The sequence below is a fragment of the Leclercia sp. Colony189 genome, from assembly GCF_009740165.1.
Taxonomy (GTDB): Bacteria; Pseudomonadota; Gammaproteobacteria; order Enterobacterales; family Enterobacteriaceae; genus Enterobacter.
Genome location: NZ_CP046557.1, coordinates 1 through 56403, shown reverse-complemented (window position 1 = coordinate 56403; position 56403 = coordinate 1). Strand labels below are relative to the sequence as shown.

Below are 56403 nucleotides of genomic sequence, written 5' to 3'. Positions count from 1 at the left end.
TCGAGATTGGTGACGAGATGCTGCTGATGCGTATTCTCGACCAGGCTTTCCCCGGCTGCGTCTTTTACAGCGACAATACGGGCGGACGTTTCCGGATGATGATGCAGCGCGAAGGCTTAAGCCGGCCGCTGGAGCCCGCAGAGTTTTCCGACGGCACGCTGCGTTTTCTCTGTCTGGCGGTGGCCCTGCTCAGCCCGCGCCCGCCCGCTTTTATCGCCCTCAACGAACCGGAAAACAGCCTGCATCCGCAGATGCTGCCTGCTCTGGCTAGCCTGATTGCTGAGGCCAGCCGCTATTCGCAGATCTGGCTCACCAGCCACTCGCCGGAGCTGGCGAACCTCATTGAGAAGCATCGATCGTTTTCGCTGTATCAGCTGTCGATGGTGGAAGGCGAGACGAGAATGGCGCGGCTGGGGTAAATGCCGGATGGCGCTACGCTTATCCGGCCTGGGCCTGCGTGCGGAAGGTTTTGCGCCACTCCGCCGGGCTGACGCCAAAGCGGGCCTTAAACTGCTGACGCCAGGTTACGGCTGAGAGATAGCCCACCTGCTCTGCCACCGCCTCTATCGGCAGATTGCTGCTCTCCAGCAACAGCTGGCTACGCCGCAGGCGTTCGGCGGTGATCCACGAGGCCACACTCATCCCGGTGGCTTTCATAAAATGGCGGGTCAGGGTGCGGCGACTCATCGCCACGCTCTCTGCCAGCGCATCCAGGCTGAGCGGCTGGCTGATGTTACGCTGGAGATAGTCGATCAGGTTGTTGATCCGCGCATCGCGGGTGGTTTCCGGCACCGGCTGGGCGATAAACTGCGCCTGCCCGCCCTCGCGATGGGGCGGCACGATCATCCGCCGGGCAATCTGGTTGGCCACCACGCCGCCAAAGCGCTGACGGATAATGTACAGGCAGCAGTCCAGCGCGGCGGCGGTACCGGCAGAGGTGATGATGCGGTCGTCATCAACGTACAACGCGTTGATATCGAGCTGCACGTTCGGGAAAAGCGTCTGAAACTGGCGTTCGAACTCCCAGTGGGTTGCCGCGCGTTTGCCGTCGAGAATGCCAGCGTATCCAAGAACAAATGACCCCAGACAGAGCCCGACGATCTCCGCCCCGCGGTCTTTGGCCTGCACCAGGCTGTCGAGCAGCGCCTGCGGGGGACGCGCCAGTACGTGTTGCCAGTAAGGCACCACCACGATATCGGCCTGCCCGATAGCAGAATAATCCTGCGTTGCGTTGAGCGCGAAGCCGTCAGGCGAGGTCAGGAGTCCGGGCTTTTCGGCGCAGATCGTCACATTAAAACGCTTTTTACCGGAAACGGTATCGCCAAACAGAATGCAGGGGACGGAGTAGTGGAACGGGCTGAACCCGTCCACGGCGACAATGGCAACGTGAGTAAGCGGCATTGATCTCTCCTTTCCCCTGATTGCCTCAGAATATAACGGATTCACCGTCCTGAGGAATGCTCAGCACGTCGCTGACCTGATTATCCTCTGCATACTGGCGCAACGCTCTGCGGGTCAGCAGGCAGTGGTTGATGGCCTCCATATGGACCGCCACAATTTTCGCCTGCGGTAGCAGGAAGTGGATATTCAGCACATCCTCCTGGCCCATGATGATCGGCCCAAAACCGAGCACGTGGGCATAACCGGCGTTGATGACCACCACATCCGGCTGATGTTTTTGCAGGTCGGTTGCCACCGCCTCGCGCCAGATCGTATCCCCAACAATGCAGAGCGTCTTTTCGTCAGGATGACGAAACACCACGCCGCAGGCTTCGCCCAGCCGCTCCGCCAGCTCCGGCACCGCATAGGCGCGATCGGTACCGTGCTGGCCGCCGTCGGTTTTACTTAGCTGGATATCGCCAAACGGGCTGTTGTCCGTCAGCACGCTAAGTTGGGTGAAGCCCTGGCTGCGCAGCAGCTGCGCGTCATCTTCGTTCTGCACGAAGATCGGTTTGTCTTTGGCGATCCGCTCGATGGCGTACTGATCCCAGTGATCGGGGTGGGTATGGGTTACGATAACGGCATCGACATCCAGCAGGGTTTCAATCGCACAGGGCAGTTCCACCATCGGGTTGCGGATCGCCTCCCGGGCAGTGCCCGGAAAGCCGGGGTAAGTCCCTTTAGGTGCCAGCATCGGGTCAACCAGAAAGCGCTTTCCGGCATAGGTGATAAGCTGTGTCGCGTTACGAATGTGGGTGATGTTCATGAGCTCTCCTCCGGTCTGTATTGCAGAAAGAATAGCCGGAGGAGGAACGGCAGAATGTGGGCTAAAGGGCATTCAACGATGGGATTGGGCCAACTTATCTTCATGCCGCAGTGAGCGGCATGATGATTTATTCCCAGCCCGGCACTGCCCCGCCGTTAAAGATGGACTCTGCCGCCTTCGCGACCTCTGGCGACTGGTACGCCTGGATAAACTCCTTCACCTTCTGGGCATCTTTATTATCTTCCCGCGTCACCACAATGTTCACGTAAGGCGAGTTTTTATCTTCGATAAAGACGCTGTCATGCACCGGCGACAGCCCGGTTTGCTGGAGATAGGTGGTGCTGATAATCGCCACATCCACTTTCGGATCGTCCAGCACGCGCGGCAGTTGCGCCCCCTCCAGCTCCATGATTTTCAGGTTTTTTGGGTTGGCGGTGATATCCAGCGCCGTCGGCAGTAAACCAACGTCCGGTTTCAGGGCGATCAGCTTTTCGTTTTGCAGCAGCAACAGCGCACGGCCCAGGTTGGTGGGGTCGTTCGGAATGGCGATGGTTGCGCCATCTTTGAGTTCAGAGACCGATTTGATCTTGCGGGAATAACCCGCCATCGGGAAGACAAAGGTGTTGCCCACTGCCACTAGCTTGTAGCCGTGTGCTTTGTTGTCTTCCGCCAGGAATGGGCGATGCTGGAAGACATTGGCGTCCAGCTCACCGTGGTCAGTGGCGTCGTTTGGCAGCAGCGAGCCGCTAAAACCCACCAGCTCAACGTCGAGGCCGAACTTCTCTTTCGCCACTTTTTTGGCGACTTCCGCCACGTCCTGCTCGGCGCCGTTGATCACGCCGACCTTAATGTGTTTAGCATCGCTGCCGCTTTGGTCGCAGCCCGCCAGCAGCAGGCCAGCAAGAAGAAGAGCACCCAATCGAAGTTTCACCGGTCAGTCCTTTTGAGAAATGTTTTATCGACTATATCGGCAACCCAGCGGCAGGTTAAAAAACGAAAAGGAATCAATAAGAAGGATAAGTTATATGCGGGTTTTGCCGGGCGGCGCTGCGCTTGCCCGGCCTACGTGCAGAGACGGAGAACTGTCGCAGGCCCGGTAAGCGTCGCGCCACCGGGTGGGGGGAGTCAGGCTGCGGTAGTCCAGTCTTCGACTGTCAGTTCCTGCACCATGGCGAAAGCCTGATCGTTAGTCACAATCGTTGTGCCCCGGCTGATTGCGTGCGCTGCGATCAACTGATCGAGATCGCCCATGACTTTCCCGTGCTTTTCCATTTCGGCGCGCAGCTTGCCGTATATTGCCGCGGCGTCACTGTCCCAGTCGCAAACGGTGATAGTTTTAAGAAATTCCGAGATGGTTTCGTGCAATCTAAGACTTTGCTTTTTGGCAACGCCGTAAAGCAGCTCAGCCTCCGTTACGCTTGAAATACACATATCTTCTGGCGCCAACCGGGAATAGTGATTTACCACTCCTGGATGCTGCCTCACGAGATGGCTTACTATGTTAGTGTCCAGCATATGCAGCATTTTCTATAATCCTTCAAAAGGATCTCTTGTCGTATAGCTCTGATTGCGTTCCTCTTTACTCAGGAAAGAATCAGGGACATGAGTCTGCTTCAGTAAACGCAAAAAATTTTCCCTGTGCCGTTCCTTCTCTGACATAGCCCTCAACACAACATTCCCCTCTTCATCCCGCCGGATCCAGACACTCTCCGCATCAAACGCGAACTCAGCAGGCAGTAAAACCGCCTGGTTTCGCCCTTTTTTGAACAGTTTTGCTTTACGTTCCATCGCAACCTCTGCTGATTTATTAACCAGGACAAAGCATGCGCCAGCAGCGTCGGGAATGACAAGCCAGAGCGTCAAAATTCGGAAAGCGACTCGCAACAAATAGCTGACCCGCTAACTTTACGCCTCCCGCTTGCGCAGCGGCGCCTCACGCAGGAACCACGACAGGACAAAGGCCAGCACCATGATCGCGGCAGCCATCAAAAACACCGCATGAATGGCGGAGCCAAAGGCGTCCAGGTAGTCCAGGCGCAGGGCATCCGGCAGGTGATGAATGGCGGTGGGGTTCATCTCCCGCGGCAGTTCGGTCCCCTCGGGGATCCGCGCCATCAGGCCCGACTGCAATACGTGGGTGAAGACCGCGCCAAACAGCGCCACGCCAATCGCCCCGCCGATGGAGCGGAACAACGTTACGCCTGAAGTGGCCACACCATACTGGCTGGATGAGACGCTGTTCTGAACCGCCAGCACCAGCACCTGCATCACCAGCCCCAGCCCCGCCCCCAGCACGCCGGTAAACAGGTAAAGCTGCCAGATCGGTGATTCGATGGTGATCCGTGTGAGCAGGGCCATACCGACCACACCCAGCAGGGTACCGAGGATGGGGAACAGGCGGTATTTCCCGGTGCGGCTGATAATGCGCCCGCTGATAATTGAGGTCAGCAGCAGTCCGCCCATCAGCGGGATCAGCTGTAAACCGGCTTCAGTCGGGGTCGCCTCTTTGACAATCTGCAGATAGAGCGGCAGGAAGGTGACCGAGCCAAACAGCGACATACCGATAATAAAGCCAATCAGGCTGCACAGCAGGAAGCTGCGATCCCGGAAAAGCGACAGGGGAATAATCGGCTCCCACGCCAGACGCTCTTCGTAGATAAACCCGGCGATACCCGTCAGGCCAAAGGCCAGAATGCACCACAGCTGCGGGTCACTCCACTCGCGTACCGTGCCCCCTTCGCTGGTAAACAGAATGATGCACAGCAGGGCCATGCTAAGGTAAATCGCCCCCAGATAGTCGATCTCATGTTTGTTGCGCTTCGCGCTGCCGCGGAAGACCGCGCCAATCACCAGCAGGGCAAACAGGCCCAGCGGCAGATTGATGTAGAAAATCCAGCGCCAGGAGGCGTGCTGCACCAGAAAACCACCGACCAGCGGACCAATCACCGTCGCGAGCCCAAAGACCCCGCCGAATAAGCCCTGATAGCGGCCACGCTCCGCGGGGGGAATAACGTCGGCCACCGCCGCCATGCTGATCACCATCAGCCCCCCGCCGCCCAGCCCTTGCAGGGCGCGCATCAGTACCAGTTGGGTCATATTCTGCGCCAGCCCGCACAGGGCGGAGCCCACCAGAAACAGGACAATCGCGATTTGCAGCACGATTTTGCGGCCAAAGAGATCGCCAAACTTACCGTACAGCGGCACCACAATCGTGGAGCTCAGAATATAGGCCGTCACGACCCAGGAGAGTTTATCCAGGCCGCCCAGCTCGCCCACAATGGTGGGCAGCGCCGTGGAGACGATGGTCTGATCGAGAGCCGAGAGCAGCATCACCAGCAGGAGCGCGCTGAAGAGCAGCCGCACCGGGGGCGCGTTTTTGGTTTGCGTTGTTGAATCGGAGACCATAAAACACCGCTTGAAATTAATTAATTGGATAATTAATATTTAATGAAGTTATGAATCAGGTCAAGGGATCCTCCGCGCATGTCAGCACATAAAGATAATTCCGACCCTACGCCACAGGCTCGCCGTCCCGGACGCCCACGCGGAAGTAAACCCACCGCCACCAGCCGGGAACAGCTGCTGGATATCGCCCTCGATCTCTTTGCGCGCCAGGGTATTGCCCGCACCTCGCTTAATGCCATTGCCAAAGAAGCGGGCGTGACGCCAGCGATGCTGCACTACTACTTCAACTCCCGGGAACAACTGCTTGATGCGATGATCGAGGAGCGTTTTCTGCCGCTTCGCAGCGCCATCGCGACGCTTTTCAACGCTCACCCGGACGATCCGGTTACCGCCCTGAGGTTGATGGTGGAAAAGCTGGCCGAACTGGCCGTAAAGCATCACTGGTTCGCGCCGCTGTGGATGCAGGAGGTGATCGGTGAAATGCCGGTACTGCGCGCGCATCTGCAGGCCCGCTTTGGCGATGAGAAATATCAGGGGACGCTGGATACCGTTGCCCGCTGGCAGCAGGAGGGTAAACTGAACCGCGATCTGGCGCCTGAGCTTTTATTCACCACGCTGTTGAGTCTGGTGCTGGTGCCCTTTTCGCGCATGCGCAATGACGAGAGGTTAAGCGCCCTCTCGCCGGAACGTATTGTGCGCCATGCTCTGGCGGTGATGGGCAGTGGTATTGGCGGTTAAAGCGCCTTCGACAGGTAATGTCGTTGTATTCCCGGGTAGGGAAAATCGTTGAGCGTCATTTCCAGTTTATAGCCCTGCTTTTCATAAAACGGACGCGCCTGGAAACTGAAAGTGTCCACCAGTGCATGTCGGCACCCCAGCTTCCGGGCCTCCTCTTCAGCGGCATGCATCAACTGGCTGCCAAGCCCGCTTCCACGCAATTCATCGGATACCCACAGGTATTTGATATTCAACCACTCGCCCTGGCGATTGCCGATGAGTCCGCCGCGCATGTTGCCGCTGTCATCGCGGGCATAGACGGCGAGATCGCTTCCCACGCGGGAAAAATCAATAAACTGGCTGTTATAGATCCGCAGTAGCTGGAGTAACTCTTCCTGCTCGTGTTCGGTAATGGTGTCGGTAATACTCAGTTGCATATCAATCCCCCGTTACGTTGCAGATCGACTATCGCATACTACGCCCGGGATACAAACGCCAAATTCTGGTCCTGTATGGGTTAAAAAATGTAACTGAAATCAACGAAAAATTGCCTTTGCGAGCACTATCACCCCTTGTTACCTGTCACCCGCCAGCCGTCACACATTTTTCTTCTGCGCTTCCCTCTCCGGCAAATTCTGCGGCTACGCTTAGTCGTACCCCTGCGCAACTATTGGCAAAATTAATACTTTCGGCTTGGGTCGCAACGGCGGATGTAACGATATATTTCATAAACGTGTGTGTTTTTTTCCGGAGGTTTCCATGAAGTCAGCGCACCTGTTTTGCCTCATCGTCTGCCTGCTTTTCGCCGCCTTCGTTCATGCTCAGGAGATGAACGATCCGGCAAAGCTAGAGCAGATGAAACAGGCGGTTTTAAAGGATGTGAAAAAAGCCTGTGCCCCGCAACGCAAGCAAACCGATAAAGAGTGGCAGGCGATGATTATGGCGTCTGAGGCGAATCAGATGCTGGTCAAAAACGCGGTGGTGGCGATGGAGCGGAACAATCAGGAAGGTTACTGGGATGCCGTCAGTCAGGTGGACTGCATGGAGGATTACTGATTACGCATAAAGGGGCCATGCAGCCCCCTTAATTTTTTAGCGACGCACATCCGGAATAATTAAATCCCCGCGCAGCACATACGAACCCAGCATCTGGGTCTTCTCATTCAGCCAGCTGACGATCCGTGCCGCCATAGCATCCATTGAGTACTCAATCGCCGGAATGGTTGGAATACCCGGCAGATGCAGTGAACCCGCCAGACTGAAGACCATGATGTCGCCCGGTACCGATCGGTTAAACGCCTGGAGCTGGGGGATCACCCGCTGCGCTTCCTGCTCGTCGGCCACCAGTAAGGCGTTGAAATTGAGCGTAGAGGCGTTATTGAGCAGCTCCTGCAGGGCCACGGAGGATGAGGTGGCTTCCATAAAGACCAGGTTGCGATTAAACGGCAGGAAGTTCTTTTCCAGCCCATGCTTGTAGCCCAGCAGCACCTGATCGGCAAAACCACTGCCGTACGGATGGATCAGGGCAATCTGGCGTCGCCCCTGGCTGGCGAGGAAATTACAGGCGGTTTCCGCGGCGAAAGCGTGGTCATACTGGATACTGTTGACGTTACCGGTTTCCATGCAGTCCACCAGGATGACATTCTCCTGATCGATATGCAGTGGAAAACGGGCACCGATAATCAGAATGTCATCGCATAGCCCGCAGGAGAGTTCATCCAGCGCGCCCATGACTTCGGCTTTGGTGTTGGCGAAGCGAAGCAGCAGGTGCTTCTGGTGCTGGCTAAGGTGTTTTTCCAGCGCGTAAAGGTAACCCGTAGTCTGGTTAATGTTGTCGTGGGCGCAAATCACGCCGATACAACCGGTTGTCTGGCTCAGCAGCGACTGGGCAATCACGTTTGGCCGGTAGTTCAGCTCTTCAACTGCTTTCAGTACGGCCTGACGGCTGGCTTCCTTCACGCCGCGCGACCCGCTCAACACCCGTGATACCGTGGCTTTGGACACCCCGGCCAGACGTGATACATCGTTGATTGTAGACATCTTTATCCCCTGACAGGTCTCTCCAGGCCCCTGTAATTCCTGATTCCACTTCGGCTCATATTATAGCCACTCAGGAGTATATCTGTTTCCGTTTTCTATGGAAACCGATTTTCCGTTTCCACTCTTAGTGATGTAAAAGCAGCCAAAATATGTGACCCAAATCCGATAAACAGCCCCTATAAGTAATGGATCTTGATGGCTGTCACACTTCTGTCTTATATGCATGGAAACCGGTTTCCATATGTTATCCAATCATCTCCGCAATAACTATTTACATTTTGAGGATGGTTGTCGATGTTCAAGATTATGCTGTGCTGTTCTGCCGGGATGTCCACCAGTCTGCTGGTACGGAAAATGGTCGAAGCCGCGGAAGAACGCGGACTCCCCGTCAAAATCGATGCGTACGGTGTTTCAGAATTTGATACACAGTTTCCGCAATATCAGGTCGTGCTTCTCGGACCGCAAGTCAAATACATGTTAAAAACGCTCTCAGATAAGGCTGCCACTCAGGGCATACCCGTTCAGTCCATCGATACAATGGATTACGGTATGCAACGTGGCGATAAAGTGCTGGACTATGCTCTGTCGCTCATCGAAGCGGCACACTAAGAAGGTGTTCTCATGAGTTCGTTATATCAATCTATGGTTGCCGTCATTGAGCAGTCCATCGCGCCGCTGGCAGGCAAGCTGGGCCAGCAGAAGTACGTGATTGCCATCCGCGACGGCTTTACCGCCGCGCTGCCGTTTATGATCATCGGCTCGTTTATGCTGGTGTTCATCTTCCCGCCATTCTCCGCGGATACCACCAACAGCTTTGCCCGCGGCTGGCTGGACTTCTCTGAAACCTACCGCGACCAGCTGATGTTGCCGTTTAACCTCAGCATGGGCGTGATGACCTTCTTTATCTCGGTAGGGATTGGCGCCAGCCTGGGCCGCCAGTTTAATCTCGACCCGGTAATGTCCGGCCTGCTGGCCTTTATGGCATTCCTGCTGGTCGCCGCGCCGTATGCCGACGGTAAAATCTCCACCCAGTATCTGTCGGGCCAGGGGATCTTCACCGCGCTGATCACCTCTATCTATGCCACCCGCGTCTACGCCTGGCTGAAGGATCATAACGTCACTATTCGCCTGCCGAAGGAAGTGCCGACCGGCGTGGCGCGCTCGTTTGAGATCCTGATCCCGGTGGTGGTGATAATCGGTACGTTGCACCCGCTGAACCTGTTTATCGAAGCGCAAACCGGGATGATCATTCCGCAGGCGATTATGCACCTGCTGGAGCCGCTGGTTTCCGCCTCTGACTCCCTGCCTGCCATTCTGCTCTCTGTGCTGCTGTGCCAGATCTTCTGGTTTGCCGGCATCCACGGCGCGCTGATTGTCACCGGCATCATGAACCCGTTCTGGATGGCTAACCTTTCTGCCAACCAGGCCGCACTGGCTGCCGGCGCAGCACTGCCGCACGTCTATCTGCAGGGCTTCTGGGATCACTACCTGCTGATTGGCGGCGTGGGCTCTACCCTGCCGCTGGCCTTCCTGCTGCTGCGTAGCCGTGCAACGCACCTGCGCACCATCGGCAAAATGGGCATCGTGCCAAGCTTCTTTAATATCAACGAACCGATTCTGTTCGGTGCGCCGATCATCATGAACCCGATGCTGTTTATTCCGTTCGTGTTCGTTCCGATGATCAACGCTTGTCTGGCGTATACCGCCACCAAACTCGGCTGGCTGGCACAGGTTGTGTCGCTGACGCCGTGGACGACGCCGGCTCCGATTGGCGCCTCCTGGGCGGCAAACTGGGCCCTGAGTCCGGTGGTGATGTGCGTCATTTGTATGGTGATGTCGGCGCTGATGTATTTACCGTTCCTGCGTGCTTATGAGCGCTCCCTGGTGAAAACCGAAGAGCAGAAAGCGCAGGCGTCCGTAGGTGCAGCAGAGACCGTCGGCAATTAAGTCAAAGAGGACGTTTTATGAAATATGCATTTCCCGAAAACTTCTGGTGGGGTAGCGCCTGTTCTGCACTGCAAACCGAAGGGGAAAGCCAGGGCGGCGGCAAAGGATTAACCACCTGGGATCACTGGTTCGCCACACAGCCAAATCGCTTTCACAACGGGGTGGGGCCGCAGAATACCTCCACGTTTTATCAGCACTGGAAAGCCGACATTCAGCTGTTAAAGCAGCTGAACCACAATAGCTTTCGCACCTCGATAAGCTGGGCGCGCCTGATCCCGGAAGGTACCGGTGAAGTGAACCAGGAAGCGGTGGCGTTTTACAACCAGGTGATCGACGAACTGATCGCCCAGGGCATTACGCCATTCATCACCCTGTTCCACTTCGACATGCCGATGGCGATGCAGGAGATTGGCGGCTGGGAAAACCGCGATGTGGTCGCGGCCTATGCCCGCTACGCAGAAACCTGCTTTGAGCTTTTTGGTGATCGGGTAATGCACTGGTTTACCTTTAACGAGCCGATTGTGCCGGTAGAGGGCGGGTATCTGTATGACTTCCACTACCCGAACGTGGTCGATTTCCATCGCGCCGCCACCGTGGCTTATCACACCGTGCTGGCTCATGCGCAGGCGGTTCGCGCCTTCCGCGCCGGGCATTATGCCGGTGAGATCGGCATCGTACTGAACCTGACGCCGTCCTATCCGCGTTCGCAGAACCCGGCGGACGTGAAAGCTGCGCACCATTGCGATCTGCTGTTTAACCGCAGCTTCCTCGACCCGGTGCTGTGCGGTGAATACCCGGCAGATCTGGTAGCGATGCTGAAAGCGCACGATCAGTTGCCTGCCTGTCTGCCAGAGGACAGCGCGCTGATTGCCGACGGTAAAATCGACCTGCTGGGCATTAACTACTACCAGCCGCGTCGGGTGAAGTGCCGTGATACGGCCATTAATCCCAACGCGCCGTTTATGCCGGAGTGGTTCTTCGACAGCTACGAGATGCCGGGCCGCAAAATGAACCCGCATCGCGGCTGGGAAATCTACGAGCCAGGTATTTACGATATTCTTATTAACCTGCGCGATAATTACGGCAACCCACGCTGTTTTATTTCTGAAAATGGTATGGGAGTTGAAAACGAGCAGCGTTTTATTGAGAACGGTCAGATTAACGACCAATATCGTATCGAGTTTATTTCTGAACATCTTAAATGGTTGCATAAAGGCATTAGCGAAGGCTGTAATTGTCTTGGCTACCATATGTGGACATTTATTGATAACTGGTCGTGGTGCAATGCGTATAAAAACCGATATGGCTTTGTCCAGCTCGATTTAGAAACGCAGCAACGCACCATTAAAAAGAGCGGAGAATGGTTTGCCGAAACCTCTCTGAATAATAGTTTCGATAAATAGAGTGGAAGATGATGATTGCCTTAGAAGAAGCAGTAATGGAAATCATCGTCAATGCTGGTCAGTCGCGCAGCCTGTGCTTTGAAGCACTGCATGCTGCGCGGCAGGGCAACTTTGACGAAGCAAAAAGCCTGCTGCGCGAAGCCGATGGCTACGCGCGCCAGGCGCACCATATGCAGACCAAACTCATCGAACAGGACGCAGGCGAAGCCCGTCAGCCGATGACCTTAATTATGGTGCATGCTCAGGATCATTTAATGAACTCGCTGCTGGCCCGTGAATTATCCGAAGAGATTATTCATTTATACCAGCGCTAATATTTAAATATCAGTAATGGAGATAGCTTTACGATAATAGTGTAAACCCTCTGTGCCCAAAAAAATAAAATCAACTTGTTCTGATGATAGCGACATATTTTGTCAATACGGAACGGGATGGTTATTGTCTGAATAAAATTTAAATATATATTGAGATAACCATGAATATGATTAAAAAACTTCCATTAACAATGGCGGTTATCGCCGCGCTTTGCCCAATGACGGTACTCGCACAAGAATTTACGCAGGAGCAAATCGACGCCATTGTCGCCAAAGCGGTGGATAAAGCCCTGGCAGAACGCCAGGCAAAAATGGATGCCGCGGTAGCGAAAAAAGCCGACGTCATCAACGAACCGCAAAGCGCCGCGCAGTCTCCGGATATGGCGATCCCGTTCGGCATTAAATTTACCGGTTATGCCCGTTACGGCGCCCACTTCCAGGCCGCCGATCAGAAATACGTTGCCGTAGATGGCTCCTATAACGGCGCCTCGGCGATTGGTCGTCTGGGTAACGAAAGTAACGGCGGCGAGTTCCAGCTTTCCAAAGCCTTCAAAGGCGAAAATGGCGCCATCTGGGACGTCAACGTGATGATTGACCACTGGGGCGACGAAGTTAACCTGAAAAAAGCCTACGCCGGCGTGACCAATATTCTGGAATCCAACCCGAACGCCTATATCTGGGCGGGTCGTGACTTCCACCAGCGTCCGCAGCAGGGCATCAACGATTACTTCTGGATGAACCACGACGGCCAGGGCGCCGGGGTGAAGAACTTCGACATCGGTGGCGTGCAGTTTGACGTGGCCACCGTGGCGGCAGTGGAATCCTGTAGTCCGGAAGTGATGGACGATGAAGCGAACCCGTCGCGCATCACCTGTACCGGCGGCTCCGGCACCGGCGACAAGGGCAACTACGCGGCCACCTCCAAAATTCACGGCATGAAGTTCGGCCCGATCGATCTGGAGCTGTACGCCAACTACGGCTTTGACTCCAAAGCCATCGACACCGAAGAGCGTACTAACGCCTGGCAGGGTGGCGTGGTGCTGAGCCACACCAACGACAGCGGCGTGAACAAAGTGATCGCCCGTTACTCTGATAACTCTGACAACAGCGTGTTCAACAAAACCGAGGATCTGACCACGGTGTACGCCAGCTTCGAAGGGCTGCACAAGTTCACCCCGGCGACCCAGGTGGAGTACATTCTGGCCTTCCACGACTATGACAACAGCCGTGACAACACCGACAACCGTAAGAACTACAACGCCATCGTGCGTCCAATGCACTGGTGGAACGACGTTCACTCCACCTGGCTGGAAGCGGGCTGGCAGCACGTTGATTACGACAACGGCGGCGATAACAAAGGCTGGAAGCTGACCCTGTCGCAGAACATGTCTATCGCTATGGGCCCGGAATTCCGTCCGATGCTGCGCTTCTACGTCACCGGCGGCAAGGTGGATAACGAACGCACCGCCCGCGTGAACAACACCAAAGACGAAACGCTCGACGACTTCAACGTCGGCGCAATGTGGGAAGCCTGGTTCTAACCCCTGCTGCGCCCGGCGGCGCTGCGCTTGCACGGGCCTACAAAGTTTTGTAGGCAGGGTAAGCGTAGCGCCACCCGGCAGGCCCCGTGTTATGCTGCTGGCCTTTGAAAAGCCAATATCGCAGGGGAGAACATGGGTTCCACACGTAAAGGGATGCTGAACGTCCTGATCGCCGCCATTTTATGGGGCAGCTCAGGGGTTTGCGCGCAGTACATCATGGAGAAAAGTCATATTTCCTCGCCTTACCTCACCATGGTTCGCCTGCTGTTTGCCGGCGTGATCCTGCTGACACTCTCATTCGTTCACGGCGACAAGATTTTCTCGGTCATCAAAAATCGCAAAGATGCCCTCAGCCTGCTGATTTTCTCGCTCTTCGGGGCGCTGATCGTCCAGCTCACCTTCCTGGTGACGATTGAAAAATCCAACGCCGCCACCGCCACCGTGCTGCAGTTCCTCTCCCCGACCATTATCGTGGCGTGGTTTGCGCTGGCGCGTAAAAAGCGTCCGGGGATTTTCGTGCTGGCGGCGATCATGACCTCGCTCATCGGCACCTTTTTACTGGTCACTCACGGCGATCCGACTTCGCTGACCATCTCCCCTGCCGCGCTCTGCTGGGGCATCGCCTCCGCCTTCTCCGCGGCGTTCTATACCACTTACCCCTCGGCGCTGATTGCCCGCTACGGCACCCTGCCGATTGTCGGCTGGAGTATGCTGCTGGCCGGGTTAATGCTGACGCCGTTCTATGCCGGGCGCGACACCACCTTCGTGGTCGACGGCAGCCTGCTGCTGGCCTTCTTCTATCTGGTGGTGATCGGCACGTCGGTGACCTTCAGCCTCTATCTGAAAGGCGCGCAGATGATTGGCGGGCCAAAGGCGAGCATTCTGAGCTGCGCCGAGCCGCTGAGCAGCGCCCTGCTGTCGGTGATTTTACTGGGGGTGGCGTTTACCCTGCCAGACTGGCTGGGCACGCTGCTGATTGTGTCGTCGGTGGTGCTGATTTCGATGGATTCGAGAAGAAGGGCTCAGACATCGTCGTAGCCTGATGCCCTCTCCCGGCGGGGAGAGGGCCAAAAACTTACTGCGCCTTCACCTTCCCGGCCACCAGCAGCGCCGTCAGCAGCATCAGGGTGCCGGAAATCACCACCGGTGAGGTGAGCCCTAAATTATCCAGCGCCAGGCCGCCCAACGCCGCACCGCAGGTATTCGCCAGCTGGATCACCGCCACCTGAATGGACCCGGCTTTTTCCGCCTGATCGGCCAGCGAGCGGGTGATCCAGGTCGACCAGCCCACCGGAATCAGCGCAAAGGCAAAGCCCCAGATAATCGCGATCGCCGAGGCAACCCATTTGTCGCTGCCCCACAGAATCAGTACAAGCGCGCTGACCGCCAGCACCAGCGGCGCCCCCGCCAGCGCCACCTTCAGGGAGCGTTTCAGGAACTGCGCCGACAGCGAGGTGCCGACAAAGCTGGCGATACCGAAGCTTAACAGCACCAGCGTCAGGCCATCGACGTCAAACCCGGCCATGGTCATAAACACCGGGCGGATATAGGTGAAGAAGGCGAACTGTCCGGCGAAGGCCATAAAGATGGCGGTCATCCCCGCCAGCACACCCGGGCGTTTCAGCAGGCTGAACATGTTCTGCTTGTGGTGCGCGGCTTCGCCCGGCAGCGACGGCAGCGCTTTCCAGACCCACAGAATACAGAGCACGCCCATCACCGCAGCACCGTTAAAGACGTTGCGCCAGCCGATGATCCCCCCGAGGAAGCTGCCGAGCGGCGCGGCAATCACCAGCGCGATGGAGACCGCACCGAAGATCACCGACAGCGCTTTCGGCACGGTGCGCGCCGGCACCAGTCGCATGGTGAGCGAGGCGGACATCGCCCAGAAGCCGCCGAGTCCCAGCCCGAGGCAGGCGCGCCCTAACAGCAACAGGGTGAAACTATCAGCAAAAGAGACCAGCAGGCAGGAGAGGGTCAGCAGCACGCTGAACAGGATCACCACTTTGCGACGGTCAACGGTGCCGATCGCCTGGGTGATAAACAGGCTGGCAAACATCGCCACAAACGCAGTAACGGTAACCGACTGGCCCGCCAGCCCTTCAGATATGCCCAAATCCTGCGCCATCGGCGTCAGCAGGCTGACCGGCAAAAACTCCACGGTAATCAGGCAGGCGACGCAAAACGCCACGGAAAAAACCGCCGACCAGTTCGGGCGAGAAACCGTTTTGGCCTGCGGTTGAATCGTGGGCTGGATATGTTCTGTCATGGCATCACCTGAGATAAAAACGTGCGGAAAAGTCGCGCAGTTTATCATCAAAAGTGTGACATATTTAACGTTTCGACAACTTTTCTTGCATTGCCGCCTTCGCCAGCCCGACGATCCACTCCTGATGCCCGTTAATCATTGGATTCGGCACGGTGCGCGCCAGCTCTTGTGCAGGAACGCCTTTCTGCGACTCCTGGGTCAGGATGCGCACGCGATTTCCCGGTAAATCTTCAAACAGCCAGGCGTGGATCACATCCAGACGTGAGCTGGCATCGCCCTCTACCCAGCCGTGCCAGGCGATGCGCGCGGCCTGGCCTGCGACCGGCGGCACATATTCCGTAACCTGCGCTTCTACCGGAAAGCCGAAGGTTGTGAAACGGAAGCGCGCGCCGTCGCTGAGCAGCGGGCCGCTGCCGTCGTGAAAGCGAATATCCTCGGCATTGCTGTAATACTCCGGCCACAGACGGGTGTCGTTCAGCTGGTCCCAGACGGCCTGCGCGGTCAGCCCAGCGACGATGATTTCGTTGGATGCAAAATTATCGGTAGTGCCCGGCAGGTACTCCTGCGGCCAGATAATGGCGGATTGATTCATGGTTCACCTCATCGTTTGTTAATGGGGTGATGGTGCGCCGGTTAGTGGTATAAATCTAATGACGATGATTTATAATCCTCATCACGAGGCGTGATATCAGTGCAGGAAGAAGACCCCCTCTTCCGGCAGGAAGAGTTGGTTATAACGCAGCTGGAAGGCATTCAGTTCGTACGGATCCGGCTCCATATCGCGCATAAAGCCAAGCGCCAGGCGAACCTGCGCATCGGTGATCGGCGCGGCAAGACGCGCCTTGCGCAGCAGGCGATACCAGTTCTGCAGGTTGTTTTCACTGCTGTCGACGATGCACACCTGCCAGATCAGCAGCACCTGCGCGGCATTGAGCAGATGCGCCTCGTCAGGACGTTCAAGGTAGCGGATAAACTCATTGCCGGCGCTTTTGCCAAACTGATCGATCATCGACTCCAGCGGCACAGGGGCGATCCCCAGCCGTTCGCTGAGACGACGAATGGCGCGCCGGGAGCCCGACGTCATGACGCGAAAGCCCACCACAAATACCACGGCAAGCGTAGCCAGCATTATCCAGACCATGAATTCTCCTTACGGTTAGTCGAGCATAATATCGGGAAACGCAGCGCGTCGACAGCGGACAACGTCGTATTAATGTACTGAAAACAGGTAGTAGAGGACTATGAAAACGGATATCCGCACGCTGGATTTGAATCTTTTGAAAACTCTGGATGCTCTGATGGATGAGCGCAGCGTCACCCGCGCGGCATCACGCTTATCCCTGACCCAGCCCGCGGTCAGCGGCATGCTCAACCGCCTGCGCGATTACTTTGACGATCCGCTGTTTATCCGCGCCCCGCACGGCATAGTGCCAACCACGCGCGCCGAAGAGCTGGCCGCCCCGGTAAAACGTATTCTGGCGGATATCGACGTGCTGCTGCAGCCCACCGGCTTCGATCCCCTGAGCGCCAGCATGACCTTTACCGTTGCCGCCACCGACTACGCATTGCGGGCAGTAATGGTGCCCTTTATCGCAGCCCTTAAGATACGAGCGCCCGCCATCCGCGTGCGGGTGGTACCGGTGGAATCCGACCGTCTGGTCAGCCAGCTTGAGCGGGGCAGCGTTGACGTGGCGCTGATCACTCCACACACCACGCCGGCCGAATTGCATAGTCGCGCACTTTATGATGAACGGTACGTTTGCATGATGCGTGCCGACCATCCGGACGCGGGCAAACCGCTTTCGCTGGCACGTTTTTGCGCCCTAGAGCATGTGCTGGTCTCTTACGAGGGAGACGGTTTTCGCGGGGTGACCGATAGCGTGCTGGAGAAAATTGGTCGAATGCGGCGTGTGGGACTTTCGGTGAGCCATTTTTTAGTACTACCGGACGTGCTGGCTCTCAGCGATATGATTGCCACCGTACCATCACGCATCGCCGAAAATCAGACGGAGATGTTCGTCTGCGAGACACCCGTTTCCGTGCCAGGCTTTACCAAAAGCATGGCCTGGCACGGCAGAACGCACCGCAATCCCGCGCAGGCCTGGTTGCGCGAGCTAATGCTTAAGACCAGTCAGCGCGCCTGAAGCCCTTTCAGCAGCGCCTCATGGAAACGCTGCGGATCCTGCATCTGCGGGGCATGGCCCATATCGTCAAACTCCACCAGCGTGGCGTGTGGGATACGTTTCGCCGTCTCCTTCCCCAGTACCGCATAGTTGCCGAGCGTTTTACGGATCTCCTGCGGGGCGAGATCTTTGCCGATGGCGGTGTTGTCCTTCGTGCCGATCATCAATAATACCGGCATCTTCAGTTCACTAAATTCGTAGATCACCGGCTGGGTGTAGATCATGTCGTAGAGCAGCGCCGAGTTCCAGGCCACACGTTCTTTTCCCGGCCCGTTGTTCAGTCCGGCGAGCATGGTGACCCAACGCTCGTACTCCGGCTTCCACTCTCCGGCGTAGTAGGTGTTTTTTTCGTACTGGCGGATGCCGTCGGCGCTGGTTTTTAGCTCGCGCTGATACCACTGGTCGACCGTAATGTGCGGCACGCCGCGCGCCTTCCAGTCCTCCAGCCCAATCGGGTTGACCATCACCAGCTGTTCCACCTCCTGGGGCCACATCAGCGCGTAGCGGGTCGCCAGCATGCCGCCGGTGGAGTGACCAATAACGGTAACGCGATCGATCCCCAGCTCTTTCAGCAGGGCATGGGTGTTATCCGCCAGCTGCTGGAAGGTGTATTGATAGCGCTCCGGCTTGGTGGATTTGCAGAAGCCCACCTGATCGGGTGCCACCACGCGATAGCCGCTGGCGGTGAGGGCGCGGATGGTGCCATCCCAGGTGCCGGCGCAGAAGTTTTTACCGTGCATCAGCACCACGGTCCGGCCGTTGGCGTTTTCCGGCTTCACGTCCAGATAGGCCATATCCAGAGACTGTTCTTGCGAGGTGAAGGTGAAGTGTTTTACCGGCCAGGCGTAGTCAAAACCTTCCAGCTTTTCGCCGTAGGTGGGGGTATCGGCCGCCATCGCGGGTGAGGCCAGCGCCACCAGCAGCGCAAGGCAGGACAATCCTCGGGTCAACATGCAAGCTCTCCGTTAGCAAAAGGGCTGAGGCTGCGCGAAAGGCGGCAGCAAACTAAAACTGTAGAGCATAGGACGGAGCGGATGTGTAAAGCGGGGTAAGGTAATCGGGGTGAGAATGTAAAAAAGCCCGGCATCACGCCGGGCAAAAAGTGACCTGCATACTCAGGCTGCTTTCAAACGTTGTACGCGTTTTTCGCGGCGGATCTTGCGCTCTTCCAACACCGCAACCATCGCCATCAGGACGATACAGCCGATGGCTGCCGCATCCAGCGCGGCAAAAGTGCCTGCCCAGCCGGTGAGGCCGAAGATCGGCGTGCCGTCGGCAATCATCCCCAAACCGAGCTTGGCGAAGCTGTCGCCGATCAGGTAAGCGAAGGTGCCTTTAATCCCATCGGCAGCGCCGATCGCTTTTTTCGGCACAAAACCTACCGCCGCCACGCCGATCAACAGCTGCGGACCAAAGACCAGGAAGCCGAGCGCGAACAGGGAGGCGAGATAGACGTACTGGTTGCTTGCATGCTGATAAATACCCAGCGTGGCGATAATCAGCGCCAGCGCGACGCAGGCCACCAGCGCACGACGGCCATTGGCGAGATCCGAGAGCCAGCCCCACAGCAGGGTGCCGACCAGCGCGCCTACTTCAAACAGGGTGAAGCCCTGGATCGCCACCTCTTTGGAGAGCTTCAGCTCCTGGAAGGCATACACGGTCGACCACTGGTCGATACCGATGCGCACCACGTAGAGGAAGATATTGGAGAAGCAGAGCAGCCAGATCACTTTGTTTTTCAGCACGTACTCAACAAAGATCTGCCATTTGGTCATCTCGTTCTCTTCAGTCTCTTTGTCCTCTTCGCTGATCTCTTCATTAAACAGCTCTTCGGCTTTACCCAGACCGTATGATTCCGGGGAGTCACTGCCGAAGCGCAGGCCGATAAAGCCGACGATCAGGGCGATAATCGACGGGAAGATAAACATGCCGATCACGTGGCCGTCGAAGAGGTAGTTCGCGCCGAACAGCGCCACCCCTGCCGCACCCGCCCCGCCGAGGTTGTGGGAGATGTTCCACATGCCGAGGTACGAGCCCCGCTTGCGGCGCGGGGTCCATTTGGTGATGGTGGAGTAGCTGCACGACCCGCCGGTACTCTGGAAGAAACCGCTCAGGGCGTAGAAGGCGATCATCAGGAACAGGCTGACGGAGCCCGCGCCCATGCTGGCGCTGAAGCCGAGCATACAGATGGCGGAGAGGATCAGCATAAACGGCAGGAACTGCTTGGTGTTTTTGCCGTCCGCATAGTACGAGACAACGGTTTTCCCCACCCCGTAGGTGATGGAGAAACCGAGGCCAATCATCCCCAACTGGGTCATGCTCAGCCCGTAGGTCGAGATCATGTCGTTCTGCGCGATGTTAAAGTTTTTGCGGATCAGATACATGGTCAGGTAGCCGATAAAGACCACCAGGTAGGACTGCATGAAGGGTTTGAACCACATTTTGCGCCGCACATCGAGCGGCAGATCCAGGGTCGGCTTGCGCACCTGATTGAGGAAGGCCAGCATGGTTTGCTCCTGAGCTGATTTTTACCTGCGAATGGCAGGCATTGTAAAAATCAGCCAGGAGAGATGCCTGAGACAGCGTCCAGGCGGAACCGGGAAAATTTCTTAGTTTCGCGCCACTCGCGGTGAAAAGGTGAGGCGCATCACATCACACTGGCTTCACGCGGGGCCTGGGCGTTAAGGAACGGCAGCAGCAGCAGGGCCGAAATCCCCGCCGCGATGGCGATCACCGCGAAGAACCCGCTCCAGTGCCAGGTGTCGATCACCCTGGCCAGCGGCCAGCCGGAAAGCGATGCCCCGAGATAGGCGAACAGCCCGACAAAACCGGTCGCCGCCCCTGCCGCGTCCTTGTGGGAGCACTCCGCCGCCGCCATGCCGATCAGCATCTGCGGGCCAAACACAAAGAAGCCGATGGTAAAGAAGCACGCCGCCTGCATCACGTAGCTGGCAAACGGCATCAGCCACAGGGAACCGACCGAGAGCAAAATCCCGGCGGCAAAAATCAGGTTCATTGGACCACGGTTGCCGTTGAAGAGCTTATCCGAGCCCCAGCCCGCCACCAGCGCGCCGATAAACCCGCCCAGCTCAAACATCGTCACCGCCGAGTTGGCGGTGACCAGATCCACACCCAGCGTCTCGGACATGTACAGATTGCCCCAGTCATTGATCGCCGCGCGCACCACGTAGACCAGCACGTAGCAGAGCGACAGCAGCCAGATATAGGGGTTTTTCAGCACATATCGGGTGAGGATCGCCTGGCGGGACAGCCCGGCCCCCTCCTGCTGCTGGGCAATCTCCAGCGCGTCGTGCCGCCAGTCGCCCACCGCCGGCAGACCCACGGTTTGCGGCCGATCGCGCAGACGCCAGCAGAGAAACAGCCCGGCGAGGATCGCGAGACAACCGGCAATCATCATCCCCGCGCGCCAGCCGTAGTGCAGCGCTGCGGCACCGACCACCATCGGGATCAGCGCCCCGCCGACGTTATGGGCGGTGTTCCAGATCGCCCACCAGCCGCCGCGCTCGTTGCGCGAATACCAGGCGGTGAGCAGGCGGGCACAGACCGGCGCGCCCCAGCCCTGGAAAAAGGCGTTCAGCGCCCACAGCAGGGCGAAGGCCCACAGCGAGGTGGAGAAGCCGAACAGGATGTTCACCACCCCGGTGGCGATCAGGCCAAAACCCATAAAGTAGCGGGCGTTGGAGCGGTCGCTGACGATGCCGGAGAAGAACTTCGACAGGCCATAGGTGATGTAAAACAGCGTCGCCAGCAGGCCGATATCGGTGCGGGTCATCACCCCGCTGGCGAGGATCTCCGGCGCGGCGGCGTTAAAGCTTTTGCGGGTGAAGTAGAACAGCGCGTAGCCGAGCCAGAGGGTGATCAGAATATGGCGTCGCCAGTAACGATAGCGGGCGTCGATTTCCGCCTTATCGCTTATCGGGACTGCATCGACAGGGGGTTTAAACATGGTGACTCCGAAGCGGTAAACTGACGCTGACGCGCGTCCCGTGTGTGCAGGAGATAGTCAGCGTGCCGCCCAGCGCCTTCACGCGTTCGCGCATCCCCGCCAGGCCAAAGCCCTGCAGCCCCGAGCCCGGCGGCAGGCCGCAGCCATCGTCTTCAATCACCAGCCTGAGGCTTTCATCCTGCTGCCAGCCCTGCAGCGTCACCGCGCTGGCGCTGGCGTGTTTGACGATATTGTTCAGCCCTTCCTGACAGACGCGAAACAGCGTGACGCGCTGGCCTTCACTCAGCAATGATTCATCAATGCGCCAGTCGAGATGGCTGACGATGCCGCGGCTCTCCAGCTCCATCTCACGCATCAGGGAGCGCACCGCCTGTTCCAGGGTCAGATCGTCCAGCTGGCGCGGACGCAGCCTGCCCAGCAGGCGACGCACCGAGTCATACACGCCCAGCGAGAGCTGTTCGATATGCGCCCCGCCCTGCTTCACCCCGGCGTTGTCCGCCGCCAGACGCTGGACGATACCCGCCTGGGTACGAATGGCGGTAATGGTCTGGCCGATGTCGTCGTGCAGTTCACGCGCCACCTCCTGGCGCACGCTCTCTTCGGTCTCCAGCAGGCGTTCTGCCAGGCGGCGATTGCGCGACAGCTCGGTTTGCAAGGACTGGTTCAGCTCACGCAGACGCTGAATGCCCGCGCCGAGCAGCAGCCCGGTCAGGCTCTGGGCCAGCAGAGAGAGCAGCAGATCCACCGGGTGATCGTGCCAGGTCTGGCTGGCAATCAGCGCGATGGCGTTCATCAGCGTGGCGATCAACGCCCCCTGCCAGCCGTAATGCCAGGCGAGCGCGATGATCGGCAGCGCCAGACAAAACGGCGTAAAGCGCGACAGCTCTGCGGGCAGGCCAAGCTGCAACCACAGGCTCACCACAAACAGCAGCAGATACCAGATGAGATGCCGGGCGCGCCAGTTGACGGGCTGAGAAACCAACGCCGGGCCAAGGGGCTGCCAGACGGTGCTGGTGAGGTAATGCCAGATGACGAGGCAGGTCGGGGCCAGGGTCAGGCCGCCGGTCAGGGTCAGCAGCAGGGTGTTCAGCATCTCCTTTTCGCCCACCCACGGCAGGGACTGCAACAGCGCGGCGGCGATCAGCGCCGCCCCCTGGCGCAGCAGGGTGCGCCAGTCGCGCTGGTGACGATAGCGGGAAATAAGCGCAACCGGGAGGAGCGTGAGCAGGCTTCCGGTCATCAATAAGGGCAGATACGCGAGGGCGACTTCCTGCGACAACCAGATCAGCATCAGCCACTCTGCACCCAATAAAACCGGCCAGTAGCCGCGCGGGCATTGCAGCATCAGCCCCAGCCGCAGGCCGAAAGGGAACAGCAACACCGCCAGCTCCGGGCGTTCTACCAGGTGCAGGCTGATGCTCCACAGGCAGAACCAGGCGGCGGAGAAGATAAAGAAGCTGGCGACCACCGCCACCAGCCGGGAGAAAAAGGCGTGCATTACCAGCCGTCAAACATGCGGCGCGCCAGCTCAACGTCATTGCTGACGCCCAGTTTTTCCATCAGGTTGGCGCGGTGAACGTGTACGGTTTTTGGCGACAGGCCAAGCTCAAGGGCGATCTCTTTCACCGCCATTCCCTGAGCCAGCTTTTCCGCCACCTGGCGTTCGCGTCGGGTAAGCGGGTCCTGGCGTCCGGCCGCCAGCTTGAGGGCGATATCTGGCGTCAGGTAGCAACCGCCGGTGGCGACGGTACGCACGGCGGCAATCAGCTCGTCCGGGCTGCAGCGTTTGGAGAGAAACCCGCGCGCGCCCGCGTTCAGCGCCTGCTCTACCAGCGCCGGACTGTCGTGAACCGAGAGCATGATGGTCGTTATTCCTTTCGGCAGCTGGCTCAGCAGCTCCAGCCCGGAGAGGTCCGGCATTGAGATATCGCAGATACAGACCTGTACCCCGCGTCCCGGCAGGCCGGCCAGCGCCTCGCGGCCGGAGCCGAACTCGGCCAATACCTGAAAATCGGGCTCCAGGCTCAGCAGCTGGGCAAATCCGGAGCGGACGATAAGGTGATCGTCGATAAGGGCGATGGTGGTCATGGTGCATTCCTGGCGGGATTAAAAAACGCGCTTACCTTAGCGATAAGCGCGTTACTGTTCAAGCGATGAACGATTCGTGCCGTCAGAGGATGCCTGTGGTCACCGTAAAGCGGCGGGTTTCGGCCGGAGCCAGCGAAATCAGGCTGCCGCTGTGCTGTGCCGCCAGGAACCCTTCCGGGCGGCAGGTGGCCGGAAGCACGAACGCCGCCACCTGCTGATCGCCGTTGTAGAGTATCCAGTGGGTGGCGTAGTTCAGTTCGGCGCTGGCAAAACGCGTAACAAAGGTGACGCCATCCGGGGCGATCATGCGGAATTCCGGGCTATCCGTATAACGATCGAGCTGGTCGGTGAAGAAGACAATCTCCGGATCGTAAAATTGCGGTTCAGAGAGGGTCTTCAGGGTCGCTTCGCCCTGCTGTACACGCTGGTTGAACGCCAGCCACTGTTCGGTAGGTTTAACGTGCGCCGGGATCGACTCGCGCAGCTGAATGGCTTCATCCGGGACGTTCTGGCTGAAGGTGGCCCCCTCAACATACGCATAGTTCATATGGCACATGTACTGGAGCGGCATGGGCACCGTCGCCAGGTTGGTTACCGCCATGGTGATCTCAAACAGGGCGCTGGCTTTACGTAACGTCACCGCCGGCTGCGCCTGATAATGATGACCGAAGCCCATCACATATTCATAGCGTCCGGTCACCGTCAGGCTGTCGCCCTTCAGCTCCAGCCAGGCTTCATCCATTGGCGCGCAGGGCATTTCGCCGTGCAGCGGATGGGTATCCTCCGGGGACGGGCAGCCGTTTGCCAGCAGGCCCGAGTGGAAGGCAAAACAGCCATAGGTTTCCACCACCTCTTTTGCCGCTTTGGGCTGGCGGAACATATTGCGCATCGTCAGGTCGCGGCCATCAAACTCCGCATCCCAGATCATCTGCCCCAGCCAGGGGAGGATCACCAGGTGGCCGCGGCTGTTTTGCACCCGCAGCCCCTCCACGCCGCTGGCGTAGCGAAACGCCGTCACCGTGAAGTCATCGTTTTGCAGCAGGGTGCGCGGCTGTTCGGTAAAGAGCGCGCGCCACAGGGGAAGTTGCGTCATGGTGTTTCTCCTCAGGAAGCGGTGGCTTCGGTCAGTTCACGGCGCACTTTGCTCTCACGCCAGAAATAGACGCCCACGTAGACAAAGCACAGCATCGAGACCAGGAAAGAGGCCTGCAGCGAGTGGAACAGATCGGCGACATAGCCCTGCACCGCAGGCACGACTGCCGCACCCACAATCGCCATCACGATCACCGCGCCCGCCATTTCGGTATGTTCGTTGTCCACGGTATCCAGGGTTCCGGCGTAGATAGTGGCCCAGCATGGCCCGAAGAGAATACTGACCAACACCGCAACGTAAACCGCGCTAAAGCCTGGCGCCAGCGCCACATAGGCCAGGAACAGCGCGCCGACCACCGAGTACATAATGAGCACCTTCGCCGGGTTAAAGCGGGTCATCAGAACGTTGGCGATGAACTTGCCGATGAAGAAGCAGGCAAAGCTGTAGACCATAAAGTTGGAGGCGTCGCGTTCGTTGATATCGCCCAGCTCCAGCGCCAGACGGATGGTGAATGACCACACCGCCACCTGCATGCCCACATAGAGGAACTGCGCCACAATACCGCGACGGAAGCGGGCATTGGTGGCGAGGTAGCGCAGGGTATCCATCGCCGACGGGCGCTTACGCTCCGTGGTTTGCGCCACTTTGCAGGTGGGGAAGCGGGTTAACAGAAACAGAACCATCACCACCACCAGAACCATAATCATATACTTGTAAGGCTCCAGCGTGTTCTCCAGCATCAGGATCTTAAAGTTGTGGATCTGCTCGGCGTTCATGCCTGCCATCTGTTTTTCCAGGCTGTCGCCTTCGGAGAAGACCAGATATTTACCCAGCAGGATGCCTGCGGCAGCGCCAATCGGGTAGAAGGTCTGGCTAACGTTCAGGCGCAGCGTGGCATAGGCTTTCGAGCCGATCATTGAGCTGTAGGTATTAGCCGCCGTTTCGAGGAAGCTCAGACCAATCGCGATGGCAAAGATGGCCGCCAGGAACATGGTGTAGGTTGCCATGTGCGAGGCCGGGAAAAAGAGCGTACAGCCTACGATATAGAGCGTTAATCCGATTAAGATCGCCACTTTATAGCTGGTCTTTTTAATTACCAGCGAGGCCGGAATAGCTATCAGGAAATAACCGCCATAAAATGCGCTTTGCACCAGCGCCGAGGCAAAATTGCTGAGTGCAAAGACGCTTTTAAACTGCGTAATTAAAATATCATTTAAAGCAGCAGCGCATCCCCATAATGGGAATAAGCAGGATAACAAAATAAACTGGAACAGAGGGGTTTTATTCAGATAGCCGTCAGGCATCTGAATGATGTTTTTATCGTTCATAGTGCTACCTTTTATTTCGCAGGGTTTTATTATTCGTTCAATGCCAGAAACTCATTGAATTGTTCGATGCTGGGGTAAGAAGACTGGGTGCCTTTCCCGGTGACGCTGAAGGCGGCAAAGAGGGAGGCTTTTTTCATGGCGGCTTCAACGTCGCCGCTCTGGACATAGTAGTGGGCGAAGCAGCCGATAAAGGCATCACCGGCCCCGCTGGTATCGACGGCATTTACTTTAAAGGCCGGGACTTTAACTTCCCGGTCGCGCGTCATCCATAGCGCCCCTTTTTCACCCATGGTGACAATAATATTATTCAGCCCTTTATCTACCAGCGAACGCGCCGCGAGGCAGATATTTTCGTAGGTATTTACCGGCATGCCGGTCAGAATTTCCAGTTCGGTTTCATTCGGCACAAAGAAATCACATTTGCAGGCATAGGACATATCTAATTCACGTAATGCCGGGGCCGGATTTAATAACACCTGAATACCGTGTTTTTTACCAAACTCGATGGCGTGATAAACCGTCTCCAGCTGCACTTCAAGCTGTAAAACAATCAGCTGACACTTTTTCAGATCCTCTGCCGCGCGGTCGATATCTTCCGGCGAGAGGAATTTATTGGCGCCTTTCACAATCAGAATGCTGTTGCTGGAGTTGGCGTTCACAAAGATGGGCGCCACGCCGCTGCTGGTGCATGGCACTTTTTCCACATAGGTGGTGTTGATGCCCCAGGACTCCAGATTGCGGATGGTGTTATCGGCAAAAATATCGTCACCGACTTTGGTCAGCATCATCACCTTCGAATTGAGCTTGGCCGCCGCCACCGCCTGATTCGCGCCTTTGCCGCCACAGCCAATTTTAAACGCCGGGGCTTCAAGGGTTTCGCCCTCTTTCGGCATCTGATTGATATAGGTGATGAGATCCACCATGTTGGAGCCGATAACCGCGATATCCATGTTTACTACCTCTCTGAAACAATCACTCAACAATGATATTATCGTAACATTATCATGTTATTTCCGTATCATTTGTGACTGCGATCGCGATTAGCGGATCCATTGACGTCGGTTAATGTTTAATCTTCGCGCGGAGTTAAAAGTGAAAAGTAATGTCGGTAATTTAAAATTAACTCATTAATTACAACAGATTGGATGATAATGACAGTTTCAGAAGCGGCTTTTCTTTCCGGCCGGGCGGCAGTATAGTATGACGCAACAAAAATGTTCCTGACGCATCATGCATGTGTTTAAAGGAACATCCTACTGTGCGGAGAGGGTGAATGGAGACGAAGCAAAAAGAACGAATCCGGCGTCTGGTGGAGCTGTTAAAAAAAACCGACCGCATCCATCTGAAAGATGCCGCCCGGATGCTTGAAGTCTCCGTTATGACTATCCGTCGCGATCTCAGCCCGGATAACCATGAGACCGTGCTGCCCCTGACCCTGCTGGGCGGCTATATCGTGATGGTTAATAAACCGGCCACCGCGCCTGCCGCACCGGTGGTACGCAGCCAGACTCACCACCCCGACGATCTGCCTATCGCCATTCTGGCGGCGGGCATGGTGGCGGAAAACGACCTGGTCTTTTTTGATAATGGCCCGGAGATGCCGCTGGTGATTAGCATGATCCCCGACGACATTACCTTTACCGGCATCTGCTATTCCCATCGCGTATTTATGGCGCTTAATGAGAAGCCCAACGCCACCGCCATTTTGTGTGGCGGCACCTACCGGGCAAAAAGCGATGCGTTTTATGACACCAGCAACCCGTCGATACTGGACTCCCTGAACCCGCGCAAGGTGTTTATCTCCGCCAGCGGCGTGCATGAGCACTATGGGGTTACCTGGTTTAACCTTGACGATCTCGCCACCAAGCGCAAAGCCATGCAACATGGCATCCGCAAGATCCTGCTGGCCCGTTACGCCCTGTTTGATGAAGTGGCCCCCGCCAGCATCGGGCCGCTGTCGGCATTTGATGTGCTGATCAGCGACCGCCCGCTTCCGGCAGACTACCCGGCCCACTGCCGGAACGGCTTTGTGAAAATCATCACCCCGGACGCCGCCGGGGAGTAAGTTACTCGAAGAACACCGCAATTTTGTTAAACATGGTCGGATCGGACTGGTTACGCACCACTTTCACCACATCTTCCAGCTTGTCGATCTGGGCCATCATCTGCTCCAGACGCTGGTCATCATTCACCAGTAGCCAGATACGGCTGTGCTCGCTGCCCTGGATTGGTAAACAGAGGATGCCTTCCACGTTGAACGCCCGGCGGGCAAACAGCCCGCAGACGTGGGTCATGACGCCTGGGTGGTTGCGGACGGTGAGTTCCAGAATGACGTTATCATTTTGCTTCTGCATGGCTTATTCCCCCACCATTTCTGTATTGGCCGCACCCGGCGGTACCATCGGATAAACTTTTTGTTGTGGATCGATACGCACGTGGATCAGTGCCGGACCCGGGCGCGAGATCGCCGCCTGAAGCGCGGCCTGCGCATCCTCTTCGGCATTCAGATCGCAGGTGTGCAGGCCAAATCCGGCGGCAATCTGCATAAAGTTAATCATCCCCGGATAGGTGGCGGCAAAGACGCCCTGCTTGTAGAACAGGCTCTGCTGCTGATGCACCAGGCCCAGCGCTTCGTTGTTCATCAGAATGATTTTCACATCCAGCTGATTTTCCGCCGCGGTGGCCATCTCCTGGATGTTCATCATCAGGCTGCCGTCGCCGGAGAAGCAGATCACCTTGCGGTCCGGATTCGCCAGCGCCGCGCCCACTGCCGCAGGCAGGCCAAAGCCCATGGTCCCCAGCCCGCCGGAGGTCAGCCACTGACGCGGACGGTTCAGTGGATAGGCCTGGGCGGTCCACATCTGATGCTGTCCCACATCGGTGGTGATAATGGCGCTGTCGTCCACGCAGGCGGCCACGGCGTTAATCAACCCGTAGTGGCTCAGCGGATCGCCGCCGGTCGGGATAGCGCCCGGGAACTCCTGCTGCAGACCGGTAACCTGCTCACGCCACGCGGTGCGCGGAGTGGCGTCGATGTGCGGCAGCAGCTGCGCCAGCACCTCGTCAACGTCGCCCTGGATCGCCACGTGCGGCTGCTTGATTTTGCCCAGCTCCGCGCGGTCGATATCCACGTGAATGATTTTGGCGTTCGGGCAGAACTGCTCGGTTTTGCCGATCGCCCGGTCATCAAAACGCGCCCCGAGAACAATCAGCAGGTCAGCTTCCTGCAGAATAAAGTTGGTGCTGCGCGCGCCATGCATCCCGAGCATACCCAGCGACAGCGGGTGCGCTTTGGGCAGCATACCCAACGCCATCAGGGTCATGGTGGTTGGCAGGTTGGCCTTTTCTGCCAGGGTACGCACCGCATCAGGCGCGTCGATCACCCCGCCGCCCAGATAGAGCACCGGACGCTGGGCGGCGTTAATCATCGCCGCCGCCTCGCGCACGCTCTCCGCGCTGAATGCCGGCGATGGCGCACGGGTGCCTGGCTCTGGCAGTACCTCGATCTCAATTTCAGCGGTCTGCACATCCTTAGGAATGTCTATCCACACCGGACCCGGACGACCGGACTGGGCGATACGGAACGCATCGCTGATAACCTGCGGTAATTCGCTGATATCGCGCACTAAATAGTTGTGCTTGGTGATGGGGATAGAGATGCCGTAGGTGTCCACTTCCTGAAACGCATCGGTGCCGATCATCGAGGCAGGCACCTGGCCGGTAATGCAGACTAACGGAATGGAGTCGAGACGCGCGTCGGCGATGGCGGTCACCAGGTTGGTGGCCCCCGGCCCGCTACAGGCCATGCAAACCGCCGGTTTGCCCTGGGTACGCGCCATGCCCTGGGCGATAAAGCCTGCGCCCTGTTCGTGTCGCGCCAGCACGTGACGGATCTGCGTGCTCTGGCTTAAGGCGTCATACAGCGGGAGTACCGTTCCGCCAGGGATACCCGCAACCGTGGTAATGCCCTGACGTTCCAGCAGATGAACGATTAACTGCGCGCCTGTGAAACGCGTCTTGTGTGATGTTGTGCCCGAACTTGCCATGCTCCAGTCCTCTTATTGTGATCTGAGCCGACTTTCCGGGGGGCTTTAAACGAAAAACCCCGCCGGTTTGCGCCGGCGGGGTTTGGAATCGTGTGTTGATCCAGTCCCTACGGCGCATTGCCGACGACGACCACCACACGCACGACGACCACTGCGGCTGGTTGCGCAGTTTTTAGTAGGGTCGAGGTCAGCATGGAAGAGGTCATTAGGAACCTGTCTCTGGAATCATTGATAGAATTTATACAAACACAGGTTTTCAGGCGTGACAATGGAAATATTTTCATCTGCGCAAAAATGCGTCAGGGATCACGTTTCGTTTATTAGGTGATGAAAACAAAAAACCCCGCCGGAGCGAGGTTTTTTTTACAGCGTTTGCGGCTGGTGACCGCAGAGCACACTGTGTTACGTCAACGCCCGAAGTATACGCGATCGCACAGGAACGCGCAATTTGGGGCACGGATTTTGACGCATTTGAGTATGGATCGCCCTTCACGTTTTGTCCATAAATTACTGTTCATATATACAGTATTTATCTATACTGGTGGTGTTCACAGGGTGTGAGGGGAGCCGCTCGTAGTACACCGGCGCAACGAAGTCCTGGCTGAAACGGGTGGTGCCGTCAGCGCCTCCACTCCCCAACTGAGCACACTGTGTTACGTCAACAAAGGTGCTGGTCACAGGCGGCGGAAAGGTACGCCAGCATCGTGCTCCTTAACCAGAGGAGACGCGTATGAGCGTAGTGGATATGGTTGTACTTATCCTCAAACTCATTGTTGCAGCACTGCAACTGCTTGATGCTGTCCTGAAATACGTGAAGTAATTCAGGTTCAAGTCGCACCGAAGAGGGGCGGGAAACCGCCCCTCTTTAACAACGATAATAACGAGGGAATGCTATGTCGCGTTTGCTAATTGAACCCGTTACGCCGGACGAACCGGGGTATATCGCGCTTAAGGCCGAGAGCGTCGCGCTTAATTTCAACATGCTGCGCAGGCTGGAAGAGAACTGGCAGCGCGGCGAAAACCGCTTCAATGCCCCCGGCGAAAAGCTGCTGGGTGCGTTTCTCAATGGCAAGCTGGTAGGAATTTGCGGACTAAACCGCGATCCGTTCAGCCAGCAGCCGCGGGCCGGTCGCATCCGCCATCTCTATATCAGCGAAAAGTGTCGCGGGCAGGGTATCGGCAGGCAGCTGCTCGATGTGGTGATGGCCGATGCCAGCATATGGTTCGATTTTCTCAATACCCATGCGCCCCAGACCGCCTGGGCCTTCTACCAGCGGTCAGGCTTTACGCTGGTCGCCGATGAACCGCGCGTGACGCACCGGCTGTTTTGCGCGGTTTAAGCAAATGAATTAACGCTGGCAACATTCGTTGCCGCTGTCGTTTAAAAATCCTGCCTTCTTGCCTCTTCCCGTTATTCAGCCGGGTACTTAACTTGTCATTTTCCTGTGGTAGATTCCTCGCGCATTTATGGGAATGCGTAGTCACTTATTCTTTATTTCTCACTTTTGGCAAAAGTATTCAGCGACATGAAAAAACAGCGGAACGTTAATTTACTCTTGATGTTGATCTTGCTGGTCGCCGTCGGTCAGATGGCGCAAACCATCTATATCCCGGCCATTGCGGACATGGCGAAGGAACTCCAGGTCCGCGAAGGGGCGATCCAGAGCGTGATGGGCGCCTATCTGCTGACCTATGGCGTATCGCAGTTGTTCTACGGCCCGCTCTCGGACCGCGTGGGTCGCCGTCCGGTGATCCTGGTCGGCATGACAATTTTTATGATCGCGACGGTCATCGCCATGTCCACCCACAGCCTGAGCGTGCTGATTGCCGCCAGCGCGTTGCAGGGCGTCGGCACCGGCGTCGGCGGGGTGATGGCGCGCACGCTGCCGCGGGATATGTATCAGGGCACCCAGTTGCGCCACGCCAATAGCCTGCTGAACATGGGCATCCTGGTGAGCCCGCTGCTGGCGCCGCTGATTGGCGGCCTGCTGGATACCGTCTGGTCCTGGCGGGCCTGCTATGGCTTCCTGCTGGTGCTGTGCGCCATCGTCACCTTCAGCATGGCGCGCTGGATGCCGGAAACCCGGCCTACTGAGGCGCCTCGCACCAGACTGCTCACCAGCTACAAAATCCTTTTCGGCAACGGGGCGTTTAACTGCTACGTGCTGATGCTGATTGGGGGCCTGGCGGGTATCGCCGTATTCGAAGCCAGTTCGGGCGTGCTGTTGGGCGCCGGGCTGGGTCTCAGCAGTATGGTGGTAAGTATTCTGTTTATTCTGCCGATCCCGGCGGCGTTCTTCGGCGCCTGGTTTGCCGGACGCGCCAATAAACGCTTTACCACCCTGATGTGGCAGTCGGTGGCAAGCTGCCTGCTGGCGGGGCTGATGATGTGGATCCCGGGGCTGTTCGGGGTGATGAATGTCTGGACCCTGCTGATCCCGGCTGCGCTCTTCTTCTTTGGCGCGGGGATGCTCTTCCCGCTGGCGACCAGCGGCGCGATGGAGCCCTTCCCGTTCCTCGCGGGCACCGCCGGGGCGCTGGTGGGAGGATTGCAGAATATCGGCTCCGGCGCGCTGGCCTGGCTCTCGGCGATGATGCCGCAAAACGGACAGGCCAGCCTTGGTCTGCTGATGACCTTAATGGGGCTGCTGATTGTGCTGTGCTGGCTGCCGCTGGCCTCCCGCGCCTCACATCACCAGCAGGCGGTGTAGCGTTCACTTGCCCTCGCGTCCGTTTCCTGTTTTCTTAAGGGGATAACGCCTGCGAGGAACCTATGACGCCACAGACCCAGACATTAATCGCGCAATATCCCCTGCTCAATGCGCTGATCGCCCTGAAAGAGACCACCTGGCTTAACCCCAAAGCCACCACGCTGGCCGAAGGGTTGCCGCACGTTGGCCTGACCCAGGCCGACGTGGATGATGCCCACGCGCGCCTGGCGCGGTTTGCGCCGTACCTGGCGAAAGCGTTCCCGGAAACGGCGGCCACAAACGGGATTATCGAATCGGAGCTGGTCGCCATACCGGGGATGCACAAGCGGCTGGAGACGGCGTTCGATATCACCCTTCCCGGCACGTTGCTGTTGAAAAAAGACAGTCATCTGCCGATCTCCGGCTCCATCAAAGCCCGCGGCGGCATCTATGAGGTGCTGACCCACGCGGAAAAACTGGCCCTCGCCGCGGGCCTGTTAACGCCGGAGGAGGATTACAGCATCCTGCTGGAGCCGCGCTTCAAAGATTTCTTCAGCCAGTACAGCATCGCCGTGGGGTCGACCGGCAACCTGGGGATGTCCATCGGCATCATGAGCGCCCGCATCGGCTTTAAGGTGACGGTCCATATGTCCGCCGACGCCCGGGAATGGAAAAAAGCGAAACTGCGCAGCCACGGCGTGACGGTGGTGGAATATGAGCAGGACTACGGCGTGGCGGTGGAGCAAGGCCGCAAAGCGGCCGAAAGCGATCCGAACTGCTTCTTTATCGACGATGAAAACTCCCGCACCCTGTTTTTAGGCTATGCCGTGGCAGGCACACGACTGAAAGCGCAGTTTGCTGACCAGGGCCAGGTGGTGGACAGGGAGCATCCCCTGTTTGTCTACCTGCCATGCGGCGTCGGCGGCGGCCCTGGCGGCGTGGCGTTTGGGCTGAAGCTGGCCTTTGGCGACCATGTGCACTGCTTCTTTGCCGAACCTACTCATTCGCCGTGCATGCTGCTGGGGGTTTATACCGGGCTACATGACCAGATTGCCGTGCAGGATCTGGGGATCGATAACCTCACTGCGGCCGATGGCCTGGCGGTAGGCCGCGCGTCCGGTTTTGTTGGCCGCGCCATGGAGCGCCTGCTCGACGGGTTCTATACCCTCTCCGATCAGAGCATGTATGACATGCTGGGCTGGCTGGCGCAGGAGGAGCAGATTCTTCTTGAGCCCTCCGCGCTGGCGGGAATGGCCGGGCCGGTACGTCTTGCCACTGCCGGGCACTATGCGCTGGACAACGCCACCCACCTGGTGTGGGCCACCGGCGGCGGCATGGTGCCGGACGAGGAGATAGCGAAGTATCTGGCAAAAGGGCGGTAACTTACTGGCTCTGGCGTAACAGGGTCATTAACTCGATGGGCGAACGGTGATGGCGGATAAGATCGCGCATCACCCGCATATGCGGGGCACAATGGCGAAAGAACGCCAGATACCCCGCGCACAGCGCGCTTTTGCCCTCCACCCGGTGTTTCGGGCAGTCGCCGTTGCACAGGTAAAGCGCCGGGCAGGCCTGGCACTCACCGGGTAAAGTGGTTTTTTTACGCTGGCCAAAGGCGATGGCCGCCTCACTGTTATTAAGCTCTGCCAGCGGCGTCTGGTGGATGTTACCCAGCCGGTACTCGGGGTAGACATAGTGATCGCATTGATAGAGATCGCCCTGCGCCTCCAGCGCGAAGGCGTGGCCGCAGGTGACGGCGAGGGAACAGATCTGCGACGGATAGCCGCACCAGACCCCTAACGTCGAGTCGAAAAGCTGCACAAAGATGCGACCAATATCCTCCCGCACCCAGATATCAAACACCGACGACAGGAATGCTCCCCACTGCGCATCGCTGACTGATTCCGGGTTGTCGTGCTCCAGCAGGGGAAGAAACTGCAGATACGGCGTGCCCAGCGCGCGCAAATAGCGATACATGCGCTCCGGCTGGCCGCTGTTCTGCCGGTTGATGACCGTCAGAAGATTAAACGACACCTGATGCGCTCGCAGCTTCTCTATCGCCGCCAGCACCTTATGATGAGTAGGGTTGCCGCTGCGGCTGACGCGGTAAGCATCATGCAGCGCCGCAGGCCCATCGAGAGAGATACCCACCAGCCAGCCCTGTTCACGAAAAAAGATACACCAGGCGTCATTGAGCAGGATGCCGTTGGTCTGAAAAGCGTTGTGGATACGTTTTCCTGCGCCATGCCGCTGTTGCAGTTCCACGACACGACGAAAGAAATCCAGCCCGCACAGGGTCGGTTCCCCGCCCTGCCAGGCGAACTGTACCTCTGGTCCGGGCTGGGCGGCGATATGCTGTTGAATAAAGGTTTCCAGGGTGGCGTCATCCATGATCGCCTGTTGAGGCTTATCGATATAAAAACAGTAGCGGCAATTCAGGTTGCATCGTGAGCTGGCTGGCTTGGCCATAACCTGACATCCTGTCATGTAATACCCCTGATAAAAGTAATGAGATGGTGGACATGGCTAGCAGCAAACAGTAATGCGAGGGATAACACTGCGAGGGCGATCAAAAATTTAATATGCACCGGTCGGGATGATGAAAAATCATACAGAGAAACATCCATTTGCGCCCTGCTGCGGGTGTAATACCAGAGGATCAGCGCCGCGATTGCCAGTACACCCAGCGCCACCCAGAACAGCTGCCCTGCCTGCTGCCAGTTGTGTTTAACCGCCAGCACCATCAGGGCGCCGTAGCCCAGCAGGGTGCGCAGCCAGGCGAGCGAGGTCCGCTCCGGCTGCAGTCCCGGATCGGCCAGGCGGCGGGCTTTGCGATTATCCGCCATAGAGCACCAGTCCCATGACAATCACCGCCACCACCATCAGGATCAGGCTGATAATCAGCAGGCTGTGGGTATAGGGCAGGTCTTCTTTCAGGCGCATCGCCTTTTCATTGCGCAGCCAGCGCAGGTAGCCGTAGATCGCCAGCCCTCCGGAAAAAAGGCACAGCAGCAGCGCCAGCAGCTGGCGGATCACCGGCGTGGCAAAGTCGGGTGCCAGCTGGTCAAGGCCGACACCGGCTGCCAGAAAGCCCAGGGCGGTACGGATCCAGGCCAGAAAGGTGCGCTCGTTTGCCAGCGAGAAGCGATAATCCGGCGCTTCGCCGAGGCGGGAAATTTTCATCTGCACTCCTTTTGCTGTTGTTGCCGGATGGCGATAAAAACGCCTTATCCGGCATTTTAGTCAGAACTTCTGCTTTTTCTCCTCCACTTTGACACCTTGCGTTGGTAAACCGGTGTCGTAGTCGCGCACGACCGGGGAATAACCGTCTGCCGGACGCGGTCGGAAAGCCCCCATCCAGCGTGGCGTAGCAGTTTTACGCCACGGGCGCAGGCTCCACTGATAGGTACGGAACGGATCGCGAATGTGATCCATATAATCCAGCAGAGCATCGTGCATTTTGACGCGAACCTCTTCCAACTCAGGAGCATCGATCAGATTTTTGAGCTCATCAGGATCGCTTCGCCTGTCATACAGCTCGTCGCTGGTAAACAGGTTTAACACCAGTTTCCAGTCGTCCGTGACCCAGCAGCGCACCGGAATAAAACCGCCAAAGCTGTCATGCTCAATCTCATAGCGGTTGAACTCCACCATCACGCCACGAGGCTGCGCAACGGCCAGAATATTTTCCCCGGGCAGAATGTCCGGCTTAGGAATGCCCGCCAGCGCCATCATGGTTGGCAGCAGATCGATATGGCTGACAGGCGTATCCACCTGACGATGCTCTCCTTCCGGCGAACGCATAATCAGCGGAATACGGGTGATATCATCGTACATCGCTGCACCTTTGCTGATGAGCTTATGGGCACCCATCATTTCCCCATGGTCAGAGGTGTAGATCACCCAGGTACTTTCCCGCTGCTCCGGCGTTAACGCCGCGATCACCCGGCCAATCTGGTCATCGACAAAGTCATTGCAGGCAAAATAGAGAGGATGGTAGTAGCGCCCGTCCTCTCCTACCGGCGAGGGCATCGCCTGCGACCACAGACGATGATGCTCAGGCTTATTATTCAGTGGATCATGTGCTCTCGCCCCGAGGTCGTAATAAAAATCCTGATATTTCTCAAGATACTCAACCGGGCAGGTAAAGGGATGATGCGGCTCGTCATACGACACCACCATCAGAAATGGCTCATCGGCGCGCGCAGGCTGATGGAGAAAATCGACCGCCCGGTTGCTGATGCGGTGCGCCCAGGTAAAGGTTTCATCGATATTGTTGGCCTGTAAATCTTCGATACTATTCAGACCATTACGCCACAGGCCGATCTCTTGCTCGGTCAGTTCCGCAAGGTAGTTGGCACCGTCATACCAGTAATCAGCATCCCACTCCGGAGGGCACTCACCAGTGCCAAAATAGTCATGCCCGTCGAGGTGCCATTTGCCGATATAGCAGGTGTGGTAGCCCGCATACTTAAAATAGCGACCCATGGTGACGATGTTTTTCCCCGGTGCGACGTTATTGGTCCATGGGCCGGACTGATTGGCATAGATGCCGGTAAATAAGCCAGCTCGCGCAGGCGTGCATACCGGCGAACAGGTATAGGCGGAGTTAAAACGAATACCTTCCGCCGCCAGAGCATCAATATTGTTTGTGTTCAGCGGCTTGCCGCTATAGCAGCCCACCATATTGGTGGCCTGGGTATCGGTCATAATGAAGAGAAAGTTAGGACGACTCATGCTTTATCCTTAGCGTCACAGACACGCTGCACAGTGGCGGAACGGCGTCTCTGCCAGCTGCTATAAATGATATAAATCACCACGACCGCCGTGATGGTATAGCTGATAACCGTCAACCATCGGGTGTGATAACCACCGAACTGCGCCAGGCCGGCATAGACGCCAATCATGGCGGTGAGGATGCCAACAGAGGCGATTTTTGCGTCCTTCCAGGGCTGCATATTCACGGCAAAGGCATCGTGAAATTTGAACGGTGTTGCACGTGGCTTAATCGCGCCAATCAGTAACATCACCACCACATTGATGCAGAAGGTGCAGGCCAGTACGTAAAGAAAATGGAAATCGAACTTCACCAGGTAATTGATGGTGATGTAACTGACAATACCGAGCCCCATTGCCACCTTAGCGGCCAGCGCCGGGATACGCGGGAAAAAGAAGCCCATAATGATGATGGTCACCAGCGGCACGTTATAAATTCCATTGAGCTGCTTCATCCAGCTGTATAGGCCTTCCGGCGCATTGGCGATCCACGGCGCAACCAGTACCGAAATTACCGCGATAAAGAGTCCAAATCTTCGCCCGACATGCACCAGTTGATCAGGTTGCGCCTGCTGGTTAATGATGCGGCGGTAGATGCCCATGCTGAATAACGTACTGGCGCTGTTTAAAAAGCCATTAAACGTGCTGATGACCGCGCCAAATAACACCGCGCCAAAAAAGCCGACCAGAGGGGCAGGAAGAACGTTATTAACCAGCGTGGGGTAAGCCATATCTGCTTTCGGTAGATCCTGATACAGGTGGAAAGCAATCAACCCCGGCAAGACCAGCACCAGCGGATCGAGCATTTTTAACACGGCGGTAAGCAGCGCCCCTTTTTGCCCTTCGGCAAGGCTTTTGGACGCCAGCGTGCGTTGCACAATGCCCTGATTGGTACACCAGTAAAAGGTATTCACCAGAATCAAACCGGTAAAGGCCGCGCCAATTGGCAGCGGATCGTTCGCCCCGCCGATTGAATTTAATTTCTCGGCATGCACGGTGGTCAATTGCTCAATTCCCTGCATTAAACTGCCTTTACCCATTGCGATCAGACCAAACACGGGCACCATCAGACCGCCAATAACCAGGCCAATGCCGTTGATCGAGTCAGCCACGGCCATCGCCCTCAGGCCGCCTATTACGGCGTAAATAATTCCCGCTATGCCGAGCAACACTACCAATAACCAGATGGCCGCACCCTGTGAGATTTGCAACGACTCGCCAATATGAAACAGGCTGTTAAGCGCCAGCGCGCCGGAATAGAGCACGATCGGCAGGAAGCAGACGCCGGTCGCGATAAGAAAACAAAAGTCGATAATGATGCGCGTGGTTTTGTCGTACCGTTCTTCCAGAAAATCGGGAATAGTGGCGATACCGCGCTGCAAATAGCGAGGCAGGAAGATCAGCGCCAGAAAGATCAAGGTCACCGCCGAGGTGACTTCCCAACCCATTACCGACATGCCACTTTTGTACGCTTGCCCGGAGAGGCCGACCAGTTGTTCGGTAGAGAGGTTAGTCAGCATCAGCGAGGCAGCAATCACCGGCGCTTTTAGCGACCGTCCGGCAAGAAAATAGCCCTGCTGCGATTCGGTATCTGTTTTACGGATTTTCCACCAGGTGATACATGCCACCAGTAGCGTAAAACCGACGAAGCTCAAAATTTGTAGCGTATTCATCTCATAGCCCTTGTTGTTGATTATGTCCCGGCAGCTGTAGGGTTAACTGAGGTTATTGCTTGCCGGGTCAGGCAGTCAGATTTCTTAAAATACAAACGTCATATCCCTGAACGAATAGTTTTCTGTTAGGTTCAGGTTGAAGACATCATTCTCCGGCGGGAAATCAAAATGAATGGAAACTTGCAGAACACGCATGTAAAAAACGAAACTACATACAATATTCCGCTGTTGATTAATGAAAGTGTGATCTCAAGCGGAATATCCCTGATTTCGCTGTGGCATACCTGCGCCGATGAAAATTATCGGGTTATATGGCCGAGGGATAAGAAAAAGCCGCTGATCGCCAACTCATGGGTTGCTATCTATACCGTACAGGGCAGCGGAAAGATCCTGCTGTACAGTGGGGATGAAATTACCCTAAGCGGTAACTGTATTATTTTTTTAAAACCCACGGAGATAAAATCCTACCATTGTGCAGGTTTAATCTGGGAACAATACTGGATGGAATTTACGCCAACCAGCATTATGGATATTCCGCTTCGCCAACAATGCGTGATTTATCATGGCGAAGTCTATAACCAAGAGTTAATAGAAGTGTCACAATTAATAACTTCTCCAGACTCTATGAAAAATAACCTGGCGGTCGCCTTTCTGACTAAAATAATTTATCAATGGATCTGCCTTATTTATGCCGAAGGTAAAAAAGATCCGCAGCGAATCAAAATTGAAAAGCTGATTGCGGCTCTGCATGCCAGCCTGCAACGGCGCTGGAGCGTTGCGGATATGGCGGCCGCTATCCCCTGCAGCGAAGCCTGGCTGCGCCGTCTGTTTTTACGATATACCGGCAAAACACCTAAAGAATACTATCTCGATGCCCGACTGGAGCTGGCATTATCGCTGTTAAAACAGGAGGGGAATACGGTCGGGCAGGTGGCAGACATGCTCAACTTCTTTGATTCTTTTCATTTCAGCAAAGCGTTTAAGAATAAATTTGGCTATGCACCTTCGACGGTATTGAAACATACACCCCAACCTTCTCAGGACCCAGCCAGAGGCGAATAATAGCAGTTTGCTTTAGGCGTACACTTATTATTTATTAACTATAAATCGACTACAAGATAGTCTTAAACCAACAACTAAGACCATTATCTTTCGATGAAAGAAAAGCCTTACATTCGATTAATTTATAAAAATCTCGCATTAAATATCTTGAAGAGATACCTTGCTTTTTTTTGCAAAACAAATCACAAAAAATCAAAAACGATCTTTTAATGAGCAATTTTGATTATTAAATTACTTTCGCAATCATAAATTTCTTTCTGATAAAAAGCACCTTTCCGTTATTAGATAAACATTTAAAAAGTCTTTCTAAATACAGACATCACGGAGGTTGACTGCATTATGTTTTCAGACTTCATTTCAGTAATACAATCTTTTTTAACTGAACCCGCTATTTTAATTGGGTTGCTGGTAGGGCTGGGTTATGCCCTCGACAGGAAATCGCCGATCAAAATTATTACCGGTATGGTTAGCGCCATGGTGGGATTAATGATGGTGCTCTTTGGCGGATTTCAGTTCTCAGCCACATTTAAACCCGTTGCCGATGCGGTCAGTAAATCTTATGGCATTCATGGCTATTTAATGGATTCCTATGCCATGAAAGCAGCAACCCAGATTGCACTCGGCGATAATTTCGGTTTTGTAGGTTATGTGTTTGTGCTGGCCTTTTTTACCAACCTGGTGCTGGTCTTACTTGGCCGCTACACAAAGGTGAAAGGCATTTTCCTCACCGGCAATACCGGGGTGTCTCACTCTCAGGCAGTGCTGTGGTTGATCGTCTTCTGGCTGGGCTTTGGCTGGGTGCCGTCGATTATTATCGCCGGGATTTTAACCGGCGTATTCTGGGCGTTTGCGACTACCCTGATAGCCAAACCGGTGGCGAAAATCACCAATAATGCCGGCTTTACCATAGCCCATAACCAGATGCTGGGGATCTGGTTTTTCTCGAAATTCGCCCACCTCTTTGGCGACGCCGAGAAGCAGGATGCCGAGAATATGAAGCTACCCGGCTGGCTGGCGATTTTTAACCATAACGTTACCTCCATCGCCATTGTCATGACCGTGTTCGTCGGCGGGTTCCTGTTGACGACCGGCATCGATAACGTTCAGGTCATGGCAAAAGGTAAGCCCTGGTATATCTACATTATTAATCTCGGCCTGCAGTTCTCCATGTATATGGTGATCCTGCTCCAGGGCGTTCGTATGATGGTCGGGGAAATTAACGCCTCGTTTAAAGGCTGGCAGGATCGTTTAATTCCCGACGCGATTCCCGCTGTCGATGTTGCAGCATTACTTCCCTTCTCCCCGAATGCCGCCACCCTTGGTTTTATTTTCTGTACCTTCGGCACGATTTTTTCGATGGGGATCCTGCTGCTTACCCATAGTCCGATTATGGTATTGCCCGGTTTTGTGCCGCTATTTTTTGCGGGCGGCCCGATCGGCGTATTAGCCAACCGGCTGGGCGGTTACCGCGCCGTTATTATTTGTACTTTCCTGCTGGGAATTATTCAAACCTTCGGCACCGTATGGGCAATTCCCTTAACTGGCCTCGCTGCGGAAGGGGTGGGCTGGACCGGTATTTTCGACTGGGCGACCTTATGGCCAGCGATTTGCGAAGTACTTAAGTTTATTGCCTTAACGTTCCATCTTGGGCCTTATGCGGGCTAACTCATCTCATTGTGAAAAGGATATCGTTATGAAAGACAAAATTAATATTCTGTTTGTTTGCGGCTACGGTGTCGGCAGCAGCGTGATGTTGCAGACGGTGGTAAAAAAAGCGTTAGCTAAATATGACATTGATTTCGCCATGGAGCACACCGCCGCCGGCGAAGTCGGTGGGTTCACCGAATGGGCCGATATCTATGCCATTTCGAAAAAACTGATTGATGTGGTAAGCCTCGATCCGCGGCACGGGCAGTATCTGATCCCCATCGAAAATATTATGGACGGAGAGACCATCGGGAAGCAGATCTACGCCGTGGTTGAAGAGCATTTCCCGCATCTGGTAAAGGCCCGTTAAGGAGCGACGATGAAAGCGATCATTCTGCTCTTCGACAGCCTGAATAAGCACTATCTGCCGCCTTACGGGGATATGATCACCCAGGCGCCAAATTTCCAGCGTCTGGCGGCCCGCTGCGCCACCTTCAACAACAGCTATGTTGGCAGTATGCCCTGCATGCCCGCACGTCGCGAGTTACATACTGGCCGGTATAATTTTTTGCACCGGGAATGGGGGCCGCTGGAGCCGTTCGACGACTCCATGCCGGAGCTACTGAAAAAAGCGGGCATCTATACCCACCTGATCAGCGACCACCTGCACTACTGGGAGGATGGCGGCGGCAACTACCATAACCGCTACAGCTCATGGGAAATTATCCGTGGCCAGGAGGGGGATCACTGGAAGGCCAGCGTCGCCGACCCGGCCATCCCGGAGGTGCTGCGGGTGCCCCAGAAGCAAACCGGGGGCGGGGTCTCCGGGCTCTGGCGACACGACTGGGTCAACCGCGACTACATTCAGCAGGAGGCGGACTTCCCGCAAACCCAGGTCTTTAACGCCGGATGCGAGTTCATCGACAAGAACCATCACCAGGATAGCTGGCTATTGCAGGTGGAAACCTTCGACCCCCACGAGCCGTTTTATACCACCGAGGCGTACCTCTCGTTATACCAGGATGCCTGGAACGGCCCGCACTACGACTGGCCCCGCGGCAAAGTGGAAGAGAGCCCGGAGGCGGTAGAGCATATTCGCTGCCGCTATCGCGCCCTGGTCTCCATGTGCGATCGCAACCTGGGGCGCATTCTGGACCTGATGGACCGCCACGATCTGTGGCGCGATACGATGCTCATCGTCGGCACCGATCACGGCTTTTTGCTCGGGGAGCATGGCTGGTGGGCGAAAAACCAGATGCCCTATTACAACGAAGTGGCGAATAACCCGCTATTTATCTGGGATCCGCGCAGCGGTCATCAGGGGGTGCAGCGAGATGCGCTGGTGCAGATGATTGACTGGGCGCCGACGCTGCTGGAGTTCTTCAACCAGCCCATCCCGCCCGACGTTCAGGGCCGTCCGTTAGCCCGCATTCTTGAAGATGATACCCCGGTGCGTGACGCTGCGCTGTTTGGGGTCTTCAGCGGCCATGTCAACGTCACGGACGGGCGCTATGTCTATATGCGCGCCGCACTGCCTGGCCGTGAGAATGACATCGCCAACTACACCCTGATGCCCATCAAGATGAATACCCGCTTTACCCCGGATGAGCTGGAGGCGATCGCGCTGGCGCCCCCCTTCCGCTTTACCAAAGGGGTCAAAACGCTGCGTATTCCGGCTCAGGAAAAATACCCCGGGGTGAACCGCGTCGGTAATCTACTGTTCGATTTACACACCGACCCGCACCAGCAGTGCCCGATAGAAGATAAAGCCATCGAAGCGCGGATGATTGCCCTGCTGGTGCGTCTGCTACATGAGAGCGACGCCCCGGCAGAGCAGTTCGCCAGGCTGGGGTTAGAGGTTTAACCTATCCCCCAGAACAGCACCGCCAGTAGCTGCGGTGTGATAATGCGCATAAACATCACCAGCGGATAGACCGTGGCGTAGGAGAGCGCCGCCGCCCCGCTGGTGGCGTGCAGGTTGTTGGCAAAGGCCAGCGCCGGGGGATCGGTCATCGAACCGGCCAGCATGCCGCAGAGGGTGAGGTAGTTCATCTTCGCCAGTAGCCGCGCCAGAATGCCCATCGTGATCAGCGGGACGGCGGTAATGAGGATGCCGTAACCAATCCAGCTGACGCCGTCACCGCGGGCGAGCGTCTCGACGAAATCCCCGCCAGATTTCAGCCCCACCACCGCCAGAAACAGCACGATCCCCAGCTCACGCAGGGCAAGGTTGGCGCTCGGAGGCATAAACCAGTAGAGCTTACCGACACAGCCGATACGACCGAGGATCAGCGCCATAATCAACGGCCCGCCTGCCAGTCCCAGCTTGAGCGCCACCGGGAACCCCGGCACATACAGCGGAATAGAGCCGAGCAGGACGCCGAGCCCGATACCGATAAACACCGGCAGCATCTGCACCTGCTGCAGTTTTTGTTGCGCGTTGCCCACCATATTGGCGACGGCGTCAATGGAGGCCGGGCGCCCGACGAGGTTAAGGATGTCGCCAAACTGCAGGCTGGCGTCCGGGCTGGCCACCAGCTCGATCCCGGCACGGTTCAGGCGGGAGATCACCACGTCGTAGCGCTCTTTTACCTGCAGTTCGCGGATTTTCTTGCCTAATACCTTCTCGTTGGTCACCACCACGCGCTCGACGCGCATATCGGTGCCGCGGGTAGAAAGGGAGGTATCTACCTCCTGGCCAATCACCAGTTGGGCGTTATGCAGGTCCGCCGGTTGTCCCACCAGATGCAGCAGGTCGCCTATCTGGATCACCGTACCGGGTAGCGGCACCATCAGGGTCTGCTCGCGCTTCAGACGGGAACAGATAATATTGGCGCTGTTAAGGATCGGCACGTCCTGAATTGGCAGATTGTTCAGATTGGGGTTGTCGACGCGGATGTTGATGGTTTTAATCAGCGCCTGTCCGTTCGTAAGGGTAGATTCATGCTCCCGGGCTTCCTGTTCAACGTTAACGCGAAACAGGATACGCATCAGCCACATGGTGAGCAGGATGCCGCAGATGCCGAACGGGTAGGCCATGGCGTAGCTCATCCCCATCTGATCGACGATGTCGGGGGCGATGCCCAGATCGCGCAGGATTTGCTGCCCGGCACCCAGCGCGGGAGTATTGGTTACCGCCCCGGAGAAAATGCCCAACACCACCGGCAGCGGAATGGCGAAGAGTTTATGCAGCAGGGCGGTGACCAGCCCACCCATCACCACAATCCCCATCGCAAAAAGATTAAGCCGCAGGCCAGAGACGCGCAGCGAGGCGAAAAAGCCGGGCCCGACCTGGATGCCGATAGTGTAAACGAAGAGGATCAGGCCAAATTCCTGAATGAAGTGCAGCATTTCCGCGCTGAGCGTAATGCCAAGCTGGTCGGCAAAATGGCCGACAAAAATCCCGCCAAAGAGCACGCCGCCAATGCCGAACCCGACGCCGCGGATTTTGACATTGCCTATCCACAGCCCGACCACCGCAACCAACGCCAGAATACTGACCGTTAACGCTATATCACTCATGACAGCATCCCTGTGAATAACAATATAATTAGCAGGGATTTTCGCAGAGCGCGGGCGGGTTGTATGGGCGATGGCGCACAAAAAAGCCCCGCCGGGGCGGGGCTTTGATTTTGCCCGGCGACGCTTCGCTTGCGCGAGCCTGCGGGTCTTGTAGGTCGGGTAAGCGTAGCGCCCCCCGACACAGTCTATTAACTGTTCAACGCCGGACGTTCGCTGATGGCGATCCGCTGCGGAGCAACCGCCTCCGGCACGTTGCGGGTGATGTCGATATGCAGCAGCCCGTTGGTGAAGGTGGCGCCCGTCACCTCCATATGTTCAGCCAGGGTAAAGCTCAGGCTGAACGGCTGGGTCACCAGCCCCTGGTGCAGCCATTTGGTTTCGGTTGCTGGTTTTTCCGGAGTGCCTTTTACCGTCAGGCGTGTGCCTTCCAGCTGAATATCGAGGTTCTGCTGGCTGAAGCCGGCCACTGCGAGCGTAATGCGATAGTGGTTATCGTCGCTCTTTTCGATGTTATACGGCGGGAAGGTCTGGCTTTCGGTGGTGCTTTGCAGCGCGGAGGCCAGTTTGTCAAAACCGATCCACTGACGCAGCAGCGGGGATAAATCGTAATTACGCATACTAAATCTCCTTCTGAGAAGCGAGTTCGGTACAATTTATTTTTGTACACACTTGTTCCTGCAAATCCTTATGGATTCACATATGCTCCCGATATCGGCAAGCATTTATATTTGGGCCGCGAAAGCGACCCGGACAATTAATTAATTTCGATACGGCGCGGTTTTTTCGCTTCCGGGATAACACGTTCCAGATCGATATAGAGCAGACCGTTAACCAGGTTCGCGCCATGAACGTGGATGTTCTCAGCTAACTGGAATTTACGTTCAAAGTTACGTTCCGCGATGCCCTGATAGAGGTAGGTACGTTCTTTCTGCTCGCCCGCATGAGCGCCTTTCACCACCAGCAGGTTATCCTGAGCGGTGATCTCCAGTTCGCTTTCAGCGAAACCGGCCACGGCAATCGCAATGCGATAATGGTTTTCGTCAACCAGTTCAACATTGTATGGAGGGTAGCCATTGCTCTGGCTTTGGTTGTTTTCTAAATGGTTGAACAGACGATCGAAGCCAATGGCTGAACGATAAAGCGGAGAAAGATCAAAGTTACGCATACAGTTAAAACTCCTGAAATCAGCAAGAATTGTCGCCTTCCACCATGGACAGGCAGGAGTATCCCAAACGCCCCTCAGGCACGTTTGTTCATCGATACATCCTTAAAATGGGTCCGTTTGCGATCTTTTCAAGCATGCCGTTGCGAGAATTTTTTGCACTTTACGGGTACTGGAATAGACTGGGTCTACAGCACGTAAGGTTAAAATGCGATAGGTGCCACAGAGCGGTACTTTTCAACTATTCATTTTGAGAATGGCCCGTTATAAACCCGGTAGCAGGTTTATGCCGTGCCATTGATGATGACTAACTGATGATGAAAAATGTTCTGATAAAACTGACGACGTTCAGCGCAGTGGTTGTGCTTTGCGGGTGTTCGAGCGTGATGTCTCACACCGGCGGTAAAGAAGGAACCTATCCCGGCACGCGAGCCAGCGCGACTATGCTGGCTGACGACGATACCCACTGGGGAACGAAATCGCTGGTGGTGCTCGATATGCCATTTACCGCGGTGGTCGATACCCTGCTGCTGCCGTGGGACCTCTTCCGCACCGATAAATCCGTTCGCTCCCGCGTGGAGCAAAGCGAGCAAGAGACCCTGGCGACCAACGCCGTGATCCCGCCCGCCGGGATGCCCTCTCGCTGATTAGCGTCCGGTCTCTGTCACCCACAGCTGCCGGAATCCGTCGATCTCCTCCATCCAGGCAATGGTGTGCCCATCCGGAGAGTAATTCACCGCATCACCCGACGGCGGATTGCCGTGATCGGACGTCAAAAACGTCACAGCACCAGACGCCGCATCACAGGTTGCAATGCGATCCTCCAGCACAAATCCCAGTGAATGGCCCGCCGGATGCCAGTTAAAGGCCGACTGAATATCGCTTGGGTTATGGGTAAGCTGACGGGGTTCACCCCCTTCAGGGGCGATCAGCCACAGCTGCACCACGCCGTTATCATCCCGCATCAGGAACGCGATTTGTGTCGCCTGGGGGTTGCTGCGCACCCAGTGGCGCGGCACGTTCACCAGCCCCGGATAGCGGTTGCCGTGAGTAAAGGTTAAACGGCGCTGCATGACCCCGGCAGGCGGGGCGGGCATGCGATCTGCCGTGCCCTGAAGCGGTAGATCGCCCGCCTGTTTCCAGCCCTGTTCCTCTTTCGGCAGGTCAACGATAAACAGCTCCGGCACCTTCTTGCCGCTGGCGGTAAGGGTATCGCCGATAAAAGCCAGTTGATGATTACCGACCCAGCCCTCTTCGTAGGCACGGTTGATCTCATCGCTGCCCGGCTGTGGCGCGGGGGTGGTACGGCTGACTAGCACGCTCCAGTGCGTACCGGCATACTCCCGCGGATGGTGGCCCGCAGGGGTCACCGGGCCATAAGGCGCGGCCACGCCCACGTTACGTAAATCCAGCGTCGGATCGAGCATGTGCAACACATGGTCGTTATAGGTAAAGCTGACGAACTGCCCGTCCGGGCTATACACATGAACATGACTGCCACCGCGCAGCGCGCCGGAGGTGAAAGGCGGGGTGATATCCATCGCATCAAGATTGCTCACCTGCCCGCGCTCTGCAACCACCCCCTGACGGTGATGGAAGTCGTACTGCCAGTGGGCGTCGGGATGTTGCGGGCCGTGGATAAAAACGTATTTATCAGCCGTCGGATGGACGGTGACAACCCCCACATGCGCACCGTTGCTGGCGCGATAGATCACCTCGACGTCGCCGGTTTTAACATTCACTCGTTCAATGGTTTCGCCGGTAAACGACGCCCCGGAAGGCCGGACATCAAAGACTAGCCACTGGCTGTCTGCGGTCCAGGTACGGGTATTGGTGAGCTGATGGTTGCGGGGAGCGAAAGTGATTTGTTTCATGAGGATACCCTGATGCGCGACAATTTTATTAATCATACTCAACAAGCACATCACTTTCAGTGCGTAGGTAACGCCGCCCTAAACGATGCGAACAACACGTAATGGCACATATTGCTCAGAAGGAAAGATGAGAGCAGGCGGCAAGTACGTCGAGCGTACTTGCCTGACAGGTCTTAATTCAGCACAAACTTCTCAATCGCGTAGGCCACGCCATCTTCGAGGTTAGATTTAGTGACGAAGTTAGCCACCTCTTTCACCGACGGGATCGCGTTCTCCATCGCCACGCCTAAGCCAGCATATTCCAGCATCGCAATGTCGTTTTCCTGATCGCCGAGCGTCATGATCTCTTCCGGCTTGATCCCCAGCGTTTCGGCCAGCGACTTCACGCCGGTGCCTTTATTGACGCGTTTATCGAGGATTTCGAGGAAGTACGGCGCACTTTTCAGCACGGTGTACTTCTCTTTTACCTCATCCGGAATGCGGGCGATGGCCTGGTCGAGAATGGCGGGCTCATCGATCATCATAACCTTCAGGAACTGGGTTTCGGGATCCATTTTTTCCGCTTCGCAGAACACCAGCGGGATGGTGGCGACGTAGGATTCATGTACCGTGTAGTAGCTGATGTCGCGGTTCGCGGTGTACAGCGTGGTGCGGTCGAGGGCGTGGAAGTGCGAGCCTACCTCGCGGGAGAGTTGTTCCAGATAGCGATAGTCTTCATAGCTCAGCGCCGTCTGCGCCACCGTGCTGCCATCGGCCGCTTTCTGCACCAGCGCACCGTTGTAGGTAATGCAGTAATCTCCTGGCTCGTTCATGTGCAGCTCTTTCAGGTAGTTATGCACCCCCGCATATGGGCGACCGGTGCAAAGCACCACGTTCACGCCCTTCTCCCGGGCTGCGGCAATCGCATTTTTAACGGCAGGAGAGATGGTGTGGTCTGGCAGCAGCAGCGTGCCGTCCATATCGATTGCAATGAGTTTGATAGCCATGAGATCCCCGGTTGGAATGAGTCTTTCCTCATGCTAGCGCGATTCCGCTCAAAAAACACGGTAAGAAAGGGGATGGGGTCTGGAGAGGAAATTCCTCTTTTGCATCTAAAGAAAAGCCCGGTGACGCTGACGCGTACCGGGCCTACGAAACCTGTAGCCCCGGTAAGCGCAGCGCCACCGGGGAACAAACGGCTTAGATGTCAATATTCGCCGCTTTCAGGGCGTTCTCTTCGATGAAGGCGCGACGGGGTTCAACCGCATCGCCCATCAGGGTAGTGAACAGCTGGTCGGCAGCAATCGCGTCCTTAACGGTAACCCGCAGCATGCGGCGGCTTTCCGGATCCATGGTCGTTTCCCACAGCTGATCCGGGTTCATTTCGCCCAGACCTTTATAGCGCTGAATGGAGAGGCCACGACGGGACTCTTTCACCAGCCACTCCAGCGCCTGCTCGAAGCTGGCAACCGGCTGACGGCGTTCGCCACGTTCGATGAACGCATCGTCTTCAATCAGGCCACGCAGCTTCTCGCCGAGGGTGCAGATACGACGGTATTCCGCGCCGGTCACGAACTCATGCTCCAGCGGATAGTCAGTATCCACGCCGTGGGTACGCACGCGGATCACCGGCTCGAACTGCTGGGCGGCGTTCTGCTGAATATCGAACTTCCACTGGCTGCCGTGCTGCTCGTTCTCGTTCAGCTCGCTGACCAGGGTATTTACCCAGCGGGTCACCGCCTGCTCGTTATCGAGATCGGCTTCGTTCAGGGTCGGCTGGTAAACCAGCGCCTTCAGCAGCGCTTTTGGATAACGGCGCTCCATGCGGCCAATCATCTTCTGGGTGGCGTTGTACTCGGAGACCAGACGCTCCAGCGGCTCGCCCGCCAGCGCCGGGGCGCTTGAGTTGGCGTGCAGGGTGGCGCCATCAAGAGCAATAGCGATCTGGTACTGATCCATCGCCTCGTCATCTTTGATGTACTGCTCCTGCTTGCCTTTTTTCACCTTGTAGAGCGGCGGCTGGGCAATGTAGACGTGGCCACGCTCAACGATCTCCGGCATCTGACGGTAGAAGAAGGTCAGCAGCAGGGTACGAATGTGCGAGCCGTCGACGTCCGCATCGGTCATGATGATGATGCTGTGATAGCGCAGCTTGTCCGGGTTGTACTCGTCGCGGCCAATACCGCAGCCCAGGGCGGTGATCAGGGTTGCTACTTCCTGAGAGGAGAGCATCTTGTCGAAGCGCGCTTTCTCAACGTTGAGGATTTTACCCTTCAGCGGCAGGATCGCCTGGTTCTTACGGTTACGGCCCTGCTTCGCAGAACCGCCCGCAGAGTCCCCTTCCACGAGGTACAGTTCGGACAGCGCCGGGTCGCGTTCCTGGCAGTCCGCCAGTTTGCCCGGCAGGCCTGCTAAGTCCAGCGCGCCTTTACGACGGGTCATTTCACGGGCTTTACGCGCCGCTTCACGGGCACGCGCCGCATCGATAATTTTACCGACGACGATTTTGGCGTCGGACGGGTTTTCCTGCAGGTAGTCGCTCAGCAGCTCGTTCATCTGCTGTTCAACCGCCGATTTCACCTCAGAGGAGACCAGCTTGTCTTTGGTCTGGGAGGAGAACTTCGGATCCGGTACCTTCACGGAGACAACGGCGATCAGGCCTTCACGGGCATCGTCACCGGTGGCGCTGACTTTCGCTTTTTTGCTGTAGCCTTCTTTGTCCATGTAGGCGTTCAGGGTACGGGTCATCGCCGTACGGAAGCCGACCAGGTGCGTACCGCCGTCGCGCTGCGGAATGTTATTGGTGAAGCAGTAGATGTTTTCCTGGAAACCGTCGTTCCACTGCAGCGCCACTTCCACGCCGATACCATCTTTTTCGGTGGAGAAATAGAAGATATTTGGGTGAATTGGCGTTTTGTTCTTGTTCAGATACTCAACGAACGCCTTGATACCACCTTCGTAATGGAAGTGGTCTTCTTTGCCGTCGCGCTTGTCGCGCAGGCGAATCGAGACGCCGGAGTTCAGGAATGACAGCTCGCGCAGACGCTTCGCCAGGATGTCATATTCGAACTCGGTCACGTTGGAGAAGGTTTCGAGGCTCGGCCAGAAACGGACCGTGGTACCGGTTTTCTCCGTCTCGCCCGTTACCGCCAGCGGTGCCTGCGGCACGCCGTGGGTATAGACCTGACGGTGAATTTTACCTTCGCGGTTGATCACCAGCTCCAGCTTCTGCGACAGGGCGTTAACGACAGAGACGCCCACGCCGTGCAGACCGCCGGACACTTTATAGGAGTTATCATCGAACTTACCGCCCGCGTGCAGAACGGTCATGATCACTTCCGCCGCAGAGACGCCCTCTTCCGGGTGGATGCCGGTCGGAATGCCACGGCCATCATCCTGTACGGAAACAGAGTTATCGGCGTGGATGGTGACGATAATGTCTTTACAGTGACCCGCGAGCGCTTCGTCGATAGCGTTATCTACCACCTCGAATACCATGTGGTGCAGACCGGTGCCGTCATCCGTGTCGCCGATATACATACCCGGGCGCTTACGCACCGCATCCAGCCCTTTCAGGACTTTGATACTGGAGGAGTCATAAGAATTCGACATCAACGTTTCTCGCTCATTTATTCTTGGGTTAATCCGTTATTTTACCCTTTTCCACGTTAAACATCTTCGAATTTTCGTCCGACATGTCTATTACGTGTTCAGCGCTAATCGCACTGACGAAAACCTGCGACTGCGTGGCTTTTAAGCGGCTGGCAAGCAGCCCGCGCCGCGCGTCGTCAAGTTCCGAGGCAAAATCATCAATCAGATACAGACAGCGTCGCCCGCTCTCACGGGTTAAGTACTCGCCCTGCGCCAGGCGCAGGGCGCACATCAGAAGTTTAAGCTGCCCGCGTGATAAGGTGTCTTCCACCGGCGCGCCATCGGCACGAATGCGGAAATCCGCCTTGTGCGGGCCATGCGCGGTGTAGGTCAGCATGCGATCGCGCTCGAAGCTTCGCTCCAGCACCTCGGCATAATCTGTCTCTTTCTCCCAGCCGCGCTGGAAGGAGAAGCTCAGGGAGAACTCGGGTAAAAACTGCTGGCAGGTGTCCGCCATGTCTTCCGCGATCCCGGCGCTGTACTCCGCACGCCAGCGGCTAATCTGCTCCGCCAGCGGGATCAGCTCTTTATCCCACGCCCGCAGTTGGGCGTAGCGGGTCACCTGGCGCAGCGCGGCATTGCGCTGTTTCAGCAGCCGCTTGAGGTTACTCCAGGCGGTAAAAAAGCCCGCTTCGTTATGGAAGCATCCCCAGTCGAGGAAGGCTCTTCTGTATTTGGGGCCGCCGTTGAGTAAAGTAAACCCCTCGGGGGTGATTAGCTGCATGGGCATCAGCAGCGCCAGCTCGGCCACTTTGTGCCCGTCGGTGCCGTCGATGCGTACCTTGCTGTCACCGTGCTTGTCTTTGGTCAGGCCGATGGCGGTCTCGTGCTCTTCGCCCCGTAAACGGCCATGAAGCACAAACGCGTCCTGCTCGTGGCGAATGACGCGGCCAATCTGCAAACTGCGAAACGCCCGGCCATGGCCGAGCGTATAGATGGCTTCCAGCACGCTGGTTTTGCCGCTGCCGTTGGCGCCAACCAGGAAGTTAAAGCCGGGGGATAAAGCAAGATCCGCGCTTTCGATATTGCGAAAGTCGCGGATCAACAGGCGGGTGAGCGACATTACAGTCTCATTGGCATGACAACATAAGCCGCACTCTGGCTGGCAGCATCTTCAATTTGTACGCTCGACACGGAGTCGGTCAGCAGAATACGCACGTTCTCGCACTTCAGCGCGTTCAGCACATCCAGCACGTAACTGACGTTAAAGCCGATTTCCATCTCGGTGCCTGCGGCATAGGTGACATCCAGAATCTCTTCGGCCTCTTCCTGTTCCGGGTTGTTGGCCGTGATCTTCAGCTGGTTTTCGCTCACATACAGACGCACGCCGCGGAACTTCTCGTTGGAGAGGATTGCCGCGCGGGCAAAGGCCTGCTTGAGGATATCGCAGCCCGCTTCCAGCGTTTTGTCCGGGTTCTTCGGCAATACGCGGCGATAGTCCGGGAAACGGCCATCTACCAGCTTGGAGGTAAAGATGAAGTCGCCCACGTGAGCGCGGATATTGTTGCTGCCAATCTGCACGCGCAGCGGGGTTTCACCGCCGTCGAGCATACGCATCAGTTCAATCACGCCTTTACGCGGTACGATCACCGAATGGTTCGGCAGCGTCACGCCAACCGGCATGGAGCAGACCGCCAGGCGGTGACCGTCGGTGGCAACGGTACGCAGCTCTTCCCCTTCGGTTTCGAACAGCATACCGTTTAAGTAGTAGCGAACGTCCTGATGCGCCATAGAGAACTGGGTGGCTTCAATCAGGCGTTTCATGGTGGCCTGTGGCAGGGTGAATTCGACTTCACTCTGCCAGTCGTCCAGGTTCGGGAAGTCAGCAGCAGGCAGCGTAGAGAGCGAGAAACGGCTGCGGCCAGAGCGCACCAGCATACGGTCGCCTTCCAGCTGCACGGCAATCTCTGCCCCTTCAGGCAGTCCGCGGCAGATATCAAAGAACTTACGCGCCGGAACGGTGGTTGCGCCCGCTTCGTGAGGCTGAGAAAGCGTCACACGTGCGACCATTTCCATCTCGAGATCGGTCCCGGTCAGCGACAGCGTGCCGTCTGCCACCTGCAGCAGCAGGTTACCAAGAATAGGCAGCGTCGGGCGGCCGCCTAAGGGGCCACTCACCTGTTGCAGCGGTTTTAATAAATGTTCACGTTCAACGGTAAATTTCATAGCATCACGATGATAATGTTCTGATTAAATTGGAGAAGTCTTCTTTTATGTCGTGGCTTTCTTCACGCAGCTGCTCGATCTTACGGCAGGCGTGCAGCACGGTGGTATGGTCACGGCCACCAAACGCATCGCCGATCTCCGGCAGACTGTGGTTGGTTAATTCCTTTGCCAGCGCCATCGCCATCTGACGCGGTCTCGCCACCGAGCGGGAACGACGTTTAGACAGCAAATCTGCCACTTTAATTTTGTAGTACTCCGCCACCGTCTTCTGAATATTGTCGATGGTGACCAGTTTTTCCTGCAGCGCCAGCAGATCGCGCAGCGCCTCACGCACGAAATCGATGGTGATCGCCCGTCCGGTAAAGTTGGCGTTAGCAATAACGCGGTTCAGTGCGCCCTCAAGCTCACGAACGTTGGAACGCAGACGCTTGGCGATAAAGAACGCCACCTCACCCGGCAGACGAATGTCGTTCTCGTCGGCCTTTTTCATCAGGATCGCCACGCGGGTTTCCAGCTCCGGTGGCTCGATCGCCACGGTCAGGCCCCAGCCGAAGCGCGATTTCAGACGATCTTCAACCCCGTTGATCTCTTTTGGATAGCGATCCGAGGTCAAAATGATCTGCTGATTGCCTTCCAGCAGCGCATTGAAGGTGTGGAAAAACTCTTCCTGGGATCGTTCTTTATTGGCAAAGAACTGGATGTCATCGATCAGCAGCGCATCAACGGAACGGTAATAGCGTTTAAACTCTTCGATCGCATTGTTTTGCAGGGCTTTTACCATATCCTGAACGAAGCGCTCGGAGTGCATATACACCACTTTGGCATTGGGCTTACGCGCCATAATGCCATTGCCTACCGCATGCAGCAGGTGCGTTTTACCCAGACCGGTACCGCCATAAAGGAACAGCGGGTTATAGGCGCCGCCCGGGTTATCCGCCACCTGGCGCGCCGCCGCGCGGGCCAGCTGGTTCGATTTACCTTCGACGAAGTTATCAAAGGTGTGTTTGACGTTAACGTTAGAGCGGTAGGTTGGCTCTGCCGGTGCCGGGACGTTATCCCAGCCCGCACGCGGCGCAGGCGCGACGCGCGGCATCTGAACCTGCGCGGTCTGCGCGGGCGCAGCGGCGACGTTAACGGTCTCTTTGAGGGTTTGGGTGACCGGTTTAGTGCCCACTTCAAAACGCAGCTGTGGGGTATCGGCACCGCAAAATTCGTTTAGCAGTCCGTTGATGTTATTGAGGTATTTGTCCCTGACCCAATCGAGCACAAAACGGTTTGGCGCATACAAAGCCAGCGTGTTATCGCTCAGTTCCGCCTGCAACGGGCGGATCCACATACTGAATTCTGTGGCTGGTAACTCATCCTGCAATCGGGCAAGACACTGCTGCCAAAGCGAAAGTGACACGGCGGACTCCACTCGAACAAAAAAGAAAGCTATTGAATAGTCATGATTGTAGACACACGTCGAAAGAACCCGGCGTTTAGGGGGACGTGCGAACCGCTGTCTGCGGTTTTTTTTACCTGCTCTGGATCCTGGGATCGCGATCAGGACCGCGGATCATAGCCTAAACTGAGCCAGAGATCTTCTGTTTCTCACAGTTTCTTCCCGATTTATCCACAGGAGGATCGAAACGGGGTAAGTGTAAACGATCCTGGC

The 56403-nt window shown here is 56.6% G+C and carries 56 protein-coding genes and 1 other annotated feature (1 of these 57 only partly in view); of the genes, 20 read left to right on the top strand and 36 right to left on the bottom strand.

Going from position 1 to position 56403, the window contains the following annotated elements:
• Nucleotides 1-419 carry the final stretch of an AAA family ATPase gene (locus GNG29_RS00280; RefSeq protein WP_156653667.1) on the top strand. The gene continues 670 nt to the left of window position 1, outside the view, so the window shows 419 of its 1089 coding nt (coding positions 671-1089); its start codon lies off the left edge, out of view; it ends in the stop codon at nt 417-419.
• Nucleotides 420-438: 19 nt separating this feature from the next.
• Here the strand turns inward: GNG29_RS00280 and GNG29_RS00275 are convergent, their stop codons facing one another.
• From GNG29_RS00275 to GNG29_RS00250, 6 genes are all read right to left on the bottom strand, one after another.
• Entirely contained in the window at nt 439-1401 is a 963-nt protein-coding gene (locus GNG29_RS00275) for a GlxA family transcriptional regulator (RefSeq protein WP_156653666.1), read from the bottom strand.
• A gap of 25 nt (nt 1402-1426) precedes the next feature.
• A complete protein-coding gene (locus GNG29_RS00270) occupies nt 1427-2206 on the bottom strand; it encodes an MBL fold metallo-hydrolase (protein WP_156653665.1) in 780 nt (259 codons plus the stop codon).
• A gap of 127 nt (nt 2207-2333) precedes the next feature.
• Complete coding sequence (gene nlpA, locus GNG29_RS00265) at nt 2334-3137, bottom strand: lipoprotein NlpA (protein ID WP_156653664.1); 804 nt, start codon at nt 3135-3137, stop codon at nt 2334-2336.
• Nucleotides 3138-3331: 194 nt separating this feature from the next.
• Nucleotides 3332-3730 (bottom strand): type II toxin-antitoxin system VapC family toxin, encoded by a 399-nt coding sequence (locus GNG29_RS00260; RefSeq protein ID WP_156653663.1) that lies wholly within the window; start codon nt 3728-3730, stop codon nt 3332-3334.
• A gap of 3 nt (nt 3731-3733) precedes the next feature.
• On the bottom strand, nt 3734-3994 hold the full coding sequence (locus tag GNG29_RS00255; protein WP_156653662.1) for an antitoxin: 261 nt from the start codon (nt 3992-3994) through the stop codon (nt 3734-3736).
• A 117-nt stretch (nt 3995-4111) separates the two neighbouring features.
• Nucleotides 4112-5611: an MDR family MFS transporter gene (locus GNG29_RS00250; RefSeq protein ID WP_156653661.1), complete on the bottom strand. Its 1500-nt coding sequence runs from the start codon at nt 5609-5611 to the stop codon at nt 4112-4114.
• 78 nt (nt 5612-5689) lie between these two features.
• On the opposite strand from GNG29_RS00250, the gene GNG29_RS00245 reads away from it, so the two are divergent.
• Nucleotides 5690-6349: a TetR/AcrR family transcriptional regulator gene (locus GNG29_RS00245; protein ID WP_156653660.1), complete on the top strand. Its 660-nt coding sequence runs from the start codon at nt 5690-5692 to the stop codon at nt 6347-6349.
• Here GNG29_RS00245 and GNG29_RS00240 read toward each other — a convergent pair.
• Nucleotides 6346-6765: a GNAT family N-acetyltransferase gene (locus GNG29_RS00240; protein ID WP_156653659.1), complete on the bottom strand. Its 420-nt coding sequence runs from the start codon at nt 6763-6765 to the stop codon at nt 6346-6348. The two genes, GNG29_RS00245 and GNG29_RS00240, sit on opposite strands and share 4 nt — an antisense overlap.
• A 322-nt stretch (nt 6766-7087) precedes the next feature.
• Between GNG29_RS00240 and GNG29_RS00235 the strand changes: the two genes are divergently transcribed.
• Nucleotides 7088-7384: a YicS family protein gene (locus tag GNG29_RS00235; protein ID WP_103177671.1), complete on the top strand. Its 297-nt coding sequence runs from the start codon at nt 7088-7090 to the stop codon at nt 7382-7384.
• Nucleotides 7385-7420: 36 nt separating this feature from the next.
• Here the strand turns inward: GNG29_RS00235 and GNG29_RS00230 are convergent, their stop codons facing one another.
• Nucleotides 7421-8368 carry a LacI family DNA-binding transcriptional regulator gene (locus tag GNG29_RS00230; protein ID WP_103177670.1) on the bottom strand — a complete coding sequence of 316 codons (948 nt, stop codon included), beginning with the start codon at nt 8366-8368 and terminating at the stop codon, nt 7421-7423.
• Between the two features lie 294 nt (nt 8369-8662).
• Between GNG29_RS00230 and GNG29_RS00225 the strand changes: the two genes are divergently transcribed.
• The 6 genes from GNG29_RS00225 (at nt 8663) to GNG29_RS00200 (ending at nt 14611) form a co-directional block, all read left to right on the top strand.
• A complete protein-coding gene (locus GNG29_RS00225) occupies nt 8663-8977 on the top strand; it encodes a PTS sugar transporter subunit IIB (RefSeq protein ID WP_103177669.1) in 315 nt (104 codons plus the stop codon).
• Between the two features lie 12 nt (nt 8978-8989).
• Complete coding sequence (locus tag GNG29_RS00220) at nt 8990-10315, top strand: PTS sugar transporter subunit IIC (protein ID WP_103177668.1); 1326 nt, start codon at nt 8990-8992, stop codon at nt 10313-10315.
• Between the two features lie 17 nt (nt 10316-10332).
• The gene (locus GNG29_RS00215; protein ID WP_156653658.1) at nt 10333-11718 is read left to right on the top strand and encodes a glycoside hydrolase family 1 protein; all 1386 of its coding nucleotides are present in this window, start codon (nt 10333-10335) and stop codon (nt 11716-11718) included.
• Nucleotides 11719-11729: 11 nt separating this feature from the next.
• A complete protein-coding gene (locus tag GNG29_RS00210; RefSeq protein ID WP_072250852.1) occupies nt 11730-12032 on the top strand; it encodes a PTS lactose/cellobiose transporter subunit IIA in 303 nt (100 codons plus the stop codon).
• A gap of 161 nt (nt 12033-12193) precedes the next feature.
• Nucleotides 12194-13573, top strand: a complete 1380-nt coding sequence (locus GNG29_RS00205; RefSeq protein WP_156653657.1) for a carbohydrate porin — start codon at nt 12194-12196, stop codon at nt 13571-13573.
• Between the two features lie 132 nt (nt 13574-13705).
• Entirely contained in the window at nt 13706-14611 is a 906-nt protein-coding gene (locus GNG29_RS00200) for a DMT family transporter (protein ID WP_103177665.1), read from the top strand.
• Nucleotides 14612-14648: 37 nt separating this feature from the next.
• Here GNG29_RS00200 and nepI read toward each other — a convergent pair whose 3' ends face one another.
• The 3 genes from nepI to GNG29_RS00185 form a co-directional block, all read right to left on the bottom strand.
• The gene (nepI, locus tag GNG29_RS00195; protein ID WP_156653656.1) at nt 14649-15839 is read right to left on the bottom strand and encodes a purine ribonucleoside efflux pump NepI; all 1191 of its coding nucleotides are present in this window, start codon (nt 15837-15839) and stop codon (nt 14649-14651) included.
• Between the two features lie 64 nt (nt 15840-15903).
• On the bottom strand, nt 15904-16431 hold the full coding sequence (locus tag GNG29_RS00190; protein WP_103177663.1) for an SRPBCC domain-containing protein: 528 nt from the start codon (nt 16429-16431) through the stop codon (nt 15904-15906).
• A gap of 96 nt (nt 16432-16527) precedes the next feature.
• The gene (locus GNG29_RS00185; RefSeq protein ID WP_103177662.1) at nt 16528-16980 is read right to left on the bottom strand and encodes a DUF1198 domain-containing protein; all 453 of its coding nucleotides are present in this window, start codon (nt 16978-16980) and stop codon (nt 16528-16530) included.
• A 100-nt stretch (nt 16981-17080) separates the two neighbouring features.
• On the opposite strand from GNG29_RS00185, the gene GNG29_RS00180 reads away from it, so the two are divergent.
• The gene (locus GNG29_RS00180; RefSeq protein WP_103177661.1) at nt 17081-17983 is read left to right on the top strand and encodes a LysR family transcriptional regulator; all 903 of its coding nucleotides are present in this window, start codon (nt 17081-17083) and stop codon (nt 17981-17983) included.
• Here the strand turns inward: GNG29_RS00180 and GNG29_RS00175 are convergent.
• The 8 genes from GNG29_RS00175 to rbsK form a co-directional block, all read right to left on the bottom strand.
• Nucleotides 17971-18975 (bottom strand): alpha/beta fold hydrolase, encoded by a 1005-nt coding sequence (locus GNG29_RS00175; protein ID WP_156653655.1) that lies wholly within the window; start codon nt 18973-18975, stop codon nt 17971-17973. The two genes, GNG29_RS00180 and GNG29_RS00175, sit on opposite strands and share 13 nt — an antisense overlap.
• Nucleotides 18976-19137: 162 nt before the next feature.
• Nucleotides 19138-20529, bottom strand: coding sequence for a hexose-6-phosphate:phosphate antiporter (uhpT, locus tag GNG29_RS00170; RefSeq protein ID WP_103177659.1), 1392 nt, complete (start codon nt 20527-20529; stop codon nt 19138-19140).
• Nucleotides 20530-20669: 140 nt separating this feature from the next.
• Entirely contained in the window at nt 20670-21989 is a 1320-nt protein-coding gene (locus GNG29_RS00165; RefSeq protein WP_103177658.1) for an MFS transporter, read from the bottom strand.
• Nucleotides 21982-23487, bottom strand: coding sequence for a signal transduction histidine-protein kinase/phosphatase UhpB (uhpB, locus tag GNG29_RS00160; RefSeq protein ID WP_156653654.1), 1506 nt, complete (start codon nt 23485-23487; stop codon nt 21982-21984). The genes GNG29_RS00165 and uhpB overlap by 8 nt, the downstream gene beginning before the upstream one ends.
• On the bottom strand, nt 23487-24077 hold the full coding sequence (gene uhpA / locus GNG29_RS00155) for a transcriptional regulator UhpA (RefSeq protein WP_156653653.1): 591 nt from the start codon (nt 24075-24077) through the stop codon (nt 23487-23489). The genes uhpB and uhpA overlap by 1 nt, the downstream gene beginning before the upstream one ends.
• Nucleotides 24078-24159: 82 nt before the next feature.
• Nucleotides 24160-25170, bottom strand: a complete 1011-nt coding sequence (locus tag GNG29_RS00150; RefSeq protein ID WP_156653652.1) for an aldose 1-epimerase family protein — start codon at nt 25168-25170, stop codon at nt 24160-24162.
• An 11-nt stretch (nt 25171-25181) separates the two neighbouring features.
• A complete protein-coding gene (gene fucP / locus GNG29_RS00145; protein ID WP_103177654.1) occupies nt 25182-26498 on the bottom strand; it encodes an L-fucose:H+ symporter permease in 1317 nt (438 codons plus the stop codon).
• Between the two features lie 29 nt (nt 26499-26527).
• Nucleotides 26528-27448, bottom strand: a complete 921-nt coding sequence (rbsK, locus tag GNG29_RS00140; protein WP_103177653.1) for a ribokinase — start codon at nt 27446-27448, stop codon at nt 26528-26530.
• 323 nt (nt 27449-27771) lie between these two features.
• Here rbsK and GNG29_RS00135 point away from each other — a divergent pair, with 323 nt between their 5' ends.
• The gene (locus GNG29_RS00135) at nt 27772-28563 is read left to right on the top strand and encodes a DeoR family transcriptional regulator (RefSeq protein WP_103177652.1); all 792 of its coding nucleotides are present in this window, start codon (nt 27772-27774) and stop codon (nt 28561-28563) included.
• 1 nt (nt 28564) lies between these two features.
• Here the strand turns inward: GNG29_RS00135 and ilvN are convergent, their stop codons facing one another.
• The 3 genes from ilvN to ivbL all read right to left on the bottom strand — a co-directional run bounded on the left by ilvN (nt 28565) and on the right by ivbL (nt 30750).
• Nucleotides 28565-28852 (bottom strand): acetolactate synthase small subunit, encoded by a 288-nt coding sequence (gene ilvN / locus GNG29_RS00130; RefSeq protein WP_039032259.1) that lies wholly within the window; start codon nt 28850-28852, stop codon nt 28565-28567.
• 3 nt (nt 28853-28855) lie between these two features.
• Nucleotides 28856-30544, bottom strand: coding sequence for an acetolactate synthase large subunit (ilvB, locus tag GNG29_RS00125; RefSeq protein WP_156653651.1), 1689 nt, complete (start codon nt 30542-30544; stop codon nt 28856-28858).
• A gap of 107 nt (nt 30545-30651) precedes the next feature.
• The gene (gene ivbL / locus GNG29_RS00120) at nt 30652-30750 is read right to left on the bottom strand and encodes an ilvB operon leader peptide IvbL (protein WP_103177650.1); all 99 of its coding nucleotides are present in this window, start codon (nt 30748-30750) and stop codon (nt 30652-30654) included.
• A 524-nt stretch (nt 30751-31274) separates the two neighbouring features.
• On the opposite strand from ivbL, the gene tisB reads away from it, so the two are divergent.
• The 4 genes from tisB to dsdA all read left to right on the top strand — a co-directional run bounded on the left by tisB (nt 31275) and on the right by dsdA (nt 34616).
• On the top strand, nt 31275-31364 hold the full coding sequence (gene tisB / locus GNG29_RS00115; protein WP_039032257.1) for a type I toxin-antitoxin system toxin TisB: 90 nt from the start codon (nt 31275-31277) through the stop codon (nt 31362-31364).
• Nucleotides 31365-31437: 73 nt separating this feature from the next.
• Nucleotides 31438-31884, top strand: a complete 447-nt coding sequence (locus GNG29_RS00110; RefSeq protein WP_156653650.1) for a GNAT family N-acetyltransferase — start codon at nt 31438-31440, stop codon at nt 31882-31884.
• Between the two features lie 186 nt (nt 31885-32070).
• On the top strand, nt 32071-33255 hold the full coding sequence (emrD, locus tag GNG29_RS00105) for a multidrug efflux MFS transporter EmrD (RefSeq protein WP_103824377.1): 1185 nt from the start codon (nt 32071-32073) through the stop codon (nt 33253-33255).
• A gap of 62 nt (nt 33256-33317) precedes the next feature.
• The gene (gene dsdA, locus GNG29_RS00100) at nt 33318-34616 is read left to right on the top strand and encodes a D-serine ammonia-lyase (RefSeq protein WP_156653649.1); all 1299 of its coding nucleotides are present in this window, start codon (nt 33318-33320) and stop codon (nt 34614-34616) included.
• Nucleotide 34617: 1 nt separating this feature from the next.
• Here dsdA and GNG29_RS00095 read toward each other — a convergent pair whose 3' ends face one another.
• From GNG29_RS00095 to GNG29_RS00075, 5 genes are read right to left on the bottom strand one after another with little or no spacing between them, the layout of a single operon-like run.
• Complete coding sequence (locus tag GNG29_RS00095; protein ID WP_158251040.1) at nt 34618-35721, bottom strand: anaerobic sulfatase maturase; 1104 nt, start codon at nt 35719-35721, stop codon at nt 34618-34620.
• Complete coding sequence (locus GNG29_RS00090) at nt 35718-36080, bottom strand: DUF202 domain-containing protein (protein WP_103177646.1); 363 nt, start codon at nt 36078-36080, stop codon at nt 35718-35720. The genes GNG29_RS00095 and GNG29_RS00090 overlap by 4 nt, the downstream gene beginning before the upstream one ends.
• A complete protein-coding gene (locus tag GNG29_RS00085; protein ID WP_103177645.1) occupies nt 36070-36417 on the bottom strand; it encodes a YidH family protein in 348 nt (115 codons plus the stop codon). Before GNG29_RS00085 ends, GNG29_RS00090 begins: the two co-directional genes overlap by 11 nt.
• Before the next feature lie 60 nt (nt 36418-36477).
• Nucleotides 36478-37971 (bottom strand): sulfatase-like hydrolase/transferase, encoded by a 1494-nt coding sequence (locus tag GNG29_RS00080; protein ID WP_156653648.1) that lies wholly within the window; start codon nt 37969-37971, stop codon nt 36478-36480.
• A complete protein-coding gene (locus GNG29_RS00075) occupies nt 37968-39683 on the bottom strand; it encodes a solute:sodium symporter family transporter (protein WP_156653647.1) in 1716 nt (571 codons plus the stop codon). Before GNG29_RS00075 ends, GNG29_RS00080 begins: the two co-directional genes overlap by 4 nt.
• 168 nt (nt 39684-39851) lie before the next feature.
• Between GNG29_RS00075 and GNG29_RS00070 the strand changes: the two genes are divergently transcribed.
• From GNG29_RS00070 to GNG29_RS00055, 4 genes are all read left to right on the top strand, one after another.
• Complete coding sequence (locus GNG29_RS00070) at nt 39852-40745, top strand: AraC family transcriptional regulator (protein ID WP_156653646.1); 894 nt, start codon at nt 39852-39854, stop codon at nt 40743-40745.
• Nucleotides 40746-41084: 339 nt separating this feature from the next.
• A complete protein-coding gene (locus tag GNG29_RS00065; RefSeq protein ID WP_103181006.1) occupies nt 41085-42410 on the top strand; it encodes a PTS sugar transporter subunit IIC in 1326 nt (441 codons plus the stop codon).
• Between the two features lie 28 nt (nt 42411-42438).
• Nucleotides 42439-42762 carry a PTS sugar transporter subunit IIB gene (locus tag GNG29_RS00060; RefSeq protein ID WP_103177643.1) on the top strand — a complete coding sequence of 108 codons (324 nt, stop codon included), beginning with the start codon at nt 42439-42441 and terminating at the stop codon, nt 42760-42762.
• 9 nt (nt 42763-42771) lie between these two features.
• Entirely contained in the window at nt 42772-44256 is a 1485-nt protein-coding gene (locus GNG29_RS00055) for a sulfatase (RefSeq protein ID WP_156653645.1), read from the top strand.
• Here GNG29_RS00055 and GNG29_RS00050 read toward each other — a convergent pair.
• From GNG29_RS00050 to ibpA, 3 genes are all read right to left on the bottom strand, one after another.
• Nucleotides 44253-45914, bottom strand: a complete 1662-nt coding sequence (locus GNG29_RS00050; RefSeq protein WP_156653644.1) for a putative transporter — start codon at nt 45912-45914, stop codon at nt 44253-44255. The two genes, GNG29_RS00055 and GNG29_RS00050, sit on opposite strands and share 4 nt — an antisense overlap.
• Nucleotides 45915-46102: 188 nt before the next feature.
• Entirely contained in the window at nt 46103-46531 is a 429-nt protein-coding gene (gene ibpB / locus GNG29_RS00045) for a small heat shock chaperone IbpB (protein WP_156653643.1), read from the bottom strand.
• 137 nt (nt 46532-46668) lie between these two features.
• Entirely contained in the window at nt 46669-47079 is a 411-nt protein-coding gene (gene ibpA, locus GNG29_RS00040) for a small heat shock chaperone IbpA (RefSeq protein WP_032615564.1), read from the bottom strand.
• Nucleotides 47073-47146, bottom strand: a sequence feature (ROSE (Repression Of Heat Shock gene Expression) occurs in the 5'-region of heat shock genes and acts as an RNA thermometer to modulate expression.). Its footprint overlaps the gene before it by 7 nt.
• A 244-nt stretch (nt 47147-47390) precedes the next feature.
• On the opposite strand from ibpA, the gene GNG29_RS00035 reads away from it, so the two are divergent.
• Complete coding sequence (locus GNG29_RS00035) at nt 47391-47723, top strand: YceK/YidQ family lipoprotein (RefSeq protein ID WP_103177639.1); 333 nt, start codon at nt 47391-47393, stop codon at nt 47721-47723.
• On the opposite strand, the gene GNG29_RS00030 is transcribed toward GNG29_RS00035, so the two are convergent.
• From GNG29_RS00030 to dnaA, 6 genes are all read right to left on the bottom strand, one after another.
• Nucleotides 47724-48950 carry a DUF3748 domain-containing protein gene (locus tag GNG29_RS00030; protein WP_156653642.1) on the bottom strand — a complete coding sequence of 409 codons (1227 nt, stop codon included), beginning with the start codon at nt 48948-48950 and terminating at the stop codon, nt 47724-47726. It lies immediately after the preceding gene.
• A gap of 173 nt (nt 48951-49123) precedes the next feature.
• Nucleotides 49124-49936, bottom strand: a complete 813-nt coding sequence (yidA, locus tag GNG29_RS00025; RefSeq protein ID WP_156653641.1) for a sugar-phosphatase — start codon at nt 49934-49936, stop codon at nt 49124-49126.
• Between the two features lie 193 nt (nt 49937-50129).
• Complete coding sequence (gene gyrB, locus GNG29_RS00020; RefSeq protein WP_103177632.1) at nt 50130-52541, bottom strand: DNA topoisomerase (ATP-hydrolyzing) subunit B; 2412 nt, start codon at nt 52539-52541, stop codon at nt 50130-50132.
• Between the two features lie 28 nt (nt 52542-52569).
• On the bottom strand, nt 52570-53643 hold the full coding sequence (recF, locus tag GNG29_RS00015; RefSeq protein ID WP_103177631.1) for a DNA replication/repair protein RecF: 1074 nt from the start codon (nt 53641-53643) through the stop codon (nt 52570-52572).
• On the bottom strand, nt 53643-54746 hold the full coding sequence (gene dnaN / locus GNG29_RS00010; protein WP_103177630.1) for a DNA polymerase III subunit beta: 1104 nt from the start codon (nt 54744-54746) through the stop codon (nt 53643-53645). Before dnaN ends, recF begins: the two co-directional genes overlap by 1 nt.
• 4 nt (nt 54747-54750) lie before the next feature.
• The gene (gene dnaA / locus GNG29_RS00005) at nt 54751-56151 is read right to left on the bottom strand and encodes a chromosomal replication initiator protein DnaA (RefSeq protein ID WP_156653640.1); all 1401 of its coding nucleotides are present in this window, start codon (nt 56149-56151) and stop codon (nt 54751-54753) included.
• Nucleotides 56152-56403 lie beyond the last annotated feature (252 nt).

Excerpts from the sequence above, each read along its gene's own strand:
- GNG29_RS00200 (WP_103177665.1), top strand. The coding sequence starts at position 13,706 with ATGGGTTCCACACGTAAAGGGATGCTGAACGTCCTGATCGCCGCCATT.
- GNG29_RS00275 (WP_156653666.1), bottom strand. The coding sequence starts at position 1,401 with ATGCCGCTTACTCACGTTGCCATTGTCGCCGTGGACGGGTTCAGCCCG.
- GNG29_RS00030 (WP_156653642.1), bottom strand. The coding sequence starts at position 48,950 with ATGAAACAAATCACTTTCGCTCCCCGCAACCATCAGCTCACCAATACC.
- ilvN (WP_039032259.1), bottom strand. The coding sequence starts at position 28,852 with ATGCAGAAGCAAAATGATAACGTCATTCTGGAACTCACCGTCCGCAAC.
- GNG29_RS00205 (WP_156653657.1), top strand. The coding sequence starts at position 12,194 with ATGAATATGATTAAAAAACTTCCATTAACAATGGCGGTTATCGCCGCG.
- recF (WP_103177631.1), bottom strand. The coding sequence starts at position 53,643 with ATGTCGCTCACCCGCCTGTTGATCCGCGACTTTCGCAATATCGAAAGC.
- GNG29_RS00110 (WP_156653650.1), top strand. The coding sequence starts at position 31,438 with ATGTCGCGTTTGCTAATTGAACCCGTTACGCCGGACGAACCGGGGTAT.
- GNG29_RS00220 (WP_103177668.1), top strand. The coding sequence starts at position 8,990 with ATGAGTTCGTTATATCAATCTATGGTTGCCGTCATTGAGCAGTCCATC.
- GNG29_RS00175 (WP_156653655.1), bottom strand. The coding sequence starts at position 18,975 with ATGTTGACCCGAGGATTGTCCTGCCTTGCGCTGCTGGTGGCGCTGGCC.
- GNG29_RS00210 (WP_072250852.1), top strand. The coding sequence starts at position 11,730 with ATGATTGCCTTAGAAGAAGCAGTAATGGAAATCATCGTCAATGCTGGT.
- GNG29_RS00245 (WP_156653660.1), top strand. The coding sequence starts at position 5,690 with ATGTCAGCACATAAAGATAATTCCGACCCTACGCCACAGGCTCGCCGT.
- GNG29_RS00270 (WP_156653665.1), bottom strand. The coding sequence starts at position 2,206 with ATGAACATCACCCACATTCGTAACGCGACACAGCTTATCACCTATGCC.
- tisB (WP_039032257.1), top strand. The coding sequence starts at position 31,275 with ATGAGCGTAGTGGATATGGTTGTACTTATCCTCAAACTCATTGTTGCA.
- GNG29_RS00180 (WP_103177661.1), top strand. The coding sequence starts at position 17,081 with ATGAAAACGGATATCCGCACGCTGGATTTGAATCTTTTGAAAACTCTG.
- GNG29_RS00085 (WP_103177645.1), bottom strand. The coding sequence starts at position 36,417 with ATGAAAATTTCCCGCCTCGGCGAAGCGCCGGATTATCGCTTCTCGCTG.
- GNG29_RS00150 (WP_156653652.1), bottom strand. The coding sequence starts at position 25,170 with ATGACGCAACTTCCCCTGTGGCGCGCGCTCTTTACCGAACAGCCGCGC.
- yidA (WP_156653641.1), bottom strand. The coding sequence starts at position 49,936 with ATGGCTATCAAACTCATTGCAATCGATATGGACGGCACGCTGCTGCTG.
- ibpB (WP_156653643.1), bottom strand. The coding sequence starts at position 46,531 with ATGCGTAATTACGATTTATCCCCGCTGCTGCGTCAGTGGATCGGTTTT.
- GNG29_RS00250 (WP_156653661.1), bottom strand. The coding sequence starts at position 5,611 with ATGGTCTCCGATTCAACAACGCAAACCAAAAACGCGCCCCCGGTGCGG.
- GNG29_RS00075 (WP_156653647.1), bottom strand. The coding sequence starts at position 39,683 with ATGAATACGCTACAAATTTTGAGCTTCGTCGGTTTTACGCTACTGGTG.
- GNG29_RS00050 (WP_156653644.1), bottom strand. The coding sequence starts at position 45,914 with ATGAGTGATATAGCGTTAACGGTCAGTATTCTGGCGTTGGTTGCGGTG.
- GNG29_RS00240 (WP_156653659.1), bottom strand. The coding sequence starts at position 6,765 with ATGCAACTGAGTATTACCGACACCATTACCGAACACGAGCAGGAAGAG.
- GNG29_RS00055 (WP_156653645.1), top strand. The coding sequence starts at position 42,772 with ATGAAAGCGATCATTCTGCTCTTCGACAGCCTGAATAAGCACTATCTG.
- GNG29_RS00065 (WP_103181006.1), top strand. The coding sequence starts at position 41,085 with ATGTTTTCAGACTTCATTTCAGTAATACAATCTTTTTTAACTGAACCC.
- rbsK (WP_103177653.1), bottom strand. The coding sequence starts at position 27,448 with ATGGATATCGCGGTTATCGGCTCCAACATGGTGGATCTCATCACCTAT.
- fucP (WP_103177654.1), bottom strand. The coding sequence starts at position 26,498 with ATGAACGATAAAAACATCATTCAGATGCCTGACGGCTATCTGAATAAA.
- GNG29_RS00215 (WP_156653658.1), top strand. The coding sequence starts at position 10,333 with ATGAAATATGCATTTCCCGAAAACTTCTGGTGGGGTAGCGCCTGTTCT.
- ilvB (WP_156653651.1), bottom strand. The coding sequence starts at position 30,544 with ATGGCAAGTTCGGGCACAACATCACACAAGACGCGTTTCACAGGCGCG.
- GNG29_RS00190 (WP_103177663.1), bottom strand. The coding sequence starts at position 16,431 with ATGAATCAATCCGCCATTATCTGGCCGCAGGAGTACCTGCCGGGCACT.
- GNG29_RS00080 (WP_156653648.1), bottom strand. The coding sequence starts at position 37,971 with ATGAGTCGTCCTAACTTTCTCTTCATTATGACCGATACCCAGGCCACC.
- ivbL (WP_103177650.1), bottom strand. The coding sequence starts at position 30,750 with ATGACCTCTTCCATGCTGACCTCGACCCTACTAAAAACTGCGCAACCA.
- ibpA (WP_032615564.1), bottom strand. The coding sequence starts at position 47,079 with ATGCGTAACTTTGATCTTTCTCCGCTTTATCGTTCAGCCATTGGCTTC.
- GNG29_RS00225 (WP_103177669.1), top strand. The coding sequence starts at position 8,663 with ATGTTCAAGATTATGCTGTGCTGTTCTGCCGGGATGTCCACCAGTCTG.
- gyrB (WP_103177632.1), bottom strand. The coding sequence starts at position 52,541 with ATGTCGAATTCTTATGACTCCTCCAGTATCAAAGTCCTGAAAGGGCTG.
- GNG29_RS00185 (WP_103177662.1), bottom strand. The coding sequence starts at position 16,980 with ATGGTCTGGATAATGCTGGCTACGCTTGCCGTGGTATTTGTGGTGGGC.
- GNG29_RS00230 (WP_103177670.1), bottom strand. The coding sequence starts at position 8,368 with ATGTCTACAATCAACGATGTATCACGTCTGGCCGGGGTGTCCAAAGCC.
- GNG29_RS00095 (WP_158251040.1), bottom strand. The coding sequence starts at position 35,721 with ATGACAGGATGTCAGGTTATGGCCAAGCCAGCCAGCTCACGATGCAAC.
- GNG29_RS00090 (WP_103177646.1), bottom strand. The coding sequence starts at position 36,080 with ATGGCGGATAATCGCAAAGCCCGCCGCCTGGCCGATCCGGGACTGCAG.
- emrD (WP_103824377.1), top strand. The coding sequence starts at position 32,071 with ATGAAAAAACAGCGGAACGTTAATTTACTCTTGATGTTGATCTTGCTG.
- GNG29_RS00165 (WP_103177658.1), bottom strand. The coding sequence starts at position 21,989 with ATGTTTAAACCCCCTGTCGATGCAGTCCCGATAAGCGATAAGGCGGAA.
- uhpA (WP_156653653.1), bottom strand. The coding sequence starts at position 24,077 with ATGACCACCATCGCCCTTATCGACGATCACCTTATCGTCCGCTCCGGA.
- GNG29_RS00260 (WP_156653663.1), bottom strand. The coding sequence starts at position 3,730 with ATGCTGCATATGCTGGACACTAACATAGTAAGCCATCTCGTGAGGCAG.
- GNG29_RS00070 (WP_156653646.1), top strand. The coding sequence starts at position 39,852 with ATGAATGGAAACTTGCAGAACACGCATGTAAAAAACGAAACTACATAC.
- GNG29_RS00060 (WP_103177643.1), top strand. The coding sequence starts at position 42,439 with ATGAAAGACAAAATTAATATTCTGTTTGTTTGCGGCTACGGTGTCGGC.
- uhpB (WP_156653654.1), bottom strand. The coding sequence starts at position 23,487 with ATGCACGCCTTTTTCTCCCGGCTGGTGGCGGTGGTCGCCAGCTTCTTT.
- dsdA (WP_156653649.1), top strand. The coding sequence starts at position 33,318 with ATGACGCCACAGACCCAGACATTAATCGCGCAATATCCCCTGCTCAAT.
- GNG29_RS00135 (WP_103177652.1), top strand. The coding sequence starts at position 27,772 with ATGGAGACGAAGCAAAAAGAACGAATCCGGCGTCTGGTGGAGCTGTTA.
- uhpT (WP_103177659.1), bottom strand. The coding sequence starts at position 20,529 with ATGCTGGCCTTCCTCAATCAGGTGCGCAAGCCGACCCTGGATCTGCCG.
- dnaN (WP_103177630.1), bottom strand. The coding sequence starts at position 54,746 with ATGAAATTTACCGTTGAACGTGAACATTTATTAAAACCGCTGCAACAG.
- nepI (WP_156653656.1), bottom strand. The coding sequence starts at position 15,839 with ATGACAGAACATATCCAGCCCACGATTCAACCGCAGGCCAAAACGGTT.
- GNG29_RS00255 (WP_156653662.1), bottom strand. The coding sequence starts at position 3,994 with ATGGAACGTAAAGCAAAACTGTTCAAAAAAGGGCGAAACCAGGCGGTT.
- GNG29_RS00035 (WP_103177639.1), top strand. The coding sequence starts at position 47,391 with ATGATGAAAAATGTTCTGATAAAACTGACGACGTTCAGCGCAGTGGTT.
- GNG29_RS00235 (WP_103177671.1), top strand. The coding sequence starts at position 7,088 with ATGAAGTCAGCGCACCTGTTTTGCCTCATCGTCTGCCTGCTTTTCGCC.